The organism is Planomicrobium stackebrandtii (assembly GCF_030814955.1).
Classification (GTDB): Bacteria; Bacillota; Bacilli; order Bacillales_A; family Planococcaceae; genus Planococcus; species Planococcus stackebrandtii.
This window is the reverse complement of record NZ_JAUSWB010000005.1, coordinates 1-57,671: the sequence shown is the minus strand read 5'-3', so window position 1 is coordinate 57,671 and position 57,671 is coordinate 1. Positions and strand designations below refer to the sequence as shown.

General features: G+C 44.7%; 54 protein-coding genes (1 of these 54 running past the window's edge). 13 read left to right on the top strand and 41 right to left on the bottom strand.

Features of this window, described 5'->3' with window-relative positions; all coding sequences use genetic code 11:
- From QOZ98_RS10040 to QOZ98_RS10020, 5 genes are all read right to left on the bottom strand, one after another.
- Nucleotides 1-534, bottom strand: the 5' portion of a protein-coding gene (locus QOZ98_RS10040; protein ID WP_308787317.1) for a Gfo/Idh/MocA family protein. Its footprint begins 525 nt before the window's first position; 534 of the gene's 1,059 nt are visible here — the first part of the coding sequence; the start codon lies at nucleotides 532-534; its stop codon lies off the left edge, out of view.
- 11 nt (nucleotides 535-545) lie between these two features.
- Complete coding sequence (locus QOZ98_RS10035) at nucleotides 546-1,520, bottom strand: ABC transporter permease (protein WP_308787316.1); 975 nt, start codon at nucleotides 1,518-1,520, stop codon at nucleotides 546-548.
- On the bottom strand, nucleotides 1,513-3,027 hold the full coding sequence (locus tag QOZ98_RS10030) for a sugar ABC transporter ATP-binding protein (RefSeq protein ID WP_308787315.1): 1,515 nt from the start codon (nucleotides 3,025-3,027) through the stop codon (nucleotides 1,513-1,515). Before QOZ98_RS10030 ends, QOZ98_RS10035 begins: the two co-directional genes overlap by 8 nt.
- 64 nt (nucleotides 3,028-3,091) lie before the next feature.
- Nucleotides 3,092-4,072: a substrate-binding domain-containing protein gene (locus tag QOZ98_RS10025; RefSeq protein WP_308787314.1), complete on the bottom strand. Its 981-nt coding sequence runs from the start codon at nucleotides 4,070-4,072 to the stop codon at nucleotides 3,092-3,094.
- A 117-nt stretch (nucleotides 4,073-4,189) separates the two neighbouring features.
- A complete protein-coding gene (locus QOZ98_RS10020; RefSeq protein ID WP_308787313.1) occupies nucleotides 4,190-5,179 on the bottom strand; it encodes a LacI family DNA-binding transcriptional regulator in 990 nt (329 codons plus the stop codon).
- A gap of 200 nt (nucleotides 5,180-5,379) precedes the next feature.
- Between QOZ98_RS10020 and QOZ98_RS10015 the strand changes: the two genes are divergently transcribed.
- On the top strand, nucleotides 5,380-6,348 hold the full coding sequence (locus QOZ98_RS10015) for a sugar phosphate isomerase/epimerase family protein (RefSeq protein ID WP_308787312.1): 969 nt from the start codon (nucleotides 5,380-5,382) through the stop codon (nucleotides 6,346-6,348).
- Between the two features lie 474 nt (nucleotides 6,349-6,822).
- Nucleotides 6,823-8,055 carry a hypothetical protein gene (locus QOZ98_RS10010; protein WP_308787311.1) on the top strand — a complete coding sequence of 411 codons (1,233 nt, stop codon included), beginning with the start codon at nucleotides 6,823-6,825 and terminating at the stop codon, nucleotides 8,053-8,055.
- A gap of 139 nt (nucleotides 8,056-8,194) precedes the next feature.
- Here QOZ98_RS10010 and QOZ98_RS10005 read toward each other — a convergent pair whose 3' ends face one another.
- From QOZ98_RS10005 to QOZ98_RS09990, 4 genes are all read right to left on the bottom strand, one after another.
- Nucleotides 8,195-9,391: a DUF4317 domain-containing protein gene (locus QOZ98_RS10005; RefSeq protein ID WP_308787310.1), complete on the bottom strand. Its 1,197-nt coding sequence runs from the start codon at nucleotides 9,389-9,391 to the stop codon at nucleotides 8,195-8,197.
- A 226-nt stretch (nucleotides 9,392-9,617) separates the two neighbouring features.
- Nucleotides 9,618-10,457, bottom strand: coding sequence for an aldo/keto reductase (locus tag QOZ98_RS10000; RefSeq protein ID WP_308787309.1), 840 nt, complete (start codon nucleotides 10,455-10,457; stop codon nucleotides 9,618-9,620).
- A 33-nt stretch (nucleotides 10,458-10,490) separates the two neighbouring features.
- Nucleotides 10,491-11,339, bottom strand: a complete 849-nt coding sequence (locus tag QOZ98_RS09995; RefSeq protein ID WP_308787614.1) for an NAD-dependent epimerase/dehydratase family protein — start codon at nucleotides 11,337-11,339, stop codon at nucleotides 10,491-10,493.
- 207 nt (nucleotides 11,340-11,546) lie between these two features.
- On the bottom strand, nucleotides 11,547-12,029 hold the full coding sequence (locus QOZ98_RS09990; protein ID WP_308787308.1) for a nucleoside deaminase: 483 nt from the start codon (nucleotides 12,027-12,029) through the stop codon (nucleotides 11,547-11,549).
- Nucleotides 12,030-12,389: 360 nt separating this feature from the next.
- On the opposite strand from QOZ98_RS09990, the gene QOZ98_RS09985 reads away from it, so the two are divergent.
- Nucleotides 12,390-13,637: a DUF4153 domain-containing protein gene (locus QOZ98_RS09985; RefSeq protein ID WP_308787307.1), complete on the top strand. Its 1,248-nt coding sequence runs from the start codon at nucleotides 12,390-12,392 to the stop codon at nucleotides 13,635-13,637.
- Between the two features lie 225 nt (nucleotides 13,638-13,862).
- Here QOZ98_RS09985 and QOZ98_RS09980 read toward each other — a convergent pair whose 3' ends face one another.
- Nucleotides 13,863-14,234, bottom strand: a complete 372-nt coding sequence (locus QOZ98_RS09980; RefSeq protein ID WP_308787306.1) for a winged helix-turn-helix transcriptional regulator — start codon at nucleotides 14,232-14,234, stop codon at nucleotides 13,863-13,865.
- A gap of 215 nt (nucleotides 14,235-14,449) precedes the next feature.
- Between QOZ98_RS09980 and fdhA the strand changes: the two genes are divergently transcribed.
- The 3 genes from fdhA (at nucleotide 14,450) to QOZ98_RS09965 (ending at nucleotide 17,124) form a co-directional block, all read left to right on the top strand.
- Nucleotides 14,450-15,667: a formaldehyde dehydrogenase, glutathione-independent gene (fdhA, locus tag QOZ98_RS09975; protein ID WP_308787305.1), complete on the top strand. Its 1,218-nt coding sequence runs from the start codon at nucleotides 14,450-14,452 to the stop codon at nucleotides 15,665-15,667.
- 45 nt (nucleotides 15,668-15,712) lie between these two features.
- Nucleotides 15,713-16,132: a GlcG/HbpS family heme-binding protein gene (locus tag QOZ98_RS09970; RefSeq protein ID WP_308787304.1), complete on the top strand. Its 420-nt coding sequence runs from the start codon at nucleotides 15,713-15,715 to the stop codon at nucleotides 16,130-16,132.
- A gap of 242 nt (nucleotides 16,133-16,374) precedes the next feature.
- Nucleotides 16,375-17,124, top strand: a complete 750-nt coding sequence (locus tag QOZ98_RS09965; protein WP_308787303.1) for an SDR family NAD(P)-dependent oxidoreductase — start codon at nucleotides 16,375-16,377, stop codon at nucleotides 17,122-17,124.
- A 180-nt stretch (nucleotides 17,125-17,304) separates the two neighbouring features.
- On the opposite strand, the gene rlmH is transcribed toward QOZ98_RS09965, so the two are convergent.
- The 16 genes from rlmH to rpsF all read right to left on the bottom strand — a co-directional run bounded on the left by rlmH (nucleotide 17,305) and on the right by rpsF (nucleotide 33,644).
- Complete coding sequence (gene rlmH / locus QOZ98_RS09960) at nucleotides 17,305-17,784, bottom strand: 23S rRNA (pseudouridine(1915)-N(3))-methyltransferase RlmH (RefSeq protein WP_142830272.1); 480 nt, start codon at nucleotides 17,782-17,784, stop codon at nucleotides 17,305-17,307.
- An 89-nt stretch (nucleotides 17,785-17,873) separates the two neighbouring features.
- Nucleotides 17,874-18,038, bottom strand: a complete 165-nt coding sequence (locus tag QOZ98_RS09955) for a CxxH/CxxC protein (RefSeq protein ID WP_308787302.1) — start codon at nucleotides 18,036-18,038, stop codon at nucleotides 17,874-17,876.
- 474 nt (nucleotides 18,039-18,512) lie between these two features.
- Nucleotides 18,513-19,718, bottom strand: a complete 1,206-nt coding sequence (locus QOZ98_RS09950) for a S1C family serine protease (protein WP_308787301.1) — start codon at nucleotides 19,716-19,718, stop codon at nucleotides 18,513-18,515.
- Nucleotides 19,719-19,984: 266 nt separating this feature from the next.
- Entirely contained in the window at nucleotides 19,985-20,773 is a 789-nt protein-coding gene (locus tag QOZ98_RS09945; RefSeq protein ID WP_142830279.1) for an MBL fold metallo-hydrolase, read from the bottom strand.
- A 13-nt stretch (nucleotides 20,774-20,786) separates the two neighbouring features.
- Nucleotides 20,787-21,608 (bottom strand): two-component system regulatory protein YycI, encoded by an 822-nt coding sequence (locus tag QOZ98_RS09940; protein WP_308787300.1) that lies wholly within the window; start codon nucleotides 21,606-21,608, stop codon nucleotides 20,787-20,789.
- Nucleotides 21,595-22,929 carry a YycH family regulatory protein gene (locus QOZ98_RS09935; protein WP_308787299.1) on the bottom strand — a complete coding sequence of 445 codons (1,335 nt, stop codon included), beginning with the start codon at nucleotides 22,927-22,929 and terminating at the stop codon, nucleotides 21,595-21,597. Before QOZ98_RS09935 ends, QOZ98_RS09940 begins: the two co-directional genes overlap by 14 nt.
- The gene (walK, locus tag QOZ98_RS09930; protein ID WP_308787298.1) at nucleotides 22,920-24,749 is read right to left on the bottom strand and encodes a cell wall metabolism sensor histidine kinase WalK; all 1,830 of its coding nucleotides are present in this window, start codon (nucleotides 24,747-24,749) and stop codon (nucleotides 22,920-22,922) included. Before walK ends, QOZ98_RS09935 begins: the two co-directional genes overlap by 10 nt.
- Before the next feature lie 4 nt (nucleotides 24,750-24,753).
- A complete protein-coding gene (gene yycF, locus QOZ98_RS09925) occupies nucleotides 24,754-25,461 on the bottom strand; it encodes a response regulator YycF (protein ID WP_142830287.1) in 708 nt (235 codons plus the stop codon).
- Nucleotides 25,462-25,861: 400 nt separating this feature from the next.
- Nucleotides 25,862-27,148, bottom strand: a complete 1,287-nt coding sequence (locus tag QOZ98_RS09920) for an adenylosuccinate synthase (protein ID WP_308787297.1) — start codon at nucleotides 27,146-27,148, stop codon at nucleotides 25,862-25,864.
- Nucleotides 27,149-27,279: 131 nt separating this feature from the next.
- Nucleotides 27,280-28,635, bottom strand: coding sequence for a replicative DNA helicase (gene dnaB / locus QOZ98_RS09915; RefSeq protein ID WP_142830291.1), 1,356 nt, complete (start codon nucleotides 28,633-28,635; stop codon nucleotides 27,280-27,282).
- Between the two features lie 12 nt (nucleotides 28,636-28,647).
- On the bottom strand, nucleotides 28,648-29,097 hold the full coding sequence (gene rplI, locus QOZ98_RS09910) for a 50S ribosomal protein L9 (protein ID WP_308787296.1): 450 nt from the start codon (nucleotides 29,095-29,097) through the stop codon (nucleotides 28,648-28,650).
- Entirely contained in the window at nucleotides 29,094-31,070 is a 1,977-nt protein-coding gene (locus QOZ98_RS09905) for a DHH family phosphoesterase (RefSeq protein ID WP_308787295.1), read from the bottom strand. The genes rplI and QOZ98_RS09905 overlap by 4 nt, the downstream gene beginning before the upstream one ends.
- A 14-nt stretch (nucleotides 31,071-31,084) precedes the next feature.
- A complete protein-coding gene (locus QOZ98_RS09900; RefSeq protein WP_308787294.1) occupies nucleotides 31,085-32,044 on the bottom strand; it encodes a YybS family protein in 960 nt (319 codons plus the stop codon).
- 499 nt (nucleotides 32,045-32,543) lie between these two features.
- A complete protein-coding gene (gene rpsR, locus QOZ98_RS09895; protein WP_006830564.1) occupies nucleotides 32,544-32,780 on the bottom strand; it encodes a 30S ribosomal protein S18 in 237 nt (78 codons plus the stop codon).
- Between the two features lie 49 nt (nucleotides 32,781-32,829).
- Nucleotides 32,830-33,306, bottom strand: coding sequence for a single-stranded DNA-binding protein (gene ssb / locus QOZ98_RS09890; protein WP_308787293.1), 477 nt, complete (start codon nucleotides 33,304-33,306; stop codon nucleotides 32,830-32,832).
- 50 nt (nucleotides 33,307-33,356) lie between these two features.
- A complete protein-coding gene (gene rpsF, locus QOZ98_RS09885; RefSeq protein WP_038705253.1) occupies nucleotides 33,357-33,644 on the bottom strand; it encodes a 30S ribosomal protein S6 in 288 nt (95 codons plus the stop codon).
- Nucleotides 33,645-33,820: 176 nt separating this feature from the next.
- Here rpsF and QOZ98_RS09880 point away from each other — a divergent pair, with 176 nt between their 5' ends.
- Nucleotides 33,821-34,378 (top strand): DUF3267 domain-containing protein, encoded by a 558-nt coding sequence (locus QOZ98_RS09880; RefSeq protein ID WP_308787292.1) that lies wholly within the window; start codon nucleotides 33,821-33,823, stop codon nucleotides 34,376-34,378.
- Nucleotides 34,379-34,392: 14 nt separating this feature from the next.
- Here the strand turns inward: QOZ98_RS09880 and QOZ98_RS09875 are convergent, their stop codons facing one another.
- From QOZ98_RS09875 to rpmH, 15 genes are all read right to left on the bottom strand, one after another.
- Entirely contained in the window at nucleotides 34,393-34,773 is a 381-nt protein-coding gene (locus tag QOZ98_RS09875) for a gamma-glutamylcyclotransferase family protein (protein WP_308787291.1), read from the bottom strand.
- A 353-nt stretch (nucleotides 34,774-35,126) separates the two neighbouring features.
- The gene (gene ychF, locus QOZ98_RS09870; RefSeq protein WP_142830307.1) at nucleotides 35,127-36,227 is read right to left on the bottom strand and encodes a redox-regulated ATPase YchF; all 1,101 of its coding nucleotides are present in this window, start codon (nucleotides 36,225-36,227) and stop codon (nucleotides 35,127-35,129) included.
- Nucleotides 36,228-36,315: 88 nt separating this feature from the next.
- A complete protein-coding gene (locus tag QOZ98_RS09865) occupies nucleotides 36,316-36,516 on the bottom strand; it encodes a DUF951 domain-containing protein (RefSeq protein WP_142830309.1) in 201 nt (66 codons plus the stop codon).
- Between the two features lie 17 nt (nucleotides 36,517-36,533).
- Nucleotides 36,534-37,424, bottom strand: coding sequence for a mechanosensitive ion channel family protein (locus QOZ98_RS09860; protein ID WP_308787290.1), 891 nt, complete (start codon nucleotides 37,422-37,424; stop codon nucleotides 36,534-36,536).
- A gap of 10 nt (nucleotides 37,425-37,434) precedes the next feature.
- Nucleotides 37,435-38,148 (bottom strand): DUF554 domain-containing protein, encoded by a 714-nt coding sequence (locus QOZ98_RS09855; RefSeq protein ID WP_308787289.1) that lies wholly within the window; start codon nucleotides 38,146-38,148, stop codon nucleotides 37,435-37,437.
- A 151-nt stretch (nucleotides 38,149-38,299) separates the two neighbouring features.
- The gene (locus QOZ98_RS09850) at nucleotides 38,300-39,133 is read right to left on the bottom strand and encodes a ParB/RepB/Spo0J family partition protein (RefSeq protein WP_142830315.1); all 834 of its coding nucleotides are present in this window, start codon (nucleotides 39,131-39,133) and stop codon (nucleotides 38,300-38,302) included.
- Nucleotides 39,126-39,887 (bottom strand): ParA family protein, encoded by a 762-nt coding sequence (locus QOZ98_RS09845; protein WP_142830346.1) that lies wholly within the window; start codon nucleotides 39,885-39,887, stop codon nucleotides 39,126-39,128. The genes QOZ98_RS09850 and QOZ98_RS09845 overlap by 8 nt, the downstream gene beginning before the upstream one ends.
- A 156-nt stretch (nucleotides 39,888-40,043) precedes the next feature.
- The gene (gene noc, locus QOZ98_RS09840) at nucleotides 40,044-40,910 is read right to left on the bottom strand and encodes a nucleoid occlusion protein (protein WP_308787288.1); all 867 of its coding nucleotides are present in this window, start codon (nucleotides 40,908-40,910) and stop codon (nucleotides 40,044-40,046) included.
- Between the two features lie 87 nt (nucleotides 40,911-40,997).
- Nucleotides 40,998-41,711 (bottom strand): 16S rRNA (guanine(527)-N(7))-methyltransferase RsmG, encoded by a 714-nt coding sequence (gene rsmG / locus QOZ98_RS09835; RefSeq protein ID WP_308787287.1) that lies wholly within the window; start codon nucleotides 41,709-41,711, stop codon nucleotides 40,998-41,000.
- Nucleotides 41,712-41,809: 98 nt separating this feature from the next.
- A complete protein-coding gene (gene mnmG / locus QOZ98_RS09830) occupies nucleotides 41,810-43,699 on the bottom strand; it encodes a tRNA uridine-5-carboxymethylaminomethyl(34) synthesis enzyme MnmG (protein WP_308787286.1) in 1,890 nt (629 codons plus the stop codon).
- A gap of 22 nt (nucleotides 43,700-43,721) precedes the next feature.
- Complete coding sequence (gene mnmE, locus QOZ98_RS09825) at nucleotides 43,722-45,107, bottom strand: tRNA uridine-5-carboxymethylaminomethyl(34) synthesis GTPase MnmE (protein ID WP_308787285.1); 1,386 nt, start codon at nucleotides 45,105-45,107, stop codon at nucleotides 43,722-43,724.
- A gap of 271 nt (nucleotides 45,108-45,378) precedes the next feature.
- A complete protein-coding gene (jag, locus tag QOZ98_RS09820; protein WP_308787284.1) occupies nucleotides 45,379-46,110 on the bottom strand; it encodes an RNA-binding cell elongation regulator Jag/EloR in 732 nt (243 codons plus the stop codon).
- A complete protein-coding gene (yidC, locus tag QOZ98_RS09815; protein WP_142830328.1) occupies nucleotides 46,107-46,889 on the bottom strand; it encodes a membrane protein insertase YidC in 783 nt (260 codons plus the stop codon). Before yidC ends, jag begins: the two co-directional genes overlap by 4 nt.
- Before the next feature lie 60 nt (nucleotides 46,890-46,949).
- A complete protein-coding gene (rnpA, locus tag QOZ98_RS09810; protein WP_142830330.1) occupies nucleotides 46,950-47,291 on the bottom strand; it encodes a ribonuclease P protein component in 342 nt (113 codons plus the stop codon).
- Nucleotides 47,292-47,373: 82 nt separating this feature from the next.
- On the bottom strand, nucleotides 47,374-47,511 hold the full coding sequence (rpmH, locus tag QOZ98_RS09805; RefSeq protein WP_006830546.1) for a 50S ribosomal protein L34: 138 nt from the start codon (nucleotides 47,509-47,511) through the stop codon (nucleotides 47,374-47,376).
- Between the two features lie 491 nt (nucleotides 47,512-48,002).
- Here rpmH and dnaA point away from each other — a divergent pair, with 491 nt between their 5' ends.
- The 6 genes from dnaA to gyrA all read left to right on the top strand — a co-directional run bounded on the left by dnaA (nucleotide 48,003) and on the right by gyrA (nucleotide 56,863).
- Entirely contained in the window at nucleotides 48,003-49,346 is a 1,344-nt protein-coding gene (gene dnaA / locus QOZ98_RS09800) for a chromosomal replication initiator protein DnaA (RefSeq protein ID WP_142830332.1), read from the top strand.
- Between the two features lie 173 nt (nucleotides 49,347-49,519).
- Nucleotides 49,520-50,656, top strand: coding sequence for a DNA polymerase III subunit beta (dnaN, locus tag QOZ98_RS09795; protein ID WP_142830334.1), 1,137 nt, complete (start codon nucleotides 49,520-49,522; stop codon nucleotides 50,654-50,656).
- Nucleotides 50,657-50,762: 106 nt separating this feature from the next.
- Nucleotides 50,763-51,002, top strand: a complete 240-nt coding sequence (gene yaaA / locus QOZ98_RS09790) for a S4 domain-containing protein YaaA (RefSeq protein ID WP_142830336.1) — start codon at nucleotides 50,763-50,765, stop codon at nucleotides 51,000-51,002.
- On the top strand, nucleotides 50,992-52,104 hold the full coding sequence (gene recF / locus QOZ98_RS09785; protein ID WP_308787283.1) for a DNA replication/repair protein RecF: 1,113 nt from the start codon (nucleotides 50,992-50,994) through the stop codon (nucleotides 52,102-52,104). The genes yaaA and recF overlap by 11 nt, the downstream gene beginning before the upstream one ends.
- A 217-nt stretch (nucleotides 52,105-52,321) precedes the next feature.
- Complete coding sequence (gene gyrB, locus QOZ98_RS09780) at nucleotides 52,322-54,250, top strand: DNA topoisomerase (ATP-hydrolyzing) subunit B (protein ID WP_407676706.1); 1,929 nt, start codon at nucleotides 52,322-52,324, stop codon at nucleotides 54,248-54,250.
- 30 nt (nucleotides 54,251-54,280) lie between these two features.
- A complete protein-coding gene (gene gyrA, locus QOZ98_RS09775) occupies nucleotides 54,281-56,863 on the top strand; it encodes a DNA gyrase subunit A (protein WP_308787282.1) in 2,583 nt (860 codons plus the stop codon).
- Nucleotides 56,864-57,671: the final 808 nt, after the last annotated feature.

Here is a 57,671-nt window from a genome sequence, read left to right as displayed (position 1 = left end):
AAATCCCGACCGCTCTTTTTTAAAAAACCATGTGGACTTGGTTTTATTAATGCCCCAGGCTTCAGGACCCGAATGTCCGAAAGCCGTACGGAACGTCAGGACCTTTCCCAGTTCTCCGCCGGCAATGATTTCTCTCGCTTTTTGGTGGGCGCGCGTAAAACGCTGGTTATGGTCCACCATCAGTTTTTTACCGGATTTTTTCTGAGCCTCTAGAATGGTTCGTGCATTTTCTGCCGTCAACGAAATCGGTTTTTCACACAGCACGTGCTTTCCACTCAACAGCGCCTGGGTTGAGAACAAATGGTGGTGCTCATTTGACGAACAATCGCTGATGGCAACGATGTCAGGATCGTCAAACAATTCATCAACGCTCCTTACGATGCTGCCGCCAAACAGTTCCACCATCGCTTCGGAGCGATCGAGATTGCGGTCGTAAAAAACAATCTCATCGACGTATGGATTTGCTGAATATTCCGGTGCATGCCGCATTTTTGTAATCGAGCCGCATCCGATAATGCCTACCTTGATGCCCATCCCATCTCCTCCTATTCTCGTTTTTGGAACACAACGGCGATGATGATGATCAATCCTTTAACAAATCCTTGAAGATGAGGAGAAACATTCATCAGATTCATCATATTGTTCAGGATACCCAAAATCAGGATGCCGAAAATGGTTCCGATAATTTTTCCGCGTCCGCCGGTCATCCGCGTTCCTCCAATGATAACAGCTGCAATGGCATCGAGTTCGTATTGCGCACCCGAACTGGAAGAAGAAATCGAATTCAGGCGTGAAGTTTCAATAACCGCCGCGATCCCGACCAGCGTGCCAATCAGCGTATAAACTCCAATTTTGATGCGGTCGATGCGGATCGCTGATAGCATCGCTGCTTTTTCGTTTGACCCAAGGGCATAAACGTACCTGCCGAATCGGGTTTTGTGCATCAATACATAAATCAATACCGCCATAACGAAGAAAATAATGACGGGAACATCAAAAATCCACAAATTGCTGTTGGCGATGGCGGTAAATCCGCTGACTTCACCGGATACGCTGCCGCCTTCTGCGATGTAAAGCGCGATTGAACGCGCGCCCGCCATCATCCCGAGCGTGGCAATAAATGACGCAATCCTGCCTTTCGCCACCATCAGGCCATTCAGGAATCCGGCAAACGAGCCAACCAGGAGCGCCGTGAATATTCCTACTAAGATGCTGCCTGAGGCGTTCAATGCCAGCACCGAGACAACACCGGCAAGCGCCAATACAGAACCGACCGATAAATCGATGCCGCCTGACAGCATGACGACCGTCATGCCAAGCGCAATAATGCCGATAATCGAGACTTGCATCAGGATATTCAGTTGGTTATTGATATCAAGAAACCGTGGATTCATCACGGAGGCGGCGATATAAATAATGACAAATGCAATAATGACACTGTATTCCGACCATAGCCAGGTCATCCGGCTTTTCATGTTCGGAGATTCCGGACTGTATTCTTTTGTGTTGATGTTAGCCAATTTTCTCTCCCTCCCTTTTCGCTCCTGTGGCGTAATGCATGATCTCTTCTTCGCTTGCCTCATCGCCTGTAAAATGCGCCGTAATTTCCCCGTGGTACATCACATGGATGTTGTGGCAAATCCGCATCACTTCCGGAGCTTCCGATGACAGGATAATGATGGCTTTGCCGAGCTTGGCAAGCGCAATGATCTGTTGATAGATCTCCTGTTTTGCGCCAACATCGATGCCCTGTGTCGGATTGTCGAAAATGAGGATATCCGTTTCCGCTTCCAGCCATTTGGCGATGATGACTTTCTGCTGGTTTCCCCCGCTCAATTTATCAATGGTGATGCGCGGATTATGCACTTTAATGTTCAATAGTTTTTTATACGCATTGAATTTCTGCTGCTCTTTTTTATCCTGTATAAAACCCAGGCGTTCAAAATTCCCCATCGATGACAAACTCATATTGTGGATGACACTCAAATCTTTGATAATGGCATTTTCTTTCCGGTCTTTCGGCACATAGCCCAGTCCCGCCTGCAGCGCTTTTCGGGGATGGTTGATTTTTACGGCTTGTCCTTTCACTTTCACCGTCCCTGCGTATTTTTTCCGGTAGCCAAACAAGCTTTCAAAAAGTTCTGTCCGGCCATCTCCTGCGAGACCTGTAAAACCTACTATTTGGCCCTTTTGCACGGTAAAATTGATGTCCTTGAACAAGCCGGTGCTCGTCAGTCCTTCCACTTCCAATGCCATATCCCCAAAGCTATGCTCATGCACGTACCGCTCCTGGGAAATGGCTTTTCCCACCATCAGTTTGGTGATCACTTCCAGGTTTTCGTTCTCCATGACATCCGTCTTGACCAGCTGGCCATCCCGCAAAACGGTATAGCGGTCGCATACTTCCTGGATTTCCTTCAACTTATGCGAAATGTAAATGATGGAAACGCCAGACTTTTTCAAGTTCCGCATCAGTTCAAAGAGCCGGTTGACCTCATGTTCTGCGAGCGAGGTCGTGGGTTCATCCATGATGATCAACTGCGACTTGTGCAGCAAAGCTTTTGAGATCTCGATCAATTGCTTATAGGAAGTCGCCAGATTGCGGACATATTCTTTCGGATTGATATAGACGCCCAGTTCCGCTAAGATTTCACGGGTTTGGCGGCACATTTCTTCCACGTTCAAAAACCCGATTTTGTTGCGAATTTCTGAACCTAGAAACATGTTTTCATACACTTTCAAATCGCCGACCATATTCAGCTCCTGGTGGATAAAGCTAATCCCTTGCGCCTGTGAAACATGCGGATTTGCCATGCTGATCTTTTCGCCTTTGACAAAAATCTGTCCGTTGTCCGGTTGATGGACACCGCCTAAAATATTCATCAGCGTCGATTTGCCTGCCCCATTTTCCCCCAGCAAAGCATGAATTTCACCTTGCTCCACTTCCAGCGTCACTTTCTTCAAAACCGGTACGCCGTTAAACGATTTTTCGATATTGTGCATTGCCACAAAAGGATGTGTAGCCACGTCGTTACCCCCTTATAGGAAAAGAGGAAATGCAATGGCTCCATCGCATTTCCTGGCAGTTCTCTTAGAATTTCGAATCTGGATCGTAATACTCTTCCACATTGTCTTTCGTTACTTGCGTGGCTTCTTTCACCACCATCGATTCAGCCGGATCTTCGCCCTGGGCAATATCTGCTGCGATGGTCACCGCATCTTCCACCATAGTCGGCGAGTAGAGGAACGTGGCTTTCATCAGCCCGTCGTTTTGAATATCTTCAAAAACGCCTTTTGCTCCGCCTGCACCTGTGACAAATTGGATATCCGTACGGCCTGCTTCTTCAATGGCCTGCAAGACACCGAGAGCCATGCCGTCATCCTGTGTAAAGACTGCATCAATTTCAGGGTTGGCCTGCAAAATGTTTTGCATGACTTCCAATGAGGTCTCGGTAGAAAAATCTCCGCTTTGGGAAGCAATGATTTCCATTCCCGGTTCGTTTGCAACGGCTTCTTGGAATCCAGCACCCCGCTGTTCGGTTACTGAACTTGGAGGGCCTGTGATCTCAACGATTTTGCCTTCGCCATTCAATTGTTCCACGAAATACTTGCCGGCATTGACGCCGATACCTTCATTATCTCCTTTAACCACTACTGTAGCTGCATCGTTTTCAAGTTCCCGGTCAACGATAACAAGCGGAATGCCAGCATCCTTAATCTTTTGCCCGACCGGACTCAACGCCGCAGATTCGATCGGCAGCATGACAATAACGTCCACTTCCTGTGCGATCAAGTCATCCACGTCGTTTGCCTGTGTGTTCGGGTCTGCCGCATTGGTCATGACGTATTCAATGCCTTCACTTTCCTGCAACGCCATCGCCTGCTGCTCCGCGCTTTCGATTAACGCTCCCATCCAGCCATGCGTTGCCGAAGGAAGCGAAATGCCGATCGTCAATTGCTCTTCTCCTCCGCCTTCATCTGCAGAACCTGCATCTTCTGTTGCCGCGTCGCCGCATGCTGCCAATGCAAAGATTGTAATGAAAGACAATAAAATGATCCATAATTTCTTCACTTTATTCACCCCTTAGTTTTTTTATAAATCCCCTTTAATGTAAGCGATTACATTCAGAGCTAAGACCAACGCTCCATCATCAACCGATTTAATAACAGAGCGTTGATCTCAGCTTTTTCAACCCGTTGTTGATTCCCGTATGACTAGTTCAAAGCCTAAAACCACGCTATCTACCGGCTTCCCTTGTATCTTCTCGATCAGCATCCGTGCCGCCACTGTTCCCATCTTATACATCGGTTGGGCGACGGTTGTCAGTGCCGGGTTGGTCATATTGGAAAAATCGATTTTATCAAAACCGACTACAGCAATATCGTTCGGTACGTGGAGGCCGGCGGCGTTGATTTCTTTAAGGGCACCGATTGCCAATAGATCCGATACGCCAAACACTGCTGTTGGCCGGTCTTCCAACTGAAGAATTTTCTTCATCGCCAGCTGCCCTTGTTCAAAACCCAGCTCCTGTGTATAGAGAATATAGTCCTTATTCAGCGGAATGCCATGTTCTCTTAGTGCCCTTTCATAGCCCATCCGCCGTTCGCGGGCGTAGAGGAACTTCTCATCTGAATTCATCAACGCGATTTTCCGGTGACCGATTTGGATCAGATGCTTCACAGCGCGGTAAGAAGCTTCTTCACTGTCGATGGTAACGTATGGAATTCCGACGCCTCCTCCGTATTCGCTGCATTGGATAATCGCATAGTTTTCGGAAAGCTCTTTCAATGTCTCGACGTTCACAGCGGGATCCATCGAAATAATTCCATCTGCCATCTTCTTCCGCAGCAAGTCGAAATAAATCTCCTCCTTTTCCGGCTTCGAATCTGTTTCGCACAACAAAATGCTGTAATTTTGGCTGAGTGCCATATTCTCGATTCCTTTGATGATTTCAAAATAGAATGGGTTGGAAATCGTCGGGATCAAGATCAGCACAATGCGGCTTTCCGAATTCCGCAGGTTTCGCCCCAGCATGCTCGGCTCATAATTTAAGTATTGGATCGCCTCCTCTACCTTCTGCTTGGTTTTAGCTGTGACAATGTTTTTTCCGGTGAGCACCCGGGAGACAGTTGCAACTGAAACCCCTGCATGTTTAGCCACCTGTTGGATGTTTGCCATATTGGTTCCTTCTTTCTGACACGATACGCATACTGTAAAATGAAATCGATTACATTTTCATCATAAATTATTCGGAATTATCTGTCAATAACTAATTTTTAATGAAAAAACCGTTGATTTACTGCAATTATTTCTATATGTTAAGAATGTAACGGTTTACATGACAGTATATTCAGAAATTTAGAATGGAGGGATTTTTAGTGAAACTGGGAGTTTTTACTGTATTATTCTCCGACCGGAATTTTGAAGACATGCTGGCTTATGTGGCTTCAAAAGGCATTGAAGCCATCGAACTTGGCACCGGCGGCTACCCGGGAGATGCCCATTGCAAATTGGACGAGTTGCTTGAAGATGAGAAGAAACAGCACCTTTTCAAGCAGCAAATCGAAGACGCCGGCTTGATCATCAGCGCGCTCAGCTGCCATGCCAACCCGCTTCATCCGCAAAAACAGATTGCAGATGAAGCGGACGAGTTGCTCATCAAGACCATGCAGCTGGCGTCAAAACTCGGAGTTCCGGTCGTCAACACGTTTTCCGGCTGCCCGGGCGACCACGAGAACGCGCTGTACCCCAACTGGCCAGTCGCTGCATGGCCAAACGATTTCCAGGAAATCTTAAAGTGGCAATGGGAAGAAAAGCTGATTCCGTACTGGAAAGAAAAAAACAGCTTAGCCGAATCGCTCAACGTCAAAATCGGCCTTGAACTGCACGGCGGCTTTTCCGTCCACACCCCTGCGACCATGCTGCGGCTGCGGGAAGCATGCGGCCCTGCCATCGGCGCGAACCTGGACCCAAGCCATATGTGGTGGCAAGGCATCGATCCTGTGGAAGCCATCAAAATTCTCGGACGGGAAAACGCCATCCACCATTTCCATGCTAAAGATACTGTCATCGACCAGCAAAACACCAACCGAAACGGCCTGACCGATATGACCGACTATTCCCAGATGAAAGACCGTTCCTGGTATTTCCGCACCGTCGGATTTGGCCACGACCAAAAAACATGGGCCGACATCATCAGCACCTTGCGCCTCTACGACTACGATTATGTCGTCAGCATTGAACACGAAGACGGGCTGATGTCGATCAACGAAGGTTTTACGAAAGCTGTGGAGAATTTGAAGCCCGTCGTGGTGAAAGAGTCTGTTGCGGAGATGTGGTGGACGTGATCATAGAGCATTTATTGCCATTCAAAAAGCGGAATCCAGTAGTGGATTTCGCTTTTTTTGATATTGTTGAAAATTGATTTCACTTTGAGCAGAATTTAGCGATGAATCCAATTTCTTAAAAATTTTTATTCCTTTTTTTACATACTTCTCAATTCTAAAAACTAAAATACTGTAAGTCACCAATTGGGTAAATAAAAACTTTATTCGTTTATAATAAACCTTCCATTATCCAGTCTAAATGAGGTTTACTATACTTTTTTGCACTTTATCAAAACTTAGTGAATTTATTTAAAACAGAACAACTTTTACAAATTCTCGTGAAGTACCTTAATACAAATTAATCTATTGAAATTACTTAAATTGATTTCCAGATCAAAAATAAATCATTATTTCATTATAAACAAAAAATATATAGCATTTAAACTATATTTGTAGTAAATTATAACCAAATCTGAACAGAGGAGGTTTAGAGATATGACCAGCCTAGCTCCTAAGAAGAGTTATGGTCTTGTTTATCGGTTTTTAGTAGCAGATTTTATATTAAGATGGATAGTAGTAAATTCACGACAGTTTGATTTTATGGGGGAAGTTTTATTCTGGACTTTACAGCTCATTCTGATTCCATCTACTATTTTTTTATTTACAGATAGCTATGCTCGTAAGCATAAGGTCAGTATTAATGAAGATGAATTAAAATATACGACAGTTTCTACCTTTGTAACCTCTTTTATCATTTTCTCCATTACCACTGTTGCCTTTTATCTATATGAAGACATCCATATCTTTTGGAGATTACTCTTGAGTATAACTACTTTTTTATGCTATGGATTTTATATTATAGTAATAAATGAAAACAGCCTGAAGAAGCCTAAACCTAATATGGAAGCAGATGGAAATTTAACGGATCCTACTGATGCATCTGGACAAACTAAAGAACAAACAGAGTTTGATACCTATTCGAATGATATCGATTTAGTCAGACTGGAAGGAATGCTGAATTATACAAATGACCGTATTAATTCTTATATTTTGGAAAGTGCTTTGTTCAGTGGCCTTGCATTTGCTGGTTTCATCACTTTGATTACTTCTAATAAAATACTCCTTACTGATATATCAGCTTTACTTAATTCTCTTAAAGGCTTATTAAAAATCTTAATTAATTTTGATCTCCAAGCCTTAGAAAATCATATGGCTACTTTCAGCCATAATGATTTATTTGTCATTATATTGATTGAATCGTTGTTTTGCACATTATCATTTATTTCTGTAATTGCTTCGCGACTGCGGTTCAGTGATATTTTAGAGGAAATTGATATATCGGTTAAGATGGCAAGATCGTTTAATGACAAAGAGGAAGAAGTCGTCTTACTAAACCTTGAAAGAAATAAAAAGCTATACCATAGTAGAATTTCTTATCTAAATCAGAAAATAGATAAAGAAATATTAATTGCTAATCAAAAGTTAGATAGCATCAAACCCATCCTCAATGCCATCCGAATTACTCGCAGTTTCGGTATGCTCTTCTTCTTTAGCATGATTTTCACCAGCGCTCTCTTAATCAATGCGCGGCTAGCACTCTTTGTAGTACTCATCTCTCTCCTTGTAGCTGTCATCATGAACATTGATCATTCCCGAAGAATAAAAAAACTAAGAAAACTCAACCTTCATTTGCCGAAGAGTATACTTCATAAAAATAATGAAAATTAATCCAAAGTTAGAAACAAGAGAATAAATTTTTAAAATTAAAACTTTTTTACTTATGACAAGGCTGCTCGCCAGGGCTAATTGCGATTTATCCCCTTATCCACTTTAGATAGCTGGCTGAACACTTTCTCAAATCTCACTCCTACTCCAGCTCTTCTTCCGCAAGCAGCTTGAAGCCTTCAATCATCGTGTCTTCTTCCACTTCGATCAAGATGCAGCGTTTGCCGTTGTAATTGACCTCTTTGACGTAACGTAAGTCTTGGGGACTGATCGCGATATTGGCGACTTTCGTGCTTATTTTGATGGATTTGGACGAGTAGCTTGGAACGATATGGCTGGCTTTCATTTCATAGGTTTTGTCTTCAACCACTTGCTGGAAGGCCCTCTCCACTTTTTCCGGACTGACGTCTTTGACACCGCTTGCCTTCAGAACGCGCGTAATCTCGGTAGTATCCAAGATCGGTGCACCCTCTTCATCGTCATCACTTTCTTCTGCCACGACCAGCATCTGATTGATTTCGTCGTATACGCCGGCGAGTGTTCTCGAGTTCACTTCGTCGCTGCCGATTACGGCTTTGACGATTTCCTCGAATACTGCTTTTTCTTCTTCGGCCGTAATGATCTCATCGCCATTCAAGACGTTCTCGATAAACTGGAAGTCCGGTTTATTGGCTTTGCCCGCTGCATAGAGGATGTGGTGGATGTCTGCTGAATTGTCCGTGAAGCTCGGGAACAGAAACCCACCGATTGGCGAGCTTAGTTTAATGACGGGATCGACAAGCACATTTGCCTTATACTCTTTTTCAACAAAATTAAACACCAGCGAACTTTTCGGCAGTTCGGTTTGGTTCATGCTGCAAAGGATAAACGAAGTCGTATACACTTCATCGCGCATGTCGATTTCCGTTTCGTCAGGGCTGCGTCTTGTCGTTTTAGAATAATTTCCGCGAATAAAGGTGACGACCATATCCTTTTCATACGGCCGGTCTTCCACCATCTTCAAGGCGATGCGCTGCATATTCTCTTTCCATTCAGCGACTTCTTTTGCCTCAAGCCCCTCATATAGTAACCGCTGCGTATGGTCTGCCTGCCCCTCTTCTTGCGGCTGGAACTTCACTTCGAACATCTTCGCATCCAGCTTTCCGCCCAGTACCTTTTTAAAGTTGTCAAAGAACAGCTCTTGCTGCTCCCGGTCCAGCATGGAAAACGAACGGCTTTCTTCGTGAAAGATTTCACTGCTTTCCTGCTGGATGTAGATGTTATAAATTTCAGCGATTTTCAGTAGGTCGGTATCCAGTTTAAATCGTTTGCGAATATCCGCTATATCTTTCTTATTCATCTCAAATTCCAACTCCCTAACTTGTAAGTCCATGATGTATACAAAAAAAGAGCATCCAAAGCTATGCAGCTTTTGGTGCTCTTTCATTATAACAATATTTATGTGGAATAAAGGAACACAGGCAATTTCGAATTGAGTAGATCGGACCGAAACACAGTTTTTTTACTTTAGAAGATTGCCTCCTAAACTTCTGAGTTCAGCACTTTGTAACTCTAAGATGCAAAATCTATACTCTATCAAACTCATCTGGATCCGCAAACATACGTTGATCCTTATTCAGGGCATTAATTTTGTCCATGTTCTCCTGTGAAATTTCAAAATCAAAAACATCTGCATTTTCAGCAATACGGTGAGGTTTGACTGACTTTGGAATCGTCACGACTCCCGTTTGTATGTCCCAGCGGATAATAATCTGGGCCGTTGATTTGCTGTATTCTTTTGCAATTTCCATCAAAGCCGGTTCATTTAGCAGTTCTCCTTGCATTAGTGGAGACCAGGCTTCGAGTTGGATGCCGTGTTTCTTACAAAAATCATGCAGTTCCCGTTGATTAAATCGCGGATGATACTCTACTTGATTGACCATCGGTACCACTTCACAGTCTTCGATGATTTCTTCAAGGTGAGTAACTTTGAAATTACTCACGCCAATGGCTCGAACACGTCCATCCTTGTAAAGCTTTTCAAGCGCTTTCCAAGTTTCTGCGAATTTCCCTTTAGAAGGAAGGGGCCAATGAATCAAATACAAATCCAAGTAGTCTAAGCCCAATTTCTCCATACTTTCATCAAAAGCAGTGAGGGTGGCTTCATAACCGTGATTGGCATTCCAAACTTTTGTCGTAATGAACAATTCTTCTCTAGGGACATTGGCTTCCGCAATCGCTTTGCCAACGCCTTCCTCATTTCCATAAATGGCGGCAGTGTCAATGCTTCTGTAGCCCACTTCAAGAGCCGTTTTTATTGACTGTACGACTTCTTCCCCATCTTCTACTTTAAAGACACCCAGGCCCAGCCATGGCATTTTCACTCCATTATGTAACGTAGTTGTAGGTTGAATATGATTTGACATGTTTGCCACCTCTTATCTATTTTTTTGATCACCTTATAGATTTACATAATTTCTCCACTTATGAGCAGGCTTCCAATTCAGAAGTTGCTTCGCCTTGTCATTGTTTAACAGCGGCTCGAAGCCTGTCAGTTTTTTTCTAAAATCTTTTACATCCGGAAAGCATATTTCCATCAATTGTTTGCTTTCAACATCCATACTTGTTTCATCCGCTCCGATGTTAAGAGCAACAGAACCAAGGTCATCCGTTTCCACGGCCAGTCGATAAGCACTAGCTGCATCACGTGTATCAATATAACTCCATAAAATGGTTTTGCGCTGTTCCGGATCATGGATGAACCCAGGAAAGTTTTGATACATTTCAGGAGCTATGACATTTCCCAACCTGAACGACACGACCTGCATTCCTGTTCTGCGGTGGATCATGTCAGCTGTGTTTTCATTAACAATCTTGGACAAACCATAGCTTTCTTCTGGCAATTGCGGGTGTTGCTCATCTATCGGTACGTACTGCGGGTTTAAATTTTGTTTTGAAAAACAAATACCATATGAAGACTCACTTGATGAAATGACAGCTTTTTTAATCCCCAAACTTCCCGCAGCTTCTAAAATGTTATACGTAGACATGACGTTATTCTGAAAAGTCACTTCGTTCGGATGTGAGTAAGCAACCGGAATCGCCGCAAGATGTACAACTGCATCAGCGCCAGCCAACACACCATAAACCTCGCCCAGATTCGTCAAATCTGTGATTACTGTTCTGCAAAGCGCTTCTTTTGGGTGCTTCAGATCTGCATTCACAACTTCATAACCATGCTCCAAAAATTCTTTTATAACGTCCCGGCCCAGCAGACCACTTCCACCTGTTACGACTACCTTTTGCATGTTCATCCCTCCATTTTCTAAGCATTACCGAATTGCGCACATAAAACTGGTTCATACAACAACTTTGTTCATCAATCAAACTAACTATATGTCAAAAACTATTTATCATCAAGTACGTTAGTTTGGCTTTTGACTCTCTTTCATCATAACCATCTGCAAGGTGCAAAAAGCAACTCAGCCAATACTTAAGCTACAGAGATTCCCTATTTAACCGCTCCTTGCGTACAGCCGGCGATGGAGCTGATGGACTTGCTCTGCCAGTTCAGGGACAGGACCCTCTACTGCCGCATCCTTGATCACTTCTTGGATGGACAGATTGCGGACAGGCGCTGGCGCAGCGCCCAATTCGCTTAACCACCCAGCTAATTGCTCTGATGAACTGGCATATACGATCCGCCCCAAGCCGACCCAGCCATGAGCCGCCGCACACATCGGGCAATGTTCTCCGGAAGTATAGACGGTCGCCTTGCTTCTTTCTTTAAGGGCCATGTTATTTGCCGCCCACCTTGCTATTGCAAACTCCGGATGCTGCGTATGGTCCCCGCCTGCCACATGGTTATGGTCTTCAAACAGCACTTCTCCAGCAGCTGAAACAAGGACGGAACCGAACGGCTCGTCTCCTTTTTCCAAAGCTGTTTCCGCCAATTCCACACAACGCCGCAAATGCTTCAAATCTGTTTCGCTGATCATTTATGATTCCTCCTTATTTAAATCTATAACAAGTTATTTCTATCCACTTGCTGAATCACCTTTAAATTTTTGGTACAAAAAATACTTAAGACGGTTGTTTATCATCATCCTAAGTGGTCTTTTGATACTTCGCTTACAATTCCGTTGTGACCGCAGTTTTCCCTTGTGACACTTAACGGTTTGGAGCGCCTCTTGGGTAGAGGGATGCTTTTTATTTTTTTAAGTAAATACCAAACGACAAAAAAGTAGTGATAATGAATAAATATTTATTGTTATTCGATAAATATTTTGTTAGAATCATATTAATAATACTGATGTAAGCCAGACTTAATAGGACAACTATAAGAGGAGGTAAAAATTGTGGACAGCAACAATATGGTTATCGAAAATATCGCAAATCCCAATGAGCTGGAAAGATTGTTTAGAGAAGACCCGAAAGCTTTTAAAAAAGCATTTGCACACGCTTTCGAACAAACCCCTGATTCACCGGTTCTTGCCGTTTGGTATGAAAGGTTGCATTTCAAAGAAGCGGCAAATACAGAAAAAGATTTTTTTCTTCAAAAAGATTTCTTATTGATGGGCATTTTAGCAATTCTGGCCGGAATAAGCACCAGGATTATATTCCATTTTGTCGAACAGCAGGCAATTGCCCCAGTTAACCTTGCTTTTGGGGTACTTCCCTTTATTGCCGTCTATTTTGTATACAAAAATCAACCTAAAAAATATGTTCTTTACTGCCTTGCAGTGTTATTCCTAATCTCTGGGATTTACCTGAATATGCTTCCCTTAGAATATACAGACAGCATCATTCTTGCTTACTTGCACCTTCCCGTATTCTTATGGGCATTGGTTGGTCTTGCATTTACAGGGAATGAATATGGCAAAGACAGCATGAGGCTAGCCTATCTTAAATTTAACTTGAATTTCTTCGTACTTTACGCCGGTATGGCAATCAGCGGCATGCTGCTAGCAGCAATTACCATGCAGTTATTCAGCTTTATCGGATTAAATATAGAAGAATTCTATTTTAGTAATATCGTTTTATTTGGAGCTGCTGCTATCGCCGTTGTGACAGCATACGTGGTATCAAGGAATCTTAAACTCGCTAAAAATATTGCCCCGTATATAGCTAAAATTTTCAGTCCACTCGTCCTGGCAACATTGTTAGCCTATCTTATAGCGGTTATTTGGCTGGAAAAAAACCCATTCTTGGATCGCAACTTCCTAATAGCCTTTAACGGCATACTCCTCGGTGTGCTGGTCGTCACCATATTTTCCATCACCGAAAGCGGCTCAGACGAGAAAAAGAACATTTCCGATTATATAAATTTCGCCTTAATTGTTCTGGCTCTTATCATCGACAGTGTAGCTTTGTCAGCCATAGTGTTCAGACTTTCTTCTTATGGAATTACACCCAACCGGCTTGCTGTTTTAGGTGTAAACATCGTTATTTGGGCCAATTTAATTTGGATCATGCTTTCCTACCTGCGTTTTCTGCGAAACAAAACCGGTCCTTCCACTATCCAAGATGCCGTTACGAAATATTTGCCGGTCTATGGAATTTGGGCAGCTTTCGTTATATTTGCTTTTCCGATAATTTTTAATTAGAAAAGCCTTTTAATACAACGAGATTTTGCCTTCTAAATCATGAATCTATACAAGCCAAAAATACCAAGCAAGTTTTTATATCTTGCTTGGTATTCTTGGCTTATTTTTATAACACTTCACTTACTTACGATAAGGCTCTTCGTATTGGATCTAAATGAAATTTCTTAATCAACCGGGTACCAGCAAATACTTTTGAAAATGAAAAAGGACCCCACGAAGAGATCCTCACACATTTTTTGCAATAGGAAAGTGTTTGATGTTTTTCTTCCCCCACTCGTCCATCAGTAAAACGATTGGAATGAGGCTTTCCCCTAAATCTGTTAAAGAATATTCCACTCTCGATGGGACTTCAGGAAATACTTTCCGATGAACAATCCCATCTTCTTCTAACTCTCTGATTTGCGTGGTTAATACCTTATGTGTAATTTTTGGAAGTAATCGTTTAATCTCACTAAATCGTAAAACACCTTCTGTTTCTAAATAGTAAATAATGATGATTTTCCATTTGCCACTGATAATAGATAAGGTCAGTTCTTTTTCGCAATTAAATTCGCCACACTCAATTTCCCTTTTTATTTCTGACCGTAAATCATCCATTGGATTGCCCCTTCCTTCTGTTTCCTGAAAGTATCCTTTTGGTAACCTTCTCACAAAAAAGTGCGTTCTTCCAATAAAAAGAATTATAATTTAGAATAAACAGAATATATAGATTTTTTATTTTCATAACAAAACGTTTTGATTCTCTCGTCGATGCTGGATTGGTGTAAGGATTTCATTTCACATGTGAAAAATTGGGATAGGAGATGACAAGGATGGCAGGAAATAGAGCAGTGGTATACAGAGGTGCTGGACATGTAACCGTTGAAGACATTAGTTACCCTGAATTAATCATTAGAGACGGTCCCGGGGTAAATCCGTTAAATGTCGGGCGGAAATGCGAGCATGGAGTGATTGTAAAAATCGTTACCACGAATATTTGCGGAAGTGATCAACACATGGTGCGGGGTCGGACGACAGCTCCTGAAGGGCTTGTCCTCGGCCATGAAATTACCGGCGAAGTCATTGAAGTGGGCCGGGATGTTGAGTTTATAAAAAAAGGGGACCTGGTGTCTGTACCGTTTAATATTGCCTGTGGCCGCTGCCGCAGCTGCAAAGAGCAGGATACACATATTTGTGAGAACGTAAACCCGGATCGCCCTGGGTCTGCCTATGGCTATGTCGACATGGGTGGATGGGTCGGTGGCCAATCGGAATATGTTATGGTCCCTTACGCGGATTTCCAGTTGCTGAAATTTCCGGATAAAGATCAGGCGATGGAAAAAATACTTGATTTAACGATGCTTTCTGATATTTTTCCGACGGGCTATCATGGTGCCGTGAGTGCCGGTGTAAAACCAGGAGCTACTGTCTATGTTGCCGGGGCTGGCCCTGTAGGTTTAGCCGCTGCCCACTCTGCTCAACTACTGGGTGCATCTGTTGTCATCGTAGGGGATTTAAACAAGGAGCGTCTTGCCCAGGCCCATAGTTTCGGCTGTGAAACAGTAAACCTTCGGGAACATGCGAATCTTGGAGAACAAATTGCTCAGATACTGGGTGTCCCGGAGGTCGATTGCGCCATTGATTGCGTCGGCTTTGAAGCCAGCGGACATGGCGAGGGAGCCGGTGAAGCACCCGCTATCGTATTAAATTCCATTATGGAAGTTACTCGTGCAGGGGGACGTCTTGGTATACCGGGACTCTATGTAACCGGTGACCCAGGCGCTTCCGATGAAGATGCAAAAAATGGAACCTTGAAGGTGCGCTTAGGACTTGGCTGGGCCAAAGCACATACTTTTGTAACAGGCCAAACTCCGGTTATGAGATACCATCGCGACTTGATGATGTCGATTTTAAGTGGGAGAGCACAAATTGCCAAAGCAGTAAATGCAACAGTAATCTCGTTAGACCAAGCACCGGCAGCCTATGCTGAATTTGACCAAGGAGCTTCCAAAAAGTTTGTCATTGATCCCCATGGAAATTTTAAGAAGTAACATATTTTCCTATATGCTCATAGAAAAACGAGGAGGTTCATTCCTATGAACAAAATCACATTGGAGTTGGCAAAAAAAATTATTGCTGGTGCTGAAGAAGAAGCAACTAAACTTGGCATTTCCATGGTTATTTCTGTTGTGGATGATGGCGGAAATTTAGTGGCCATTCATCGGATGGATGATGCATGGTTGGCGAGTATTGAAATTGCCCAAAACAAAGCATGGACATCTGTAGCTCTGAAAATGCCTACAGGTAATTTGGCGGATGCGACTGTCCCTGCAGCTGAACTTTTTGGGTTAAATACAACCAACAATGGGCGCCTTGTCGTTTTTGGCGGAGGAATCCCCCTTCTCATTGACGGTAAAGTAGTGGGAGCAATAGGAGTCAGTGGAAGTGCTGTGCCGCATGATGTGCAAGTTGCTGAGGCCGGTGTGAAGGTGTTTAATGAGCAGTCGACGTCGTAAAAGATTTCTATGTGAAGAAGCGCCAGGTGTATGATCCTGGCGCTTCTTTTATTTTAGAGGGATGGGAAGTACCCGTTAAGCGAACTAAACATGAACGACTCACACATAAAGTGCGCGTCAAATCCTCCATATTAAGATAACGTTCATTTCCCATCGAGTGATGGATACTCAGATTTCCTACGGTGATACGAATGCTATATACTGAATAAACAGACTTTACTATGATGTTCGGAGGGGATCTCATGATGTTCGAAAACAAAGTAGTGATTGTTAATGGTGGAACGGATGGAATTGGCAAGGAAGTGGTTCGTTTCTTTTGCAGAGAAGGTGCTGCGGTTCATTTTACGGGAAGAGATCGTACCAAAGGCTCTCAGGTAGAGAGTGAATGCAACGGGAAAGCTCATTTTACCCAAGTCCATAACGAAAATGTGGAAGAAATTGAAAGCTTTTTTAAAGCACTTGAAAATGATGGGCATACTGTTGATATTCTATTCAACAATGCTGGTATTTTGTCTACAGGAATGGGGCCATTGTCTCGCGTAAAGCTAGATGACTGGAATTATTTAATTGCCGTCAATCAAACGGCGATTTTCCTCTACATGAAATATTCTTTAGTCGTGATGAGTAAGCAAAAAAATGGAGTCATCATTAATAATGCTGCGATCCTTGGAAACGATAAGGTTAATCCGATGCTGCCAGCTTATAGCGGGACAAAAGCAGCAGTTGTCGCGATGACTCAAAGCACGGCACTTCGCTTTGCGAATCAAGGAATCCGGGTCAATTGCATATCCCCTGGCCCTACAGAAACCGACCTGGCCATTAAAGCATATGGCGGAAAAGAGAATTATGAAAAACAATCACAGGGACACCCTAGAGGAAGCTACGGGAAACCAAGCGAGATCGCAGAAGTCGTTCTATTCTTAGCTTCAGACAAAGCATCCTATATAAACGGTGCAGAAATAGTCGTAGATGGCGGCTACTCATTAAAATAAATGGATTTAGGGGACAGGGACTTTGTTTTAAAACAAAGTCCCTGTCCCCTTGTTCATGCTACTATGATTAGCCTTGACTTTAGGGTAGCGCTCGAACAGCAGCTGAATAGTTGGTCAATAAGCTCTATTTCAGCTAATAAATATAAAAGGGACCTGCTAGAGTCCCTTAATAGTTTACCTCTATTTATGGTAAGGCTCTCCCTTCATAATCCTAAAAGCCCGATAAACCTGCTCCACCAAAATCAACCTCATCAATTGATGCGGAAACGTCATTTTCGAAAACGACAACTTCTCATCTGCCCTCTTTAACACTTCATCGTGCAGCCCCAAAGATCCGCCAATGACAAAGACAATTTTGCTGCGGCCGTAGGTCATCAGCGACTCGATGTCTTTTGCCAGCTGCTCGGAAGTTTTCATTTTGCCGTCGATCGCCAAGGCAATAACATAGGCATCCGGTGAAATTTTCGCCAAAATCCGCTCGGCTTCCTTCTTTTTGACGATTTCCATGTCCGCCTCGCTCAATTGCTCTGGCGCTTTTTCATCGGCTACTTCAATTTCATTTATTTTTGTATAGCTTCCAAGCCGTTTTGTGTACTCTTCAATTCCTGATTTTAAATATTTCTCTTTTAGCTTCCCGACACTGATAATTGAGATATTCACATGTTATCCCCCTTCACAATAAATTTACAAACAAGTTACCCACAAATGTTATACACATATCCACAGCGTTTTCTACATCTTGTGCCCGATCAGGCGTTTGCCACAAGATACGTTGCAGCCTCTTCGCAGTAGTCGCATCTTGTGGATAACTTTTCTATTTCTGATAATTCTGTAAGTATAGGATAGCTTTTCATTTCAGCTACAAACACGTCTAAGGCATGCTCCACGTGGGTTTTACAGCATTTAATCTCCATTTTTTCCACCTCTTTCGATTTCCGAATATTCCACACAGTTATACACATTTCGTTCTCTTTTATCCACAACCCATTTTAACAGAAGAAAAGAGCTACGGATAGCGAAGCTTTTATCCCTCTGTGGATTGTTAATAATAAATTAACAACAAAAAAGTTATCCACACGTCCTTTTCCTTTTTCCGAACATTGCATATTGTAAGTGGTTTTTCAGATTTACATATTTGAATAGTATATTAGTAGAACTCAAGATTCTTAACTCTGAAATATTCATTTTTGTTTAGGGATCGGAATAAGGTATACGGAAATTATAAATAGACTCTTTTTCTTCAAATTTCTATATAAAATATGGAGCAAATCAGTGGAGACTTCCACATCTTGCATGCTCGGAAGCGTCCACCTGAAATGATTGATTAAACTAAACAACAAAAAACCTGTATAGAATCGAAATTCTACACAGGCTGTCTATCTGCTTTTCTATAACGCTGAATTATCAACAAGTTCCAGCTCAAACTCCATCAGCTCTCCATTGCGATAAGCGCTGACTGTCATCGTGTCGCCAATTGTCTTTTCATTATACAAATGCTGACGCAATTCGATGATATCCGTGATTGCAACACCATCCATCTCCACAATGACGTCAAACTGCTCCATACCGGCTGCAGCTGCCGCTGATCCATCAACCACTGAATTGACCACAACGCCCGTTGTGACGTCTTCAGGCAAGTTTAAGGTCTCTTCGCGATCCATGCGCGGCACTTGAATCAAATCAAGCAGCGTGATGCCCATAGAAGGCCGGATCATTTCTCCATTTGCTTCAAGCGAACTGATAACCGGCATTGCGGAATTGATTGGAATTGAAAAGCCGATGCCTTCCACTGATGATGTCGCAATTTTCATCGAGTTGATGCCAATCAGCTGGCCCGCCAGATTGACCAACGCACCGCCGCTGTTGCCTGGGTTGATTGCTGCATCTGTCTGCAACACTTCAGCCTGCCAATCTTCCTGGCCATCTCCGTCCAAGTCAACCGGCACTGCACGGTCTGTTCCGGAAACCACTCCAGTTGTCACCGAGCCCGAAAAATCAAGGCCTAAGGGATTGCCGATTGCGATCACCGTCTCGCCTTGCTTCAAGGCATCCGAGTCGCCAAATTGGGCCACAGCCTGCACGTCCGCTCCATCCATTTCAAGAACGGCGAGGTCTGTCCAAATATCGCTGCCGACCACCGTTGCGTCCACTTTAGTGCCATCCGACAAAGTCACTTCAATGCCGCTGGCGCCGTCAATGACATGGTGATTGGTCACTACGTGCGCCGTGCCGTTTTCATTTTTGTAAATAACACCAGATCCCGTTCCGACTTCCTGCTCCTGTTCGGGCGATTGTTGGGACCAGAAATCACCCGCTGCCTGCAAATTGGTGACGCCTACGACCGCGTCCGCCGCAATCTCGACCGCTTCTGTCACATCTGTTGTGATATCAACTGAGACCGACTCGGAGCGTCCCTCGGTATCCTGCTGGACGATTTGCGTCTCGTTGCCATTGTCCAGTATCAATCCGGGCATCGAATAAAACAATAACCATACCAATAAAGCACCAGCCGCTACTCCGGCCACACCCGCAGCAAATGTGCCCAAACGGCTTGGCCTCTGGCGGCCGTTCGGTGTTTGATTGTAATAGCCCATTGCGTTCATCCTTCCTCCATCTTCTATTTGTTTAACCTTAGTGTAGAAATTCGAAACAGACAAAGCAAGCTGGAAGAGTTGGAGACTTTTTTTATAGATTATAATCTTGGAATCGCGACGTCCTGTCGCTCCATCTGCATGACCCACATCCTGTGGGCCCGAAAGCGAGTGCCAGAACGGAAAGCAACACGGTTGATGCCTGACAAAAGCTAATTCGCTCTTTCTAAAGAAAAACAGCCGGAAGCTGATCCGCTTCCGGCTGTTCATTACACTACAATTAACTTGGTCGGCACATTTGCGTCGGTATCGAGAAGATCGACGTATTCCCCGACGATGATGCCTTTTGTCTGCAAGGTTTGCTCTACACTCATGCGCGCGAGATCCTTCATGTTGTTGTCTTTGCTCAAATGCGACAAGTAAATGCGCGTCGGTTTTTCAGCGAGCACTTCGCTCATTGCCACCGCCGCGTCTTCGTTTGATACGTGGCCGACATCGCTTAAAATCCGGCGTTTGACAGACCATGGATAGCGGCCCATCTGCAGCATCCCTACGTCATGGTTGCTTTCAAACACATAGGAATCTGAAGCCTGGATAATGCCTTTCATCCGGTCGCTGACATAGCCCGTATCCGTGATCAACGACAGCTTCCGGCCACCTGCATGAAATACATAGAACATTGGATCAGCTGCATCATGCGAGACGGCAAACGATTCAATATCAAGCGAACCGAAAGTCTTCACCGTGTCCATATCAAAATGGAATCGCTGCTCCAGCGGAATCGCTCCGACCAGCCCATCCATCGCAGTCCACGTTTTGGCGTTGGCATAAATCGGCACTTTGTGCTTGCGTGCGACGATGCCAAGCCCTTTGATGTGGTCGCTATGTTCATGCGTCACGAGAATCCCATCCAAATCGCTCATTTTTTTGCCGATGGCTGCAAACAGTTCTTCCATCTTGCGGCCGCTGAGTCCCGCATCGACCAGGAAGGAATGCTCCCCATTTTCTATATAAGTGGCATTGCCGCTCGAGCCGCTGGCTAATACACTGAATTGCATAGCAAAAATCTCCTTACTGTTCTTCCTCTTCTGGTTCATCTTCTTCCTTGTTCAATTCAAGAACGCCATCTTTGACGGCATTTACGAAATAATCTTCGCGGCTGCCATCTGAAAGCTCTGCTTGAATATGCCAGGTCGGGACAAACATTTGACGATTTTCCGATACTTGTACATGGACGGAATAGCCCAAGTCTGTTTTATTGATGGTCAAGTCGCGTTCCAGTTCATTTTTTTGGTAAAGCGTGTGAATTGCCGTGATGGCAGTCACCAGTTCCTTTGGCTCCTGGTTTTCGATAATGTCGGTGTACATCGTTTGTTCGTAGCGGACAATATCCCCATCGTTGTTCCAATACACGGTCACTTTTCCATCCTCGCTAAAGTACAGCGTGTTGCCATCAAAGTTCTGGAAATAAACGGCTTTGTTTTGTTCTTCATCAATTTCCCATAGCTCGTAAGAAGTGCCTTCATGGACGACTTCTTCAACGAAAGCATCCAATGCTTCTGCACTTTCCGCTTCTCCTTCTGGTGAAACAGGTTCTTCATAAGCAACCTGCAGCTTTTTGCCGGCCTGCACACTGACTTGAACATTTCCTGTCGGTGCATCTTTCGCGGTGAACACTTTTGTTTCCCCACGAATATAAGGCATACCCTCGACATCTTCCGGGAGATTCGAATAGGTGATATCATCAGCATCCAGCTTATCATCCACCGTGGATTCCGAAAGTTCCTCTAAATTTTCTGCTTCTGTATAACGGTCCAAATACAAGGAGTATAAAAAGACATTTAAAATAGAAAAGACAATAATAAAGATGCTCTTGGTTTTATTCCAATCCAAGTTCACGGCCTCCTGTCAATTCACTCGTCAGTTCAGTCCACGCACCATCCGCTTTAAAATACCAGACCGGCTCGAAAGTGATCAGCAAACCGTCTTCACCGCGCGTCAGTTTATACGCGGGAGTAACATCCGTGATGGCGGATAAATCCTGGTTATCGATTTGTGCGATGGCGTCTAAAGCTTCTTCGCCGGAGGCAAGCACCGCCGTCGTGCTATCCACTTCCGAATCCAGTTGATAGACCGGCCGGTTATAGCTGTAAGCCTGCTCTTCCCCTTCATCTATTCCCCAAATAAGATCGAGCGACGCAGCAGTGGTCGAACTGAAGACCGGCAAATCTGCAAAATACAGCTGATACTTGATCTGCTGGTTCACGGAGTTCATGCCGGCGTAAATATATCGATCTGTCCAGCCGCCGTGTCCGTTCACGTAGTTGATGGAATCGAATACCAGATCCGATGGAATCGCTGGATCTGAGGTTTCCGCTCTCGGCTGAATGTAAAGGATGCTTTTGCTGTTCGGATTTTCTCTCATCAACGCACCAGAATCATCTGTATATTCCTGTGTTGTCAAATCTGCCGACAATGCCAACGCTGGGCCATCCAATAAAACTTCGGCAAATTGCGAAGTCGATGTTTCTTCCGGCAAATAATTGACAGTTGCTTTCTCGGCTTCGTCTGCCTGCACATAGACCGGCAAGGAGCCGATTGCCTCATTGGTGATATAAGTTTCGTATTCTGCAGCTTCTGCTAAGATATCCGTTTGGAATTGTCTCAGGTTTTGGGCTGGAATAGTGGCTTTATAAATTCTGCCGGAAACGGTATTGATAAAATAAATTGCCGGCTGGCCGTTGGCAGGTGCTTCCCATTCGATGACAATCCGATCAAATGACGACTCAGGAATCGTCGTATCGACGATGTTCGTCATCGTATCAAACACTGGCAAAGGAACAAGCCCTGGATAATAGACGACTGCCCGGTTTGAGCTGTGCATATAGGACTCCATCGTTTCAGGTGTCGCTTCTTCCTGCACCAGCCTTAAATCCTCAATCTGCCATTGCTCCAGTGCATCAAGCAGCAGTTGGACATTGCTTTGGTCGGTAGTTCCAGTAGCTGCTTCTCCGTTATGGAACAGCAATTTTACCGGGCGAACAATTTCCTCGGTGTTCTTGGTATCTGCAATCGGCTCATCGACTGTAGTCGACGGCTCAATCGTTTCGTGGGAAGGAGTAAATGTCCAGATGGTAAAAGTTAACGCCAGGCTGAGAAGGATCAGTAAAAATAGGGCAATCGATTTAATTTGCTCTACGTATTTCAATCCCACTCACCTCCACCATCATCCATCTCGAAAGGCAGCGTGAAGAAGATTGTTGTGCCTTTTCCATACTTGCTTTCCGCCCAAATAACCCCGCCATGCGCATTTATCATTTCTTTTGAAATGGCCAATCCTAAACCAGTGCCGCCCATTTCACGGGACCGCGCCCGGTCAACCCGGTAAAAACGATCGAAAATACGGTCCACGTTTTCTTTCGGGATTCCCATTCCTTGATCACTGATTTGGATCAATAGGAATCCTTCTTCCACCGTCATCCCGAAGCGGACTTTGCCGCCTTCCGGAGAATATTTCAAGGCATTGGAGATGATGTTATCAATCACTTGCGTCAATTTATCCGGATCGATTTCTACAAAATACTGTTCTTTCGGCAAATGCCGTTCAAAAAGGACTTTATGTGATTTCGACATTTCAAAACGGTCAATGATGCGATTGAAAAACACATTGAATTCGACCATTTCTTTGCTCAATTCGCTCTCGCTTGAATCCATTTTCGACAGCTTCAGCAAATCGTTGACAAGCCGGATCATCCGCTCGGTTTCTGTTTGCGTGACATTCAGGAAATTCGGTGCCAGATTCGGATCCTGCCATGCGCCATCAGCCAAAGCTTCCAAATAACTGCGCATCGTAGTTAACGGTGTCCGCAGTTCATGCGATACATTGGCCACAAATTCGCGGCGTTCCATATCGATTTTTTCCTGCTCTGTGTTGTCATGCAGTACCGCAATCAGTCCGTTGACAAATCCGGTTTCTTTTTGGATGACCGAAAACGTCGTCCGCAATAAGGTGCTTTGTTCGTACGAACTGAAATCAAGCGTCACCGCTTCTTTCATATCAATCAAATCTTCAAACGTATATTCTTCTTCCAGCCCCAAAATGCTCGTTACGGGGCGGTTAATCACCGTTTCACGTGAAACATTCAGCAATTGCAGCGCAGGATCGTTGATTAAAATAATTCGTCCCCGTCTGTCTGTGGACAGAACGCCATCTGTCATATTGGAAAGAACCGATGCCAGTTTTCGGCGTTCACTTTCCGTCGACTGCTGGGATTCCTGCAGCCTGTTGGTTAAATGGTTAAAGGCACGCGCGAGTTGTCCAATTTCGTCATCGCTGTAAACCCGTACTTTACGCGAGAAATTGCCTTTTGCCATCGCCTGCGCCTGTCTCCGCATATCCGCAATCGGCCGCGAAATGGTCTGGGCCACCAAGATCCCTAAAATTGCGGTTATGACCAGAGAAATTGCGGTTCCGACTGCGAGAATGGAGTTGATGTCATCCATCTGGTCATAGACATTTTCAACCTCTGCCACGACGTACAGGGTTCCAATTACTTCTCCGCCTGCTGCAATGATTGGCTGAGCACGCACCCAAATCCGCTCATCGCTTGCCTCATCGACAAAGGTTTGCTCCAGTTCAGTTTCTCCGATGATGGAACGCCGGACCAAATCGGTTGTCGAACGCTGCCCGACCAACGACTGGTTTTCGATGTCTGAAGATGCCAGAATGCTGTAGCGCGTATCGACGACTCGTATTTCAGTGATATCGGCTGACTGAAAGCCATACAGCACCGTCCGCAAAGTCTGCTCGAGCGTCGGATCTTCATCTGTGCGCTCTTTGATCATTTCTTCCCGGACACTGAATTCGATGATTTCCATCCGGTCTCTAATGGAGCCTTCAAAATTCCCTTTAAGTGTTTCTTCCAGCTGCTGCGCAAAGTAAAGTCCAATAATCTGCATGGCCAAAAGAATCAGCAATATATAAATTAAGACAAATTTTACATGTATCGATTTTAAAAAATTAACTTTTGACATTCACTTACTCCTGCTCAGGATTTCGTAAATAATACCCGACACCGCGGCGCGTCACGATCCACGCAGGATGGCTTGGGTTGTCTTCAATTTTTTCGCGCAGGCGTCGGATGGTAACATCCACTGTCCGGACATCGCCAAAATAATCATAGCCCCATACTGTCTGAAGCAAATGCTCGCGGGTCATAACTTGGCCAATATGTTTGCCCAGGTAATGAAGCAATTCAAATTCGCGGTGCGTCAACTCAATCGTTTCCTCACGCTTCAAAACAAGATAGGCATCCGGTTGAATCGTCAAAGAGCCGACCTGGATGTCATTTGAATTTTGCCCTTCGTCTTCAGCAGGCGCAATATTTTGGCGGCGCAAATTCGCCTTTACGCGAGCAATCAATTCACGCGTCGAAAAAGGCTTTGTGACATAATCATCCGCACCCAATTCGAGGCCAAGAACCTTGTCAATTTCCGAGTCTTTTGCCGTTAACATGATAATTGGAAAATCAAATTTTTTGCGGATTTCACGGCAAACTTCCATGCCGTCACGGTTCGGCAGCATAATATCCAACAGCATCAAGTCCGGCTGGATTTCTCCTGCAATCTTGATCGCTTCGTCTCCGTCGTAAGCACACACTACATTAAATCCTTCTTTTTTTAAGTTAAACTGCAGAATATCTGCAATCGGCTTCTCATCGTCTACAACCAATATTGTTTTACTCATCATTTTTCTCCCCTTTTTTCGTTCCGCTTACACCCTGTTTTTCCCATTGAACACTCTTTACTACCCTATACTTTATCATTCTTTAGGCCGTTTCGCACCTATTCAGCGGCTGTGTCCAAGCACCGGCTCGAGAAACCTTGAGAAGACTACTCAAGCTTCATTGTCATGCTACGGTTACATGCCCGTCTTTTCCCTGTCATATTCGCCACACACCGTTCTTCCCTCCTCTTTTTCTTTCCGAAAAAAGTAAACGGCAAAAAGCAGCCGCCTAATGGCGACTGCTTTCTGGAAAGTTTTTATGAATTATACTTTAGACTTTTGGTTAAGGCCCAGCCCTTTTTAGAAGAAAGTGTCCGACTGGAGCATTTCTTCCGGCCTGCTCTCCTTAAGTTTTAAGAAATTATCTCCAAACACTCGTAACAATGTTTGTTTGGTTGCGGTCAGGACCGACTGAGAAAATGGAAATCTGAACACCTGTCAATTGAGCGATGCGTTCCAGGTAATGGCGCGCATTTGCAGGAAGTTCGTCCAATGATTTGCAGCTTGTTACATCTTCCGACCAGCCTGGAAGCTCTTCGTATACCGGTTCGCACTCATCCAGCATACGCAGGTTTGCTGGGTATTCCGTGATCAATTCTCCCTGGTAGCGGTAAGCCGTACAAATTTTCACTGTATCAAGGCCTGTCAAAACGTCGATTGAGTTGACTGTCAAATCCGTCAAACCGCTGACGCGTCTTGCGTGGCGTACAACCACGCTGTCGAACCAGCCGATGCGGCGTGGACGTCCTGTTGTTGTTCCGTATTCTTTGCCGACTTCGCGGATCTGCTGGCCCACTTCATCGTGCAATTCTGTCGGGAACGGTCCGTCGCCGACGCGTGACGTGTAGGCTTTGCAGACACCGATAACGTGCTGGATTGTTGTCGGGCCAACACCTGCACCGATTGTTACTCCGCCCGCTACCGGGTTGGAAGATGTAACAAACGGGTAAGTTCCCTGATCGATATCGAGCATAACGCCTTGAGCGCCTTCAAACAGGACGCGCAGACCTGAGTCAATTGCATCATTCAACACTTTTGATGTGTCTGTTACGTATTTGGCGATTTCCTGGCCGTATGCATAATACTCTTCCATGATTTCTTCTACAGTAAAGCCTTCTGTTTCATAAAACTTCTCGAACAGACGGTTTTTCTCTTTCAGGTTCATGCGCAGTTTTTCTTCGAACACAACATGATCCAACAAATCCGCCATGCGAATTCCGACACGTGCTGCTTTGTCCATATAAGCAGGCCCGATGCCTTTGCCTGTTGTTCCGATTTTATTTGCTCCGCGGCGTTCTTCTTCCACTTCGTCCTGCTTGATGTGGTATGGCAATAAGACGTGTGCGCGGTTGGAAATGCGCAAGTTCTCTGTTGTCACTCCACGGTCATGAAGGCCTTTTAATTCTTTCACTAGCGCTTTCGGATCCACGACCATGCCGTTTCCGATTACTGATGTTTTATCTTTATAGAAAATCCCTGAAGGAATCAAATGCAATTTGTACGTTTCTCCACCAAAAATAATGGTATGTCCAGCGTTGTTCCCGCCTTGGTAACGTGCAATCACTTCTGCATGTTCAGATAGAAAATCAGTGATTTTCCCTTTTCCTTCGTCTCCCCATTGCGTTCCTACTACTACGACTGATGTCATCGTCCGCACCTCCGTTAGGCATATGCCCTGTCTCAAACAGTGTTTATTGTACCAATAGAACCGGCAATCGTCAATACAAAACAGAAGAAAACACGAACATATAAATGTGTTACCACATTTAATGTTCGTGTTTAAAAGTCTCCGCCGGATTCATGTTCGCTCCAGTCGATGGTGACGAATTTATTGTATTCTTTCACAAAAGCCAGTTTTACCGTACCGGTCGGGCCGTTACGCTGTTTGGCGATGATGATTTCAATCATGTTTTGGTCTTCGGTTTCTTTGTCGTAATAATCTTCGCGGTACAGAAAGGATACGATATCGGCATCCTGCTCAATACTTCCGGATTCACGCAAATCCGACATCATCGGCCGTTTGTCCTGCCGCTGCTCCACTCCACGGGACAGCTGAGACAAAGCGATGACCGGCACTTCCAGTTCACGCGCCAGCCCTTTTAGGGAACGGGAAATATCCGATACTTCCTGCTGGCGGTTTTCGCCGGATTTACCGGGTCCCGCTATCAATTGAAGGTAGTCGATCATGATCATGCCGAGGCCGTATTCCTGTTTCAGACGGCGGCATTTGGCGCGAATATCATTGACCCGGATTCCCGGTGTATCATCGATGAAGATTCCGGCATTCGACAAACTTCCCATAGCCATCGTCAGCTTGCGCCAGTCTTCGTTTTGAAGCGCACCGGTACGCAGCACCTGCGCATCGATATTGCCTTCCGCACAAAGCATACGCATGACCAGCTGCTCAGCACCCATCTCCAGACTGAAGATGGCGACGTTTTCGTCGGTTTTCGTCGCGACGTTCTGCGCAACGTTCAAAGCAAAAGCCGTCTTACCAACAGAAGGCCGTGCAGCCACGATGATGAGGTCGTTGCGCTGAAACCCTGCTGTTATCTTATCAAGGTCGCGGAAGCCTGTAGGGATGCCTGTGACGTCCCCTTTACGGGTATGCAGCAATTCGATGTTGTCGTAGGTCTTGACCAGGACATCTTTGATGTGGGTAAAGTCACCGGCTTTTTTCCGGCTCGAGACTTCCATCATTTTCTTTTCCGCTTCGGAAAGCAATGCTTCCACTTCGTCTTCACGTGTAAAGCCATCTTCCACAATCGTTGTCGCTACCCGGATGAGGCGGCGCAGCAGCGCTTTCTCTTCGACGATATGGGCATAATGCGCAACGTTTGCTGCTGTTGGTACGGCGTTGGCAATTTCCGTTAAGTACGATAAGCCGCCAACGTCTTCCAGTTCTTTTTTGACAGAAAGCTCTTCTGTCACGGTCACCACATCAATCGCTTTTCCGTGATCCGATAAATTCAGCATCGTCTGGAAAATCTTTTGATGGGCAATCCGGTAAAAATCCTCCGCCATGACGATTTCGGCAACCGTAATAAGAGAAGGCGGCTCTAAAAAGATGGCGCCAATTACCGATTGCTCGGCTTCATGGTTGTGCGGGGGGACACGATCTATCATTTCGTTCATTGGTCTCCCACCTTACGCTTCTTCAGTAACATGAACTCGAAGCGTAGCGGTCACATCATGATGCAGTTTTACTGGAATATTGGTATAGCCAAGTGCGCGGATTGCATCATCCAAATCCATTTTGCGCTTGTCTAATTTAATGCCGTGTTTTTTCTCAAGAGCTGTGGCTACCTGTTTTGTGGTGATCGATCCGAAAAGGCGTCCGCCTTCTCCGGATTTAGCCGTCAATTCGATGGTCAGGCTTTCCAGCTTTTCTTTCAGCTGTTCCGCTTCCTCGCGCTCATTATCGGCTTCTTTTTGTTCTTTTTTCTTCTGGCCGTCCAATTTGCTGATCGTTGCCTGGTTTGCTTCGATCGCCAAATTGTTTTTTAGCAGGAAGTTATGCGCGTAGCCATCCGCCACATTTTTAATTTCACCTTTTTTGCCTTTGCCTTTTACGTCTTTCAAGAATATCACTTTCATTCGTTTGTTCCTCCTTCATGAGCTTCCATAATAGCCGCTTTTAACTGCTCAACGGCTTCTTCTATTGTTGCATTCGGCATCTGGGTGGCTGCATTGGTTAAATGGCCCCCGCCGCCGAGATTCTCCATAATGATCTGGACATTTATTTCACCGAGCGACCGCGCACTGATGCCGATGCCGCCTTCTGAACGCTCAGCCACCACAAAGGATGCGTTGACGTCTTTCATCGTCAGCAGAATATCTGCTGTCTGTGCAATCAGAACCGGGCTGTAGACGCGGTCTGGCTCGCCTCTGGCAATGGCGATGCCGTCTCCGACAAATTCCACTGTCTGGACGATTTTCGCACGTTCTACGTACGTTTCCAGATCTTCTTTCAGAATGCGCTGGACGAGCACCGTATCGGCTCCATTCGAACGCAGATAAGACGCGGCTTCAAAAGTCCGTGCACCCGTCCTCAAGGTAAAGCTTTTGGTATCCACAATAATTCCAGCGAGCATTGCGGTCGCTTCCAGCATAGACAGTTTTTCGTGCTTCGGCTGGTATTCGATTAGCTCAGTCACCAGTTCAGCAGTCGAGGAAGCATAAGGCTCCATATAGACCAGCATCGTATTGGTGATAAATTCCTCGCCTCTCCGGTGGTGGTCGATTAAAACGACCCGTTCCATGCGCTGGAGGACCCGTTCATCGATAACCATGGACGGCTTGTGCGTATCCACCACAACAAGCAGTGAATGTTCGGTCATATCCGCCAGCGCTTCTTCCGGCGTGATAAACTGCTCAAACAGCTCAGGCGCGCCTTCAATCGCTTCCATGAGCCTCATGACACTGCGGTCATATTCATCAAAATCAATGATGATCCGGCCTTTGACTTTATTCATGGCAGCCATTTTGGCAACTCCGACTGCGGCGCCGATCGAATCCATATCGGGCATTTTATGGCCCATGACAAACACCTGGTCACTTTCCTGGATCAGGTCACGCAGCGCGTGTGAAATGACTCGTGCCCGGACCCGTGTCCGTTTTTCAACCGGGTTGGTCTTGCCGCCGTAAAATTTCACTTTTCCGCTCGGATGCTTGATGGCCACCTGATCCCCGCCACGGCCGAGTACCAGGTCCAGGCCTGATTGAGCCAGGCCGCCAAGTTCGACAAGTGATGCAGAGCCCGCACCTACCCCGATGCTCAAGGTCAATGCCAAATTGTCTTTGGCGGTGACTTCGCGAATATCATCCAGGATGGCGAACTTCGACAGCTCCAAGTCTTTCAAAATGGATTCATTAAAGACTGCCATAAAACGGTCGGACGCAATGCGTTTTACAAATACGCCATGATTAGCGCCCCATTGGTTAACGAGTGAAGTGACCAGGCTGTTTAGATTGCTGCGGGTCTGATCGTCCATGCCCTGCGCAAGCTCATCATAGTTATCGATGAATAAAATACCGATGACGGTACGGTCTGCATAATAAAGCGTCTCGATTTCCACTTGTTCCGTAATATCAAAAAGATAAAACAAGCGTTCATCCGATTTATAATAAACGCGGTACTTACGCTCCCCCAAAGCAATGGTCGCTTCTTTGGCTTCATCGGATTTCACAAGTGTATGAAAATCATCCGACAACGTGTAGAGAGACTCGCCGATCAGCGTATCGTACTCGAGAGTCGACGTCATATATGGATTTGCCCAGTCGATATCGTATTTTTCATTGACCAGCAAAATTCCGATCGGCATCTCAAGCAGTGCTTCTTCTCCGACTTTTTTCATCCGGTATGACAAAGTTTCAATGTGTTTTTCAGTAGCTTCATAAACTCTTCTTTCCGTCACCCAAGCTGCCGTAAAAGCAAGCGTAAAAAGCAGCGTAAAAATCCCAGCTGCCCATTCCGACCAAAGCGAAATCAGAATCGCTGCAGCCATACCAAGAGCCAGCAGCGCGATAAGCGGATATCGAAGTTTTCTTTTTCTAAAAAAAGCCGACATTATTCTTCAGCTCCTTATTTTCCTTTAAACTCGTGTGCCCGCTTGACCCAGCCCCGGATATCGAATCCAAGGTCTACGATTCCGACAATACTCGTAAATGACTGCAGCGGCAATGCCAATATTGTCACCAGCACTGTCACCCATTTTGGCCAGCCTTCCTGGTGGATATAGAAGTGATAGAAAGAAATACCTTGCAAAAACAGCAAGAATTGAAGCAGCACGGTTGCGTTCATGAAAATCATATATGCCATTGTTCCTGGTTCGAATTCCGATAACAAGGAAACAAGCAACACGATTAAATAATACCATAAAACAGATTTTGGCAATTTCATGCTGCGAAACGGCGGAAACTTAGGAGCCGCTATTCCAAGACGCTTTAAAATCGGCAGCAGGATCAGCAATAGGACCCATACTGACATGAAAACGCCCAGCACCAATAACACCGGCAACATAGTCTCAAACGAAAACTGCAGTTGCGCCACAAGTTCATTGTATTCTTCCATAGAAGTTTCAGAAGCCCCAAAACGCTCCATCATTGCACCCGTCTGCTCGTAGGATTGATCGAACATGGCCGAAAACTCTTCCAGTACGTTGATGCCAAAAAGTGCAATCGAAGCCACGTATTGGATCATCAAGGACACCAGCAAAACGATGCTGGCCCCCATAAACATAAATAATTTGCTTTTTTTATAATAAATCGAAATACCAATCGCCAATCCCAACGGCACATGAATCAATGCTAGCGGCACTGACAAGAGACCGCCGATGATAAAGGACAGCACCAGACAGACCGATGCGAAAAGCGCCGAAGCTTTCCACGGATACTTGGCGCTATACCAAGCGACCGGCAATGCTAGAATCAAAGTACTTACTATACTTAACACAGGCACGTATACCGAGATTGCCAGCAGGACGGTAAACACCGCGGCCATCATTGCCCCGTTTGTAAGTTGTCGCGTTTGTTGATTTTGCATATGACTGGTTTTTCCCCTCTTTCGGGCAGATTTCATCCTTGTAATTGTACCATGATTCAAGAACCTGAACAAAATGAGCGGTACCGGGGGGAAAGTACAGCTGCTCTAAAGCGGAAGATGACACAAAGCGTACAATTTTTTGATTTCTTAAAAAGGAATGTTCCTTACTTGGAGATTCCGCAAACTCTATGAGTTGAACTAATGATCTTCGCCTGCTGGCATTCCGCAAATCAGCTCCTCTTTCAGGGATGCGGGTCCTGCAGCTGGTGAGGCAGGACGTCGCAGCAGCACTCGTCTTTGCTCTACCCAAAGCGGTGGGTAAAATTTTGTTTCTTTAGTTTAACTTATATCATCATCTGCGCAACTTTTTTTAGTTTTTCACCATTGAACTAACCCATGCTATTTTTCAGGACAAAAAAAAAGACCGGTTTCCCGGTCTTTTTGAAATCATTGTCCAGACTCCAGCACCTATATTCCAGGCGCTTTCGCTTTTCTTTAATTATCTTTCTTCCGCAACAAACGGTAGAAGTGCCATGATACGTGAGCGTTTGATAGCGATTGTCAACTTACGTTGCCATTTAGCGCTAGTGCCTGTAACACGACGTGGCAAGATTTTTCCTCTTTCAGAAATGAATTTCTTCAAAAGGTCAGTATCTTTATAGTCAATGTGCGTGATGTTGTTGGAAGTGAAGTAACAAACCTTTTTCCGTTTTTTTCCTCCGCGACGTGGTGCCATATCGAATTACCTCCTTTACTTAAAAGTTGATCGTCAGATTCAATTCATCTTAGAACGGCAAATCGTCATCCGATACTTCTATCGGGCCGCTGCCGCTTGAGAATGGATCTTCATCTACACGGGTATGATTTTGCTGACTTGGGCTCGGTGATTGGTTGTTCTGTTGATAGGAAGGCTGCTGTCCTTGTGAACGGTCCGTATTGGCGCTTTTCGGTTCAAGAAATTGAACACTGTCCGCCACTACTTCTGTCGTATAAACGCGTTTCCCGTCTTGTCCCTCGTAGCTACCTGTCTGGATGCGGCCTTCAACGCCAGCCAAGCTTCCTTTTTTCAGGAAATTTGCTGTGTTTTCAGCTTGTTTGCGCCAAACGGTACAATTAATGAAATCAGTTTCGCGTTCACCTTGAGCATTCGAGAATGTCCGGTTTACAGCTAATGTAAAACGGGCAACTGCCGCGCCGCTTGGTGTGTAACGAAGATCTGGATCTTTTGTCAGTCTTCCGACTAAAACAACTCGGTTAATCATCAGAATTCAACCTCCTTCAAGTCAAAAAAATTGCAGTGCCAGTATCCTGTTTACGCGTCTTTGCGTACAGCGATATGACGAATAATGTCTTCGTTAATGTTCGCAAGACGTGTGTATTCGTTGATAGCTTCAGAACCAGCGTTTACTTTTACGATCTGGTAGAAACCTTCACGTAAATCGTTGATTTCATAAGCTAAACGACGTTTACCCCACTCTTTCGACTCGATGATTTCAGCACCGTTAGAAGTAAGGATGTCGTTGAAACGCTCAACTAGAGTTTTCTTCGCTTCCTCTTCAATTGCAGGCTGAATGATATACATTAATTCATATTCTCTCATCGTGTTGTCACCTCCTCATGGACTTGGGCCCTGCTGTATCCAGCGGGCAAGGAGCAAGCAATTCATAAATATTACTCACATCACTGTATTGTATCACAACTCACATAGGCTCGCAAGTATGATTTTACAGGCTAAATCCTCTATACTTCTTCATATACATTAAAGGACGTGAAGCCATGACACCTTCCCACATCATTGAATTGAAAATAGACGAAATAGCGCCTAAAGCACTTTGGTTCAACGTTTTTTTGCTGGTGGCATTTGCAGCGGCCTATCATTTTTTCAACGAACCCTTAGTATTCCATTTTTCCTTGGGCGGAATCCTCTTTTTTCTGATTGGCTACGTGGTGTTGATAGTGGTTCATGAAGTTTTCCATTTAATCGGTTTTGTAGTCTTTGGAAAAGTCCCGGTTTCTTCATTGAATTATGGCATCAGTTTGAAAATGGGCATCGCTTATGCCACCACCAGCCGCCCTGTCCAAAATCATGCCATGCGCAAAGTTCTGCTGCTGCCGTTTTGGACCACGGCCTTCTTTCCCACTGTATTGGGCTTTTGGTTCGACAGCCAAGTGCTGGTCCTGTTGGGTGCGATGCTGACGGCAGGCGCTTTCGGCGACTTTGTCATGTTCTGTGAATTGCGCAAAGAAAAAAACGCGGCCTGGATCATCGATGATCCATCACTGCCGCGCCTTCATGTTTACGATAGCTATCCTGAATCCGAAAGCGGCGACTAACAGCGGCGCTTTTTCTATATAACAGAATAGGCAACATCCCATTTTCCTGTTGGAATCTGTTCTTTCAGCAGCTTTTCGTCTTTTGCAATATAAACCACTGTTTCCATAACTTTGCCGCTAGCTTCTACCTCAATTGCCACTTTATCGTATAGATCTTTTTCGGGGTTTCCAGAATAATCCTCCAGGTAATCCAACGCCGGCCAAAGGACATCCGGAATTTCATAGACTTCCCCTTCAACTTGTCCGCTGCCCGCTAAAGCCATGGCCGGGTAGCCCAGTCCTGTATCATACAAACTTCCTTTTGCCGTCGCGTGTTCCTCCACTAATTCCGCTTCTTCCAAATAACAATGATACTTCCCGCCGCGTTTCAGCGTTCCGTATGCAAATAACAACATTTCCTATTCCTCCATGCAAAAACCGGATGCAACAATGCACCCGGTTATTTTTTAGTTTTGTGGTACTGCAAATCTGAACTTCCGATGAATATAACGGTCGTTTCCGCTTTTAGTTATCCAGCTGCAGCGACCTGCTCCTCGGGTCGTAAGCCACTCTGGCTGTGCGGCAAAAATACGCCGCTTCGCCAGATCGTCTTACGCCTGTCGGAGCATGACGGTCGTTTCCGCTTTTAGACTTATCCAGCTGCGGCACCTAGTCCCTCGAGTCGCTTCGACCCTGCCTGCAATGGCAAAGTACGCCATTACCTGCAGGGTCTCCAGCGCTTGTCGGGACTGGACAGGCGCCTCCGCTTTTAGACGTTAAATCTAAATAGCATTACGTCGCCGTCTTTGACGATGTATTCTTTGCCTTCTTGACGCACTTTCCCTGCTTCTTTAGCTGATGCCATTGATCCGGCTTCGACCAGTTCTTCGTAGGCAACCGTTTCGGCACGGATAAATCCGCGTTCAAAGTCAGAGTGGATAACGCCGGCACATTGTGGTGCTTTCATGCCTTTTTTGAATGTCCATGCACGCACTTCCTGAACGCCTGCAGTAAAGTAAGTTGCTAATCCAAGGAGGCTGTATGAAGCTTTGACCAATTGGTCCAACCCAGACTCTTTAATGCCCAGCTCTTCAAGGAACATTTCTTTTTCCTCGTCTTCAAGTTCAGCCATTTCTTCCTCGATCTTTGCACAAATCACGATCACATCTGCATTGTCCTTAGCGGCGAACTCGCGAACCTTTTGAACATATTCGTTGTTATCGGCATCTGCGATTTCATCTTCAGAAACGTTTGCTACGTAGAGCATCGGTTTAAGTGTCAATAGGTTCAAACCTTTGGCAATGCGCAGTTCATCTTCTGTGAAGTCGATTGAACGCGCCAAATCTCCGTTTTCAAAAGCTTCACGCAACTTCATCAAGACAGGTTCTTCAGCAACCGCATCTTTATCTTTTTGCTTCACCAATTTTGCAGCACGTGCAATGCGTTTTTCGATGCTTTCCATATCTGCCAATACCAATTCCAGGTTAATGACTTCAATATCAGAAATTGGATCTACTTTACCTGTTACGTGCGTAATGTTGTCGTCAGCGAAGCAACGAACCACTTGGCAGATTGCGTCAACTTCACGGATGTGGGACAAGAACTTGTTCCCAAGGCCTTCGCCTTTGCTGGCGCCTTCAACAATTCCTGCAATATCGGTAAATTCGAAAGCCGTTGGCACGGTTTTTTTCGGATCCACCAATTCCGTCAATTTATCAAGACGCTCATCCGGAACTTCAACAATCCCGACGTTTGGATCTATTGTACAGAACGGGTAGTTTGCCGCTTCAGCGCCCGCTTTCGTAATTGCATTAAATAATGTGGATTTCCCCACGTTTGGTAATCCTACAATCCCTGCAGTTAATGCCATAGGATGCACAACCTTTCCTCTATATCAAACGAATTATTTTTTACACAACCATTTCATTATAAGAACGAAACCTGAAATTGTCCATTTTTCATTCCGCTTCGGCTTTAACCAAAACTTTTTTCATTTTTTTATTGAATTCCACGCGCGGCAGCATGACACTGTGCTGGCAGCCCTCACATTTAATCCGGACGTCAGCTCCCATGCGGATAATTTTCCACGCATTGGCTCCACACGGATGGCCTTTTTTCATTTCAACTATATCGTTCAGCCCAAACTCCTTCATTTCCACGAGTCTGCCTCCCTCTATTAAACTTTCACGTCTTTTCCTGTTGCAGCTTCTTCTGGAGAACGCTGCATCATTACCATGCGCGGATATGGAATTTCAACCCCGCGTTGATCCAGAAAATCTTTCAAATCACGGCGCATCCCCCTGGCTACAGCAAAATGCTGCATCGGCAAGGTTTCTGCGGTGATCCGCATGACGATTTCCGTGGTTGTTAAGTTTTGGACCCCTAACAATTCTGCCGGTTTGATGATTTGTTCATAACGATCCTGCAAGCTGTCCAAAAACTCCATGATCAAGCTTTCCACACGCGTAATATCCGATTCATACGAAATATTGACATCGACCACTGCAATGGAATTATGGATTGAAAAATTTACAACATCCGTAATCGTGCCGTTCGGAAAAATAAACAACTCTCCGGTCCAAGCCTTTACTTTTGTCGTCCGCAATCCAATTTCTTCTACAGTTCCCTCAGCAGCACCAATCCGGACATAATCTCCTACCGAAAATTGATCTTCAAAAATAATAAAGAATCCGGTGATGACATCACGCACCAAGTTCTGGGCACCAAAACCGATGGCCAGCCCCAGAACCCCTGCCCCGGCGATCAAGCCGGTAATATCAATTGTAAACGTTGACAGGATCGAAACACCCGCTATGAAATAAACGACATACGCCACGACATTCGATAATAGTTTCGATAAAGTTTGCTGCCGCCGCTCGTTATAAAGCATCGGACCTTTAATTCGTACCGAAAAAGTTTTCCGGATCAACACACGCAGTACTTTCACCAAAACTACCGCAGCTATTGTTATCAAGACCACTTTCAGAAAAATGACGATTAGGCCTATCCACATTGCTTCATCTGAAAGCACACTTAGAATTTGTTGTGTTATTTTTCCAACATTCACTCTTTCACCTTCACATCAAATTGAATTTATAAATAATGGTAACTACAATTCCGACAACCAATATACCCGGCAGCAAGTTCGCCACTCTAATTTTTGTGACACCCATCATATTCAAACCAATCGCGGCAATCATAACGCCGCCCGTGGCACTCATTTCCATAATGAACATATCAAGCGCATCAGCAGGTATGGCAAGGCTGATTTGAGTTGCAAACAAAGCGATCAACCCTTGATAGACAAATACCGGAATGGCTGCAAGCAAGACTCCAAAACCCAGTGTAGAAGCCAGGACGATGGACGTAAATCCATCAATAATTCCTTTCGAAATCAACACACCGTGCTCATTGCTCAAGCCGCTTTCCATGGCCCCAATAATCCCCATCGCACCAATTACAAAGATCAATGTTGCAGTAACAAATCCTTGAGCGATGCTGCCTTTGCTTTCTTTTGCTCCCAGCATGCGTTCAATCCAATGGCCGAACGCATTCAGTTTGCCGTCTATATCTGACCATTCTCCAATGACCGCACCCAGCACTAAGCTAATGATGACAATGACAAAGTTTTGGCTTTCAAATCCCATCTGCAGTCCGAGAACTACTACTGCAAGTCCAATTACATACATGACCGTTTCTTTCATCTTCTCAGGAATATTGCGAAGCGCTCTCCCAAGAATAGTTCCCACAACAATTAAAAGCGCATTTATCAACGTCCCAAAGAGAACCACTGCTTTTCTCCCCCTTACACTAGGCTCTACTTACCGGCTGGCTCTCTTCTCCCTCTTTTTAATAGAGAATAAATCACTGTGTTCTGACTAGCCGTGTATTTCATCTATCAAAAACAGAACCTATTCCCCTTTTCCGGGAAATAGGCACTCGTCAGCTTAGCAATTCTAAAATACGCTCTAAATCGTCTTCTGAGAAAAATTCAATTTCGATCTTGCCTTTGTTCTTGTTTTTCTTAATTTGTACATTTGTACCAAAACGATCTCTAAGTTCAGATTGTTTTTCTTCTATAAAAATATCTTTCTTTTTTTCAATTGTTTCACGTGGAACATCTTCATTTAACCGCTGTACCAAATTCTCCAACTGACGCACATTGAGATTTTCTTTAACCACTTTTTCAGCTGTCTCCGGAATCAGTTTCTTGCTTCTCAATCCCAATAACGTACGGCCGTGGCCCATTGACAGTTCCTTGTCAGAGATTAGTTTGCGGACGTTTTGAGGCAAAGCTAACAGGCGTACATGGTTTGCAATATGAGGACGGCTTTTCCCTAAGCGGAAAGCCAGCTGTTCCTGAGTCAAATTCAATGCTTCCATCAGTTTCTGGTAAGCTTCCGCTTCTTCAATTGGCGTTAAGTCTTCCCGTTGAAGGTTTTCTAGTATAGCAAGTTCCATCATTTGCTGATCTGTCAACTCTTTGATAATAGCTGGAACTTCTTTTAATTTGATCAATTTAGCTGCGCGGAAACGGCGTTCGCCTACGACCAATTCAAACTTTTCGCCAGCTTTTCTTACAACAATCGGCTGCAAAATCCCGTGTTCTTTTATGGATTCCGCCAATTCCTCTAATGCTGCCTGGTCAAAAATTTTCCGTGGCTGGTACGGATTTGTGCGGATTTCACCGACACTGATTTGATTCACTTTGTCCGCTTCATTGATTGTTTCGCCAGGAAACAATGCATTAATGCCTTTTCCCAATCCTTTAGCCATTATGAATCACTTCCTTCGCCAATTCTAAATACACTTCTGCGCCTCTGGATTTTGGATCATAGATAATAATTGGCTCTCCGTGGCTCGGTGCTTCACTCAATCTTACGTTTCTTGGAATGATCGTTTTATAAACTTTGTCCTGAAAATATTTTTTCACTTCTTCGATGACTTGAATTCCCAAGTTCGTCCGGGCATCTAACATGGTTAATAGGACACCATCAATCATTAAATCATGATTTAAATGCTTTTGCACTAAGCGAATAGTACTTAATAATTGGCTTAGTCCTTCTAACGCATAGTACTCGCATTGCACAGGGATAATAATTGCATCGGAAGCTGTCAGCGAATTTAATGTCAGCAACCCTAAAGATGGCGGGCAATCAATGATTATGTAATCGTACATATCTTTGACTTCTTCCAGGGCATTTTTCAAGCGGGCTTCTCTTGAAATGGTGGACACCAGTTCAATTTCAGCTCCGGCTAATGAAATCGTGGCAGGAACCACGTGCAAATTTTCTACTTTCGTTTCCATAATTGTGCTTTTCACATCTACATCGTCAATTAACACTTCGTAGATGCACTGATTGACATCCCCTTTGTTTACTCCCACTCCACTAGTGGCATTTCCTTGAGGATCGATATCTATTAACAGAACTTTTTTGCCTAAATAAGCAAGGCAGGCACTTAAGTTCACTGAAGACGTTGTTTTTCCTACGCCGCCCTTTTGATTGGCGATCGCAATAGTTCTACCCACACTTGCACCAACTTTCTTTAATACTCTCTTCATTTTACTGCGGAACCCTTATTTTAGCTATTTTGTTAGGTTCCCATTTTCTTATTGTATCAAAATTTTTCAACAATACGATGACAAAGCCATTAAAAAAACTCTTTCCATACTGGAAAGAGCAATTTATGATTTCTTTTTCGGAATTTTCACCGTGATTTGATAATATTCTTCATGCTCTTCTTCCTCCGTGGACAAATCGATGCCGCTTTGGGAAACCATATTCAATGACTCTTTGATGGTGTTCATGGCAATTCGCACATCTCTGCTGACTGCTTTTCTGCGTGCCTTCGGTTTCTGGGGTTCTGTGGAAAGCAATTTTGCCACTTTCACTTCCAGCTGCTTTACATTCAAGCTTTCTTCGACTGTTTCATCAAATAGCCGTTTCTGCATTTCCGCATCTTTCACCTGCAGCAGCGCTCGAGCATGCCGTTCAGTCAGCAGGCGATTCAGCAAAGCCGTTTGAATCTCCTCCGGCAATTTCAATAGCCGCAGCTTATTGGCTACAGTAGACTGCCCTTTGCCAAGACGCTGAGCCAATGCCTCCTGCGTAATTTCCTGTATCTCTAACAGATTTTGATAGGCGTGAGCCTCTTCTATTGAAGTCAGTTCTTCCCGCTGAAGATTTTCGATCAGGGCAATGGACGCAGTTTCCTTATCACTCAGGTTACGGATAATGGCCGGGACTTCTTTCCAATCAAGTGATTTCATTGCACGGAAGCGACGTTCTCCAGCAATGATTTCATACTCCCCTTCAGTGCCGGATTTTCGGACAACAATCGGCTGGATGACTCCATGGACATGGATCGTTCTCGCCAATTCTTCAATCTTCTCCTGGTCAAAGACTGTTCTTGGCTGAAATTTGTTGGCGTGTATTTTGTCGAGCGGCAACTTCAAGACTTCTTCTGAAGATTTGGGTTCTGCCGCTTCTTTCTTCGCTGTCTCATTTGCTTTATCTCCGCCTCCGAAGAAACGGGAAAAAGGACTTTTCATCCTCAAGCACCACCTTTTACTTGCTCACTATGCTGCTGAATCTAAATCACTGATGTTCCTAGAAAGTAAAATGTTTCACGTGAAACATTAAGAAATTGGGGATTTGTTTGGAACGCCCGCTTTTCTCGGGTATTTCTTTGGCGTTTCTTTGAACTTTTTGAAAACCTGAATATAACGCTCGCTTTCTTCTATCGGCAAAAGGAAAGAATACACCGCATCCAATTTCACACCTAATTTCTGCAATGCTTTTTCTGCGTCGTCCAATTCGTCTGCAGCAGATGCGGCTTTCATTGCCGCGAACACTCCACCTTTTTTAACAAGGGGCACACATAATTCAGCCAAAACTGACAATCTGGCTACAGCACGTGCGGTAACCAAGTCATAACTTTCACGGTGCGGGGACTGGCCAAAGTCTTCTGCTCTTGAATGGACGAACTTTACCTTATTAAGTTCAAGCTTGTCGCTCAAATGCTCCAGAAACTGAATGCGTTTGTTCAAGGAATCCACAATCGTCACTTCGATATGGGGAAAACAAATTTTTAGTGGGATGCTGGGGAATCCGGCGCCAGCTCCTACGTCGCAAAGCTTTATCGCCTTTGTAAAATCCAAATAGAACGCGGCAGTGATCGAGTCATAAAAGTGCTTTAAGTAAACGGCTGGCTGCTCCGTAATTGCCGTCAGGTTCATCTTTTCATTCCATTCGACCAATTCCTTGTAATAAATCCGGAATTGCTCCAGCTGCTGTTCGGTCAAGAGGATCCCTTTTTCACTGAGGGCATCTTTAAACTGTTGTTCATTCAATCCTGCTTCCTCCCCCTTCTTTGTAGGTTTTCTATGTAAAAGCAAATGGGCTGGTGTGAGCCAGCCCATTCTGTTGTCTATAGCTTATTCCTGTAAGATCAAACTGATATTTTCGCAATCTTTCCTTGTTCAATATACACCAATAAGATGGATATGTCAGCCGGATTCACACCGGAGATGCGGGATGCTTGTGCAATTGACAGCGGACGAACTTCTGCAAGTTTGCCGCGGGCTTCGGTTGCTATTCCCGAAATTGCATGGTAATCGATATTCTCTGGAATTTTCTTGTTTTCCATTTTCTTGAGCTTATCGACTTGCTGCAATGATTTTTCGATATAGCCTTCATATTTAATATGAATCTCAACTTGTTCTTTTACTTCATCTTCGAGCTCCACTGTCGAAGCTGTCAGCTGTGAAATCATGTCGTACGTCATTTCCGGGCGTTTCAACAGATACGCTCCACGAATGCCGTCTTTCAATTCACTGCCTCCAGCGTCCCGGATCACTTGCTGAGTAGTTTCATTCGGCTTGATCATAATGCCTCTCAAGCGTTTGATTTCTTCTTCAATGCGCTCTTTTTTTGCCAGGAATTTCACATAGCGCTCTTCCTTGACCATGCCGATTGCATAAGCCAGTTCAGTCAGACGTATGTCCGCATTATCGTGGCGCAGCAATAAACGGTATTCCGCACGGGATGTCAGCAAACGATACGGTTCGTTGGTCCCTTTTGTCACCAAATCATCGATCAAAACGCCGATATAAGCATCCGAGCGGCTCAAAATAACTTCTTCTTTGCCGAGCACTTTAGCTGCGGCGTTGATTCCTGCCATCAGTCCTTGGCCCGCTGCTTCTTCGTAGCCGGAAGTTCCGTTGATCTGTCCTGCAGTGTAAAGATTTTCGATCCGTTTTGACTCCAGGGTCGGCCATAATTGCGTTGGCACGATGGAATCATATTCAATGGCGTATCCAGCACGCATCATTTCGGCCTTCTCAAGCCCCGGAATCGATTCTAACAGCTTCCGCTGCACATGCTCAGGCAAACTGGTTGAAAGGCCTTGTACGTAAACCTCGCGTGTATTACGGCCTTCCGGCTCCAGGAAGATCTGATGGCGCGGTTTGTCGTTGAAACGGACCACTTTGTCTTCGATTGAAGGACAGTAGCGCGGTCCTGTTCCTTTGATCATCCCGGAATACATCGGTGACAGGTGAAGATTGTCATCGATGACCTGATGCGTCTGTTCGTTTGTATAAGTCAGCCAGCATGGCAGCTGATCTGTAATATATTCAGTGGTTTCGTAGCTGAAGGCACGCGGCACATCGTCACCAGGCTGAATTTCGGTTTTGCTGTAGTCTATGCTGTTGCTGTTGACGCGTGGAGGCGTCCCGGTTTTGAAACGAACCGTTTCAAATCCGAGTTTCTCCAGATTTTCTGCCAATTTAATGGAAGGCTGCTGATTGTTCGGTCCGCTTGAATAGCGCAGATCCCCGATGATGATCTCACCGCGCAGGAATGTCCCAGTCGTAATAACGACCGATTTGGCACGGTAAATGCCCCCTACTTGTGTGATCAATCCTTGAATTTTGCCGTCTTCAACAACCAATTCTTCTGCGATCCCTTGGTGCAAGGTTAAATTCGGCTCTTCTTCCATCAGGCGTTTCATTTCCTGTTGGTAAAGCACTTTATCGGCTTGTGCACGCAGCGCGCGAACAGCCGGTCCTTTTGCGGTATTCAACATTCTCATTTGAATGTGGGTTTTATCAATAACGCGGCCCATGGCTCCGCCAAGTGCGTCAATTTCACGTACAACGATGCCTTTTGCGGGCCCACCGATAGATGGGTTGCATGGCATAAATGCGATCATATCCAGATTCATCGTCAAAACAAGCGTTTTAGCGCCCATCCGTGCTGAGGCAAGAGCAGCTTCTGCTCCTGCATGTCCAGCTCCTACTACGATGACATCGAACGTGCCTGCTTCGTATTGTGGCATGTTCGTTCATTCCCTTCGAGTTTTATTTCCCTAGACAGAACTGAGAGAATAACTGGTTCAGGAGGCCGTCATCTGCGGTGTCTCCAATAATTTCACCAAGAATTTCCCATGTTCGGGTAACATCAATTTGAATCATATCTACGGGAACTTCCATTTCAGCCGCTTCTATGGCATCTGAAATGGTTTGGTGTGCCTGGTGCAGCAATGCAATGTGGCGCACATTGGATACATAGGTCATGTCCCCTGCTTCGATCTCCCCTTGGAAAAACAGGGCAGCAATGGCTTCTTCAAGCTGATCGATGCCTTCTTCTTCGATCAGGGAAGTTGTCACCAGCAGTTTATCACCGGCCAGTTTCTGCACTTGTTCCAGATCGATTTTCTGCGGCAAATCGGTTTTATTGATAACGACAATATAGTCCATATCCTTAACCGTTTCAAACAGCAGCTCGTCTTCCGGAGTCAACGCTTCTGCATAATTCAAAACGTAAAGAATCAAATCGGCTTCTTTCAACACTTTTCGTGACCGTTCCACGCCGATCCGCTCCACAATGTCCTCGGTTTCACGGATTCCTGCCGTATCGACCAAACGCAGCGGCACACCGCGGACATTTACGTATTCCTCTATTATATCACGGGTCGTTCCCGCTATTTCTGTGACAATGGCTTTATTTTCCTGAACAAGGCTATTCAATAGAGAAGATTTTCCGACATTAGGACGACCTAAAATGACGGTTGAAAGCCCTTCTCTCAAGATTTTCCCTTGCGAGGACGTTTGCAGCAATTTCTCGATTTCCGAACGGACCCATTTTGATTTCTCCAGCATGATTGGACGCGTCATTTCTTCCACATCGTCATATTCCGGATAATCAATGTTCACTTCCATTTGGGCAATCGATTCCAACAGGGCCTGGCGAAGCGTGCCAATCAGTTTAGACAGTTTCCCTTCCATCTGGTTGAGTGCAACGTCCATGGCACGGTCCGTCTTTGCACGAATCAGGTCCATAACCGCTTCTGCCTGGGACAAATCGATGCGGCCGTTCAAAAATGCCCGTTTGGTAAATTCTCCAGGCTCCGCAAGCCTTGCACCAGCGCGCAATGCCAGCTCAAGCACCCGATTGACCGACACAATTCCGCCGTGGCAGTTGATTTCGATGACATCTTCGCGTGTGAACGTTTTAGGCGCCTTCATCAGCGATACCATAACTTCTTCCACTCTTTCCTCCGTTGCCGGATCCTCGAGATGCCCGTAGTGGATTGTATGGGTTGGCTGAGCAGCCAATGCTTTCTTGCTCGCAGCCCGAAACAGTTTATCTGCAATAGTTACAGCTTCCGGACCGCTCAAGCGGACGATTGCGATTGCTCCCTCTCCGCTCGGTGTCGATATGGCAGCGATTGTATCGAATTCCATGATGTTTCCTCCTCTTAAAAAAGCGGCAAAGGCAACGGCACCCTGTGGACAAAAATAAAGCGGCACAGCAGACCGAATACCCAAATATATGTTCATAACTTTAATTTACACTCTAAAAAAGTTGTCCACATGTGGACAACCAGTAAATGCACATGGCTTTCTAACATACTACAATAGCATAAAGCAGCCAAAATCAAAAGACGCAGTGCTTTATTTTGATAAATTCCGTTAATTCGGCATAAAAAAACCCGCCATGCCGGCGGGCTTTGGTTTATCTATGCGGCTCAATGACGAGGTAACGGTTGGGGTCTTTCCCTTCCGAATACGTATCAATGTCCAAACGTCTTGATAGTGCCTGGTGAATGACTTTTCGCTCGTAAGACGGCATTGGTTCAAATTGAACCCGTCCGCCGGTCCGAATTGCTTTGTCCGCCATCCGATCCGCCAATTGCTCCAGCGTCTCCTGACGGCGTTCACGGTAGTTCTCAGCGTCCAGTTGAACCATCATAAACTGATTGGAATATTTGTTGGCAACAAGCTGCGCCAATTGCTGAAGGGAGTTCAAAGTTTGTCCTCGTTTGCCGATCAGCATGGCCACTTTCTCACTTTCCAAATAAAAACTGACTTTTTTGCCTCGATGCTCATGAGTAATCGATAAATCCTCGATCTTCATCCCTTTGGCAATCGATTGGATGTAATTTTTTGTTTCTTGAATCGCCTGTTCATTGGAGACTGCAGGAACTTCTTCCTCTTCTCCCTCTTTTACAGGCGGAACTTCGGATGTTTCGTGGATTTCAACAGCTTTTTCTGCCTTTTCCGGAAGTGGAGTTTTTTCAATTACGGTAACTTCAACTTCTGCTTTTTTGGCACCGAAACCGAAAAACCCTTTTTTCTCTTCCTGAATGACTTCTATCTTAACTTCTTCACGTGTAACTTGGAGTTTTTCTAATGCTTCAGATATCGCGCTTTCAACAGTTGGACCCGTTTGCGTAATCTGTTTCACTTTTTAACCCCTCCTGCTTTCGTTTTAACAGGTTGCTGTACTGCTGCGGTTTTCTCCCACGGACGGTAAATGAACAAGTTTTGGATAAGCGAAATGATATTTCCGATAACCCAGTAAAGCGTCAATGCAGAGGGCAAAACAATACCGAATCCGATGATCATTACCGGCATGAAATACATCATGATCTTCATTTGCGGATTGTCCATTGATGGTCCAGTCCGCAAAACGATAAATTGCATCAAACCAGCGATAATGGCTAAAATGATGCTTGGTTCTGCCAGCGGAAAAATCAGAAATGCACCCAAATCGATTTCAGGTGTGCTGTTCATGCGGCTGATGGCATGATAAAAACCGATTAAGACCGGCATTTGAATCAATACAGGCAAACAACCTGCCATCGGATTGACGCCTTTTTCCTGGAACAGCGCCATCATTTCTTTTTGGTATTTCTGTTGTGTGACAGCATCTTTAGACTTGTACTTTTCTTTCAATTTCACAAGTTCAGGCTGTACTTCTTGCATACGTTTTGAACTTTTCGTTTGTTTGATCATCAATGGCAGCATTACCAACCGGATGATGACCGTAACTGCGATAATTCCGAAACCATAAGTTCCCAGTAAATCCTTAAAGAACACAATGGCTGACACCAATGGCCAAACGATAAATTCATTCCAAAATCCTTCACTCTGGTCACTGATCGGCTGATCAAATTCTGTACAGCCGGAAAGCAGCAACGTTACTGCAATCAGTGAAATAAGCAAAACTAATTTCTTATTCACCATTCTTCCCCCAAACTAATTTTCAATTACTTCTATAATACATCTATTCTGCGTGGTCTTCTACTTCCTTGGCAATGCACGTGCAATCTTCAATACATGTTCGAGACTTTTTTTGCTTTCGTGAAAATCCAATGTGGCCGCCTGTGGTCGGGCGATGATAATGTAGTCTGCATTCGGCAATAAATCGTCTTTCAATTCCAAGAAAGTCTGCCGGATATAGCGTTTGATGCGGTTGCGTGCGACTGCATTCCCTACTTTTTTGCTGACGGACAATCCCAGGCGAAATTCAGTTTGTTCATCCTTTAATACATAAACGATAAACTGACGATTCGCAAAAGATTTTCCTTTTTTAAAGATATGTTGAAATTCTTTGTTCTTCTTGATCCGTTGGTGCTTGTTCATTCTTTCACCTGCTTATTGTAATGCTTTCCCGCCAAAATTAGGGCAGAAAAGAAAAAAAAGACCACTGATGCGGTCAGTGGACTTAAGCTGATAATACTTTTCTTCCTTTACGACGGCGTGCAGCTATTACTCTGCGTCCGTTTTTTGTGCTCATACGTGCTCTGAAGCCGTGTACTTTGCTGTGCTTGCGTGTATTTGGTTGGTATGTGCGCAATGTCATATGTGACACCTCCTATAATAAGAGTTAACTATTTTTACTAAAGACAGTCTCGACTATTATAAAGGCGCACGGGTTCAAATGTCAATGTCTTATTGTAAAAGCCTTCTAGATCTCTTTCCTCCGGCTCTTTTAAGTTATACACAGATTGCAACTTTATCCCTTGATGGCCTGTGCACTATTTTTTTCTCCAAAATAATTATCCACATGCCTTATCTACAGTTTTTTAACATACAAACCCCTTGTGGATAGTTCTTGTGTGAGCAAAAAAAGATATGTGGATAACTTAAAGAACTTCTTGTATTGTCTCATCTTTTTTGGTAACATTAACTTGTTTTCACTTGTTAATAGTTTTCACCCAAAATAAGTTATCCACAAATTGTGGGTAAGGTGTGGATAGTTATTCACCATCTTGTTTACAAATGTTATCCACAAGCTGTGATTTTGTGTATGATATACTTTAAAATATAGTTACATATAAAGGAGACGAGCTATTGGAACACTTAGACGAACTTTGGTCGAGTGTCTTAGCCCAAGTTGAAACTAAAATCTCCAAACCAAGTTTTGAAACGTGGTTAAAATCGACAAAACTTTTATCCTACCAGGATGATACAGTCACTATTTCAGCGCCGAATTCCTTTGCACGTGATTGGTTGGAAAACCATTACGTACACTTGATTACCGGAATTTTATCGGATTCCACCGGTGATGATATGATGATCAAATTTGTTGTGCCCAAAGATCAGGATATGGATGATTTTCAACTCCCTGCGCCTCGTGTTAAACCGGGACAAGACCAGCAGCAAGAGTTTTTGCCTGGCATGCTGAATCCTAAATACACTTTCGATACGTTTGTAATTGGTTCAGGCAACCGCTTCGCCCATGCCGCCTCTTTGGCCGTGGCCGAAGCGCCAGCAAAAGCTTATAACCCGCTGTTTATCTATGGGGGAGTAGGACTTGGCAAGACACATTTAATGCATGCAATCGGACATTATGTCCTGGAACACAATCCGAACGCCAAAGTGGTTTACTTATCTTCGGAGAAATTTACAAATGAATTTATCAATTCAATCCGCGACAATAAAACTGGCGAATTTCGTGATAAATACAGGGGTGTCGACATTCTCCTCATCGATGATATCCAGTTTTTAGCAGGAAAAGAACAGACACAGGAAGAATTTTTCCATACATTCAACACCTTGCACGAAGAGTCCAAACAAATCATCATTTCGAGTGACCGGCCTCCAAAAGAGATCCCGACACTCGAAGATCGCCTCCGCTCCCGCTTTGAATGGGGCTTGATCACGGATATTACACCGCCTGATCTGGAAACCCGGATTGCAATTTTGCGCAAGAAAGCAAAAGCGGATGGATTGGACATTCCAAACGACGTCATGACCTATATCGCCAATTCCATCGACTCGAATATCCGGGAACTTGAAGGGGCATTGATCCGTGTTGTGGCTTATTCCTCTTTGATCAACCGCGATATGAGTGCGGAACTGGCTGCAGAAGCTTTAAAAGACATTATGCCGAACTCAAAGCCGAAAGTTATTACGATTTTAGACATCCAAAATGCAGTCGGCGAGCAGTTTAACGTCAAACTGGAAGATTTTAAAACCAAACGGCGGACAAAGGATATTGCCTATCCACGTCAGGTCGCGATGTACCTGTCCCGGGAAATGACCGATTTCTCTTTGCCCAAAATTGGCGAGGAATTTGGCGGGCGCGATCACACAACTGTTATTCACGCACATGACAAAATTTCTAAAATGCTAAAAGACAATCAGCAGCTTCAGCAGGACGTCAAGGACATCAAAAGTGCGCTTGGCAAGTAAAATAAGCTGTGGATAACCCGATAAATCAGCAAGCAGTTTATGCACAGACTGTCTACATGTGGATAAGCTGCTTTTATTGACTCTAAGGGGCTTATCCACATATTCACAGCCCCTACTACTACTATTACTTTAAAAGCCTTTAAATAAAATATATATATAAGCGAGGTTCGAGAATGAAATTCGAGATAAAACGTGAGCGATTAGTTGAAGGATTAAACGATGTAATGAAAGCGGTAAGTTCAAAAACCACGATTCCGATCTTAACGGGAATAAAAATGGATGTTTCTTCAGATGGAATGAGATTGACAGGCAGTGATTCAGATATCACGATCCAAACATTTATCCCAGCAGAAGAAGATGGGGAACAGATCATCCAAGTAACAGATGGAGGAAGTATTGTTCTTCAAGCCAAAGTTTTTGGGGAGATCATTCGCAAATTGCCGACAAATGAAGTGGAAATTGAAATCACAGGAAATTTCCAGACACATATCCGTTCTGGGAAATCTGAATTCCACTTGATTGGCCTGGATGCAATGGATTATCCACAATTGCCTGATATCCAGGATGATCGTTTGTTTACAATTCCAGCAGATCTGCTTAAGACCATTAACCGTGAAACGGTCTTTGCGGTATCAAGTTCTGAAACGCGTCCTGTCTTAACAGGCGTTCATTGGGAAGTAAAAGATGGAGAACTTGTTTGTGTAGCAACTGACAGCCACCGACTGGCTCGACGTAAAACAAAACTGGAAACTTTGCCGGAAGGGGAATACAGCGTCGTAATCCCTGGGAAAAGCTTGACCGAATTAAACAAAATTCTGGATGATACTTCTGAAGCTGTCGAAATCGTCATGACCAACCAGCAGGTTTTATTCAAATCCAAGCACATTCTTTTCTTTTCACGCCTATTAGAAGGGAACTATCCGGATACGACCCGTTTAATCCCGGCAGAATATAAGACTACCGTCACCGTAAACGGCCGTTCGCTCCTGCAGGCGATTGACCGGGCATCGCTGCTCGCAAGAGAAGAACGCAATAATGTTGTTCGCTTCTCCGCAAGTGCAGGAAACGAAGTGGAAGTTTCTTCTAACTCACCTGAAGTAGGGAAAGTAGAAGAGCAGCTTCAAGCCCAAAGCATAGAAGGAGAAGAACTGAAAATTTCTTTCAGTGCTAAATTTATGATGGATGCACTAAAAGCCATCGACGGACAAGATGTCGTCATTCAGTTTACTGGAGCGATGCGTCCATTCATTTTGAAATCGGCATTGGACGACTCGATTTTGCAGCTGATTCTTCCTGTCCGAACATATTAAATTTAAAACACACCCTCAGGATAGCCATCTAGGCTATCCTTTTTACTTTTTAGCTAAAATAGGGTAAAATAGAGGGATAGACTATGAATCGAAGGATGAGTGCATTTTGAGAGAAATCGGGATTGAGACTGAATATATAACACTTGGGCAATTGTTAAAAATGACAGATACAATAAGTTCAGGCGGAATGGCCAAATGGTTTTTGGGAGAACATGAAGTTTTTGTAAATGGTGAAGCTGAAAACCGCAGAGGCCGGAAGCTGCGTGCAAATGATCTCGTCAATATTCCAGAGTTTGGAGATTTTCGTATCGTGACCGCTGAAGGCATGAGCTTCGATGCGGATTGACCGCCTTGAGCTTGTCAATTATCGAAATTACGAATCGCTTGAATTGGAATTTTCTCCAGAGATCAATGTCTTTATAGGAGAAAACGCACAAGGCAAAACCAATATCATGGAATCACTGTATGTTTTATCCATGGCAAAATCCCACCGTACTTCCAATGATAAGGAATTGGTACGCTGGGACGCTGATTATGGTAAAATTAAAGCTGATGTTTTCCGCAAATACGGCAAACTTCCCCTTGAAATTATCCTGTCAAAAAAAGGGAAAAAAGCAAAAGTCAATCACCTGGAACAGCGCAGGCTGAGTGATTACGTTGGCCAACTGAATGTTGTGATGTTTGCGCCTGAAGATCTCCATCTTGTCAAAGGAAGTCCGCAAGTGCGAAGACGCTTTATCGACATGGAAATTGGGCAAATTTCTCCAGTATATCTGCATGATTTGGTGACTTACCAAAAACTGCTTAAACAAAGAAATCACATATTGAAGCAACATTATGGGAAACAAACAATCAATGACGTTATGTTTGACGTTTATACAGAACAATTTATCGAGTCGGCTGTCAAAATCATCCGCAAGCGCTATCAGTTTATGGAGCTTTTGCAGAAATGGGCAGAACCGATCCATCATGGCATTTCCCGGGGGCTGGAACAACTTCAAATCCGCTATCAACCGATCAGCGGTTTAAAGCCTGAATGGACGCCTGCAGAAATGGCGTCCTTTTTAGAGCAGAAACTGGCAGAAGTCCGCAAACGGGAAATTGAACGGGGAGTAACGCTTGTTGGCCCTCACCGCGATGAACTTCAGTTTTTTGTTAATGGCTATGATGTCCAGACTTATGGGTCGCAAGGGCAGCAGCGGACTACGGCTTTGTCTTTGAAATTAGCTGAAATCGAGCTGATCAAGCAGGAAGTTGGAGAAGCGCCCGTCCTGTTGCTTGATGATGTGCTTTCTGAATTGGATGACTACAGACAATCCCATTTATTGAATACGATTAAAGGATCTGTCCAGACCTTTGTCACAACGACAAGTGTCGAAGGCATCCAGCATGAAACAATTCAAAGTGCCCGTCTTTTTGAAGTTTCCAACGGAACAGTCAAGGTATAAATATATGCCTATCCAGATTAGAGCAGCACACCTTCCGAATTACGGAAATTAGTACCGTCATCCCATACAAAAATAAGATGCCGGCTGCTTTTGTGCGGCTGCTTGCAAGCAAAGATTGCATTTATAGTTCTCTTTACCGGAAACTGGCGATTAAGAAAAATATAGATTTATGAACATGCGGCATAAAGAAATGCGTAAGAAAGAGCAGGTGAATGGAATGGCTATGGAAGAAAAAGGTTTACAGGAATCATATGAAGCGAGTCAGATTCAAGTATTGGAAGGATTGGAAGCTGTTCGGAAAAGACCGGGGATGTATATTGGATCTACCGGTTCAAGAGGGCTTCACCATTTAGTATGGGAAATCGTCGATAACAGCATAGACGAAGCTTTGGCCGGTCATTGTACGGAAATCAAAGTTTCGATTGAACAGGACAACTGGATCCGCGTAGAAGATAACGGCCGTGGAATTCCCGTGGGCATGCAGGAAAAAATGGGGCGCCCGGCAGTTGAAGTTATCATGACAGTGCTGCACGCCGGCGGTAAATTTGGCGGCGGCGGCTATAAAGTATCGGGCGGCCTTCACGGAGTAGGTGCTTCTGTCGTAAATGCTTTGTCTGAAACGACGGAAGTTTACGTTAACCGTGATGAAAAAAGACATTACATTAAATTTGAACGCGGTGCAGTAACCGAAGATTTGCATGTCATCGGCGACTCGGATCATACGGGCACGACGATCCGTTTTAAAGCGGATGCGGAAATTTTCAAGGAAACCACTGTTTATGAATTTGATATTTTAGATCATCGCCTGCGCGAACTTGCTTATTTGAATCGCGGCTTAAAAATTGTCGTAAAAGATGAGCGCGAAGGGGAAGAAAAAGAAAAAGTCTATCATTTCGAAGGCGGCATCAAGTCGTACGTTGAGCACTTGAACAAAACAAAAGATCCGCTGCACGAAGAAGCCATTTTCGTTGAAGCTGAAAAAGAAGGCATTACCGTGGAAGTTGCGATGCAATATAATGCCGGCTATGCAGCCAATATTTTCTCTTTTGCCAATAATATCAATACCCATGAAGGCGGAACGCATGAATCCGGCTTTAAAACTGCTTTGACGCGTGTAGTCAATGACTATGGCCGCAAAAACGGCATGCTGAAAGAGCAGGACCTGAATTTGACTGGTGACGATGTGCGCGAAGGATTAACTGCAATCATTTCCATTAAGCATCCGGATCCACAGTTTGAAGGCCAGACAAAAACCAAGTTGGGCAATACGGAAGTCAGCACCATCGTCAATAATTTATTCTCTGGCGGATTCGAGCGGTTCTTATTGGAGAATCCATCCGTTTCGCGAAAAATCATTGAAAAAGGAATTATGGCTTCCCATGCACGGATGGCTGCTAAAAAAGCCCGTGAATTTACGCGCCGCAAATCCGTATTGGAAGTTTCGAGTCTGCCGGGTAAACTTGCCGACTGTTCATCACGCGATCCTAAAATCAGTGAAATTTACATTGTTGAGGGTGACTCGGCTGGCGGCTCTGCAAAATCTGGCCGTGACCGCCATTTCCAGGCTATTTTGCCGCTTCGCGGGAAAATCTTGAACGTGGAAAAAGCCCGTCTTGACCGTATTCTTACCAATGCCGAAATCCGCAACATTATTACGGCGCTGGGTACAGGAATCGGCGAAGAATTCAATTTGGCAAAAGCACGCTACCATAAAGTCGTCATCATGACTGATGCTGATGTCGATGGAGCGCACATTCGCACCTTGCTGCTGACGTTCTTGTTCCGTTACATGCGCCCGTTGCTTGAAGCAGGCTATATTTATATTGCCCAGCCGCCATTGTTCCAAATCAAACAAGGCAAGCACGTGGATTATGTGTATACAGATCAGCAATTAAAAGAAGCACTTGAAAAATTATCTCCAACACCAAAGCCGAATATTCAGCGGTATAAAGGGCTAGGAGAAATGAACGCAACACAACTATGGGACACGACAATGGATCCGGATGTCCGGACCTTGCTGCAAGTTACATTAAACGATGCAATGGTAGCGGATGAAACCTTCCATATCTTAATGGGAGACGACGTTGAACCGCGCCGTAACTTCATCGAAGAAAATGCGAAATACGTTAAAAACCTGGACGTTTAAGTGATGTAGAGTTGAGAGGAGGCTGCGGGTATGGCTGAACGGCCTAGCAGTGGTGTTGAAGAAATAAACATAAGTACGGAAATGCGAACTTCTTTTTTGGATTATGCAATGAGCGTAATCGTATCCCGTGCCTTGCCGGATGTGCGTGACGGGTTAAAACCGGTTCATCGCCGCATTCTTTATGCAATGTACGATTTGGGGATTACCTCAGACAAAGCTTATAAAAAATCAGCGCGTATCGTTGGGGACGTTATTGGTAAATACCATCCTCACGGTGACACAGCTGTTTATGAAACCATGGTCCGCATGGCACAGGATTTCAGCTACCGCTATATGCTGGTGGACGGGCACGGAAATTTCGGGTCTGTTGACGGAGATTCGGCTGCAGCGATGCGTTACACTGAGTCTAAAATGTCGAAAATTTCCATGGAATTGCTGCGCGACTTAAATAAAAACACAATTGATTATAGAGATAACTATGATGGCCAGGAAAAAGAGCCGGTTGTTTTGCCGAGCCGTTTCCCAAATTTATTGGTAAACGGAACTTCTGGTATTGCTGTTGGTATGGCGACCAATATTCCGCCGCATCATTTAGGCGAAACCATTGACGCTGTATTGGCATTGGCTGACAATCCAGCCATCACGACTGAAGAGCTGATGGAATTTATACCAGGTCCTGATTTCCCGACGGGCGGCATCATCCTTGGCCGCAGCGGTATTCGCCGTGCTTATGAAACGGGGAAAGGCTCTGTTTTGATCCGTTCAGTTGTCGACATCGAGACAAAAGCCAATGGCAAGGAAGTCATCATCGTCAACGAAATTCCTTATCAGGTAAACAAAGCCCGACTGATCGAGAAGATTGCTGAGCTGGTTCGCGATAAGCGAATTGACGGCATCACGGATCTGCGGGATGAATCTGACCGCAACGGCATGCGCATCGTCATCGAAGTTCGCAGAGATGCCAGTGCAAGTGTCTTATTGAATAATTTATACAAACAAACAGCGATGCAAACGAGCTTCGGCATCAATATGCTGGCGCTGGTAGACGGCCATCCAAAAGTTCTGGGCTTGAAAGAAATTCTTTTCCATTACTTGGAGCACCAAAAAGTGGTCATTCGCCGCCGTACACAATTCGAATTGACCAAAGCAGAAGACCGTGCCCATATTCTGGAAGGTCTCCGTATTGCATTGGATCATATTGACGCAATCATTGCCTTAATCCGTGGTTCACAGACTGCGGAGCAGGCACGCAATGGATTGATGACCGATTTCAATTTAACTGAACGCCAATCGCAAGCGATTTTAGACATGCGTTTGCAGCGTTTAACTGGATTGGAACGGGATAAAATCGAGGAAGAGTATTTAGGCCTCGTAAAATTGATTGAAGAGCTTCGTGATATTTTAGCGAATGAACACCGCATTCTTGAAATCATCCAGGAAGAAATGCTTGAAATCAAAGAGCGCTTCAGCGATAAACGCAGAACGGAAATTACGACCGGCGGAGCGGAAATGTTCGAAGACGAAGATTTGATTCCAGTGGAAGCTTCAGTATTAACGCTGACGCACAACGGGTATATCAAACGTTTGCCGGCAAACACGTACCGCAGTCAAAAACGCGGTGGGCGCGGAGTACAGGGAATGGGCACCAACGAAGATGACTTCGTAGAACATTTGTTGTACACGTCTACCCACGACACCATTTTGTTCTTCACGAACAAAGGGAAAGTATACCGCAAAAAAGGCTATCAGATTCCTGAGTACGGCCGCACTGCCAAAGGCTTGCCGCTGGTTAACTTATTGGAGATCAGCAAAGAAGAGAAAGTCACAGCCGTAATACGCGTCAACGAATTCAAAGAAGATGCATTCTTCTTCTTTACGACACGTGAAGGCATCAGCAAACGGACCCCTGTGACGAATTACGCCAATATTCGCCAAAACGGTTTGATTGCTATCAGCCTCCGTGAAGAAGACGAACTGATTTCAGTGAAGCTAACAGACGGTACTAAGGAAATGGTCATCGGCACAAAAAATGGTGCGTTGATCCGATTCCCTGAAACAGACATTCGCAGCATGGGCCGAACAGCCAGCGGAGTCCGGGGCATCCGTCTTCGTGAAGGAGATGCAGTAGTCGGCATGGAGATTTTGGATCCTAACGACAATGTATTGGTCATCACGGAAAAAGGATACGGCAAACAGACGAAAGAAGCTGAGTACCGTGTCCAATCAAGAGGCGGCATGGGAATCAAGACGTGCCAGATCACTGATAAAAATGGACCGCTTGTTGCTGTCCGAACTGTTAACGGAACCGAAGACATCATGCTGATCACCGTCAATGGAATTTTGATCCGCATGGATGTCAACGATATTTCGACAACAGGCAGAAGCACACAAGGCGTTCGGTTAATTCGTCTTGGTGACGATGAGATTGTCGCTACTGTGGCGAAAGTCAAAAAAGATATTGAGATCCCTGAAGATCTGGAAGAGATTGAAGAGGATGTCGAAAAAACATTGATCGAAGAAAGTGCTGAAGCAGATGTCTATGAAGACGAAGATATTGTTGCTGATGAAAAGATTGATGATATAGAAGAAACTCCAGAAGAAGACGAAGAATAAAAAAAGTTTCCAGCCCGCTGATCCCATTCAGCGGGTTTTTTCATGTGAAAAAATTATGCAGCGAGTTGGAAGAGAGCCGTCCGGTCCAAAAACTCCTATAGTCTATCCAAACGTTTTTGGTTCACAGTGCTGCCGCGGTGATCGATGATTCGGCCAGTGGCTGCAGATTTGTAAAACTCTGCCGCGATATTTCTTTGTGCGGCTTCAACGCGGAAATTTCATAGCAGACGACTGTCACAACCCTTGGGCAGAGCAAAACCTTTTTCAAACGTAGAGTATTGCCTTACAGTAGAGCTCTATGATGGGCTCGGGCAAAGACGGGGTGGAAGCATTAAGTGGTCAGGCTCTGTAGTTGCCTGGAACTGGCGCAAGGGGTAGTGAACGTTAGCACGTGCATTTAACTTTATTGTCTTCACATAATTAATGAATCACTTGCTCTGCTATTTTGAACCCGATGCTGCTAGAACTTTATTAGCATTCTGAATGAAGGCAAGAGCGATCTGTTTGGTTATTGGAAAAGGCTCAAACACATCCGGCTTTTAATTTATACTTCCGGTTGCTTTGAAAAGATTCAAGAGCAGAAATGTGATGGTGATTTAATTCGTATAAAATTGCAGGAACCTCACTTCAAAAAAGAGTTCTCGTTAAAACCAAAGTTTTTTTCATAAACTGTTGACTCTCATATTTCAGCATGGTATACTAATCAAGTCGCAAATGAGCGCGGCGAACAACTTGAACCTTGAAAACTGAACAGCAAAACGTCAACAAACACGCAACGGCCGCGCAAAACGGCCCGCGCAACTTTACT

Excerpts from the sequence above, each read along its gene's own strand:
- QOZ98_RS10020 (WP_308787313.1), bottom strand. The coding sequence starts at position 5,179 with ATGGCAAACATCCAACAGGTGGCTAAACATGCAGGGGTTTCAGTTGCA.
- QOZ98_RS10010 (WP_308787311.1), top strand. The coding sequence starts at position 6,823 with ATGACCAGCCTAGCTCCTAAGAAGAGTTATGGTCTTGTTTATCGGTTT.
- QOZ98_RS10005 (WP_308787310.1), bottom strand. The coding sequence starts at position 9,391 with ATGAATAAGAAAGATATAGCGGATATTCGCAAACGATTTAAACTGGAT.
- QOZ98_RS10000 (WP_308787309.1), bottom strand. The coding sequence starts at position 10,457 with ATGTCAAATCATATTCAACCTACAACTACGTTACATAATGGAGTGAAA.
- QOZ98_RS09995 (WP_308787614.1), bottom strand. The coding sequence starts at position 11,339 with ATGCAAAAGGTAGTCGTAACAGGTGGAAGTGGTCTGCTGGGCCGGGAC.
- QOZ98_RS09990 (WP_308787308.1), bottom strand. The coding sequence starts at position 12,029 with ATGATCAGCGAAACAGATTTGAAGCATTTGCGGCGTTGTGTGGAATTG.
- QOZ98_RS09980 (WP_308787306.1), bottom strand. The coding sequence starts at position 14,234 with ATGGATGATTTACGGTCAGAAATAAAAAGGGAAATTGAGTGTGGCGAA.
- fdhA (WP_308787305.1), top strand. The coding sequence starts at position 14,450 with ATGGCAGGAAATAGAGCAGTGGTATACAGAGGTGCTGGACATGTAACC.
- QOZ98_RS09970 (WP_308787304.1), top strand. The coding sequence starts at position 15,713 with ATGAACAAAATCACATTGGAGTTGGCAAAAAAAATTATTGCTGGTGCT.
- QOZ98_RS09965 (WP_308787303.1), top strand. The coding sequence starts at position 16,375 with ATGATGTTCGAAAACAAAGTAGTGATTGTTAATGGTGGAACGGATGGA.
- QOZ98_RS09955 (WP_308787302.1), bottom strand. The coding sequence starts at position 18,038 with ATGGAGATTAAATGCTGTAAAACCCACGTGGAGCATGCCTTAGACGTG.
- QOZ98_RS09950 (WP_308787301.1), bottom strand. The coding sequence starts at position 19,718 with ATGGGCTATTACAATCAAACACCGAACGGCCGCCAGAGGCCAAGCCGT.
- QOZ98_RS09945 (WP_142830279.1), bottom strand. The coding sequence starts at position 20,773 with ATGCAATTCAGTGTATTAGCCAGCGGCTCGAGCGGCAATGCCACTTAT.
- walK (WP_308787298.1), bottom strand. The coding sequence starts at position 24,749 with ATGTCAAAAGTTAATTTTTTAAAATCGATACATGTAAAATTTGTCTTA.
- yycF (WP_142830287.1), bottom strand. The coding sequence starts at position 25,461 with ATGAGTAAAACAATATTGGTTGTAGACGATGAGAAGCCGATTGCAGAT.
- QOZ98_RS09920 (WP_308787297.1), bottom strand. The coding sequence starts at position 27,148 with ATGACATCAGTCGTAGTAGTAGGAACGCAATGGGGAGACGAAGGAAAA.
- dnaB (WP_142830291.1), bottom strand. The coding sequence starts at position 28,635 with ATGAACGAAATGATAGATCGTGTCCCCCCGCACAACCATGAAGCCGAG.
- rplI (WP_308787296.1), bottom strand. The coding sequence starts at position 29,097 with ATGAAAGTGATATTCTTGAAAGACGTAAAAGGCAAAGGCAAAAAAGGT.
- QOZ98_RS09905 (WP_308787295.1), bottom strand. The coding sequence starts at position 31,070 with ATGTCGGCTTTTTTTAGAAAAAGAAAACTTCGATATCCGCTTATCGCG.
- QOZ98_RS09900 (WP_308787294.1), bottom strand. The coding sequence starts at position 32,044 with ATGCAAAATCAACAAACGCGACAACTTACAAACGGGGCAATGATGGCC.
- rpsR (WP_006830564.1), bottom strand. The coding sequence starts at position 32,780 with ATGGCACCACGTCGCGGAGGAAAAAAACGGAAAAAGGTTTGTTACTTC.
- ssb (WP_308787293.1), bottom strand. The coding sequence starts at position 33,306 with ATGATTAACCGAGTTGTTTTAGTCGGAAGACTGACAAAAGATCCAGAT.
- rpsF (WP_038705253.1), bottom strand. The coding sequence starts at position 33,644 with ATGAGAGAATATGAATTAATGTATATCATTCAGCCTGCAATTGAAGAG.
- QOZ98_RS09880 (WP_308787292.1), top strand. The coding sequence starts at position 33,821 with ATGACACCTTCCCACATCATTGAATTGAAAATAGACGAAATAGCGCCT.
- QOZ98_RS09875 (WP_308787291.1), bottom strand. The coding sequence starts at position 34,773 with ATGTTGTTATTTGCATACGGAACGCTGAAACGCGGCGGGAAGTATCAT.
- ychF (WP_142830307.1), bottom strand. The coding sequence starts at position 36,227 with ATGGCATTAACTGCAGGGATTGTAGGATTACCAAACGTGGGGAAATCC.
- QOZ98_RS09850 (WP_142830315.1), bottom strand. The coding sequence starts at position 39,133 with ATGGCTAAAGGATTGGGAAAAGGCATTAATGCATTGTTTCCTGGCGAA.
- noc (WP_308787288.1), bottom strand. The coding sequence starts at position 40,910 with ATGAAAAGTCCTTTTTCCCGTTTCTTCGGAGGCGGAGATAAAGCAAAT.
- mnmG (WP_308787286.1), bottom strand. The coding sequence starts at position 43,699 with ATGCCACAATACGAAGCAGGCACGTTCGATGTCATCGTAGTAGGAGCT.
- mnmE (WP_308787285.1), bottom strand. The coding sequence starts at position 45,107 with ATGGAATTCGATACAATCGCTGCCATATCGACACCGAGCGGAGAGGGA.
- rnpA (WP_142830330.1), bottom strand. The coding sequence starts at position 47,291 with ATGAACAAGCACCAACGGATCAAGAAGAACAAAGAATTTCAACATATC.
- rpmH (WP_006830546.1), bottom strand. The coding sequence starts at position 47,511 with ATGACATTGCGCACATACCAACCAAATACACGCAAGCACAGCAAAGTA.
- dnaN (WP_142830334.1), top strand. The coding sequence starts at position 49,520 with ATGAAATTCGAGATAAAACGTGAGCGATTAGTTGAAGGATTAAACGAT.
- recF (WP_308787283.1), top strand. The coding sequence starts at position 50,992 with ATGCGGATTGACCGCCTTGAGCTTGTCAATTATCGAAATTACGAATCG.
- gyrB (WP_407676706.1), top strand. The coding sequence starts at position 52,322 with ATGGCTATGGAAGAAAAAGGTTTACAGGAATCATATGAAGCGAGTCAG.
- gyrA (WP_308787282.1), top strand. The coding sequence starts at position 54,281 with ATGGCTGAACGGCCTAGCAGTGGTGTTGAAGAAATAAACATAAGTACG.